Here is a 56,614-nt window from a genome sequence, read left to right as displayed (position 1 = left end):
AGTACGAGGCCGAAAAGCAGGCCGACACCCAAGCCAAGCTGGTGAATGCCCAGTTGGTGACGCGCAAAACCAACTTCCGCTACGACGGCCTCAAAACCTTCGTGGAGCAGATTGGCGTGGTCGTCATCATCGTCCTCACGGCCTACCTCGTGCTCGACCGCCAGATTTCCATCGGGGCCATCATGTTCCACATTCTGCTGTTCAACAACGTGTCGGCGCCCATCCGGCAGCTCCACCGCATCTACGACGAGATGAACGAGGCCCTCACCTACTCCGAAGGCTTCTTCGCCATCCTCGACGCCGACGACCAGCGTGAGCGCCCCGGCCATCTCGCGCCCGGCCCCAACCTGCGCGGCCAGTTCGAGTTGCGGAACGTGAACTTCACCTACCCCAGCGGCACGGCCGCCCTGCACGACGTGAGCCTGACCATTCAGGCCGGCAAAACCACCGCGCTCGTGGGCCTCAGCGGGGCGGGCAAAAGCACCATCATCAACCTGCTCTGCCAGTTTTATCGCCCCAACGGCGGCGAAATCCTGCTCGATGGCCGCCCGCTGGCCGACTACGACACCTTCGCCCTGCGCCAGGAAATTGGCCTGGTGCTCCAGAAAAACCACATTTTCAAGGGCACCATCGAAGAAAACATCCGCTACGGCGACTTCACTGCCACCCAGGCCGACATCGAAGCCGCCGCCAAGCAGGCCTACCTGCACGACCAGATTCTGGACCTGCCGCGCCGCTACGAGTCCGATGCCCAGCAGCTCAGCGGCGGCCAGCAGCAGCGCATCGCCATCGCCCGGCTCTTCCTCAAAAACCCGCCCATCATCTTCCTCGACGAGCCCACCGCCAGCCTCGACGCCATCGCCACCGAGCAAATTAAAAACTCGCTCGACGCCATCAAGCAGGGCCGCACGGTGGTCATCATCTCCCACAGCCTCGCCCAAATCGTGGATTCGGACTGCATCTACGTCATGAAAAAAGGCCACATGGTAGAAAGCGGCACCCACGACGAGCTCTACGACCTGAAAGGCACCTACCGCGAGATTTTCGACGCCTCGGCCCGCAGCTTAAATATCGAGAAGCTGGCGAAGAGTATGGCCGATGATGGGGACGATGTGCTGGATACGGCTTCGTGAGGGCAGTAAAATGTTAAAACCACGGAAATCCGTCTATTATTCCTTTTTTTACTCTTATTGGCCCTGAGCCAACTATAAGATATTTTTCATCAGCAACTACTTCACCGTTTACTGTAAAAACCCTATTAGATAACTTAGGCTTTACGCCTGCTTCGTCACAATCAATAATAATTGATTCATCATGACCATAAGCAAGCCTATATTTTTCTGGCCAGAAGACTTTTTCAACTAATCCATTACTGATATAAACTCCCCACTTCTCCTCGGTAATGTATCGCCCATCGGGCGCGCGCTCATCATTCACATAGGCAGCATCACCTGAACTCACCTTAGCGTCTCGGCCAAAGAAATCTAGCCTGACACCTTGTGATGTAGTTGCAGACGATTTATGCACTTCTGATAAGGCCGTATTCGGCTTATCCAGATTTATTGCGTTTCTAACTTCCAACGTTCGCAAGTACTCTCCGACATTTAAATCTGGAATTAGCTGCCGATTGGCCAACACAAATCTGCTTTCTGGTTTTCCGTCTCTGGCTAGGATTAGTAGGGCATCTGTGAAAAATAAGTGATTCAGCAGCAACTTATCAACCTTTCGGTCAATCAAGATGCTTTGCGCTGGGGCAATGTATTCCCAATTACCCATCTGTACTTGACCGTCTAAAGACATTAACAAATCGCCGCTCCGGCGAAAAATGTATGTCTGCTGGCGTCCGTCTTCGTCAATTAGCACCCAAGGCTTATCCACAAACAATTCCACTTGTTCCAAAGATTGATTAAACTGGCGCAGGCGGGGCAAAAGGGTTTGAAGGAAACCAAGCATGTAATGAGTTGAATTAATGATTTAATTGCTACTAGACCAAGGTAAGCTCTGCAGCTGTTGGAATCAATATAGCACAAGTATAGTGTTCCATATTATACCCATGACCATCGACCTCACCGACATCGATACCAAAGCCGCTTTTCACATGCTGATGAAACGCGAGCTGGGCTTTCCCGACTGGTACGGTGTGAGCTGGGACGCCTTCTGGGATGCCATCATCGCCGTGGTCGAAATGCCGGATACCGTGGTGTTGCAGCACTGGCAAGCCTTCGCCCAGGCCTGCCCCCACGACATGGCCATCCTGCGCGACATCATCGCCAACTACCCCCGCGAAAAGCCCGGCAAGCAGTTCCTGCTCACTTCGTAAGTGGCTGCGCAGTGGCAGCATTGCGTCCTAAATAGGAAAGCATAGATTTCCTGAAGTTGTTGCTCATTCAGCGCTGTATTGGCTATTTTTACAGCCCTTTCCAAAACGCTGCATTATGAAACAACTTTTCTACTCATTGGGCTTGAGCATCGCCCTGCTCGCCGGCTGCAAAGACAAAGCAGAAGAAGAGCCTCGGTTCGAAGCCACGGGCACCTACACAATCACCACGGCTCCGGTGGCCGGGGCGGTACGGATGTTCACCCGGGCCGGCGAGGTCAGCAACGCGCCGCTTATCCGGCGTTTTGCGGAGCGCAATTATTCCGGCCTTTTATATTCGCCGGGAGCTGTTTCGCCTTACTTGTCGGGCGAACTGGCTTTCGCAGGCAATGGGCAAGCAACCCTCACCACCACGGCTAGCCAAATGGGCAGCGTAGTAGCCACCACGTTGGTTTGCGACATTACCAGCCAGACTTCCAAAAGCTTGGTGCTCACGAGCCGGCTGCCCACAGTTGCCTACACTCCCACTGCCCCCAATGCGTGCTACAGCATCGTGCGCGACATCAAAGGCGTTGCCCCCGTTTATACCTGCACGGCGCTGTCGCCCAGTACTGGCTATAGCGGCCAGTGCGAGTCGAAGCCGGTGTATGTGCTGAACCTGCGCGGTACCCAGCCCAGCCTGGCGCTGCTGTCCTACATTTTCTCGGCTGCCAATGCGGGCCAAACGTGCAGCCTTGGCTACCGGAACGATTTCAACACGTTTAACACCGCGCTGCCCGGCCGCCTCAATGCAGGCGATACCCTGGTGGTGCAGGAATCGGAACTGCCGCTCGTGAAGAAATAGTCCGGCCCCCGGCCCGTTCTTTGCGGCCGCATGCAGGACATTCTCACCGTCGCCAATCTCAGCCTCACCGAAAACGGCTTCACCGCGCTCCAGCCCATCAGTTTCCGCCAAAAAGCGGGGCAGAAGCTGGCGCTGGCCGGCGAAAGCGGGGCCGGCAAAAGCACGCTGCTACAACTGGTAGCCGGCCTCATTCAGCCCAGCACCGGCACGGTGAACGCCAACGGCAGCCGCGTGCGCGGCCCGCACGAAGTGTTGGTGCCCGGCCATCCCGGCGTGGCCTACCTCTCCCAAAAGTCTGATTTGCCGCAGTTTCTGCGCGTGGAGCAGGTGCTGCGCTACGCCAACAAGCGCCCCGAGGCCGAAGCCCAGGCCGTGTACGAGCTGTGCCGCATCACCCACCTGATGCCGCGGCGCACCGACCAGCTTTCCGGCGGCGAGCAGCAGCGCGTGGCGCTGGCCCGCCTGCTGCTGGGCGCGCCCCAGCTGCTGCTGCTCGATGAGCCGTTCTCGAACCTCGACCGCACGCACAAGCGCCTGTTGCAGGGCATCATTGAAGACCTGGGCACGCGGCTGGGCATCACCTGCCTGCTGGTATCGCACGATGCGACCGACGTGCTGGGCTGGGCCGATGAAATTCTGGTGCTGCACCGGGGCCGGCTGGTGCAGCAGGGCCCGCCGGAGCAGCTCTACCACCAGCCGGTAGATGAGGCCACGGCCGCGCTGTTTGGCGACTATAATCTGGCGGCTGGAGCCGCCCGCCGGGCGCTGCTGCCGGGCCGGCGCTTTCGCAAAGACACGGCGCTGCTGGTGCGGCCCGAGCAGCTGCGGCTGGGGCCGGCAACCGGCGGCGGGGCCGTGGGCACGGTGCGGGCGGTGCGGTTTCTGGGCAGCTATTGGGAAGTGGAAGTAGCGTTGGCAGAAAATACTTTACGGGCCAGAACAGAAACGTCGGATTGGCAGCCGGGCGATAAAGTAAGCGTAGCACTAGCAGCCGGCGGAGGCTGGAGTATCAACGTGTAGCGGAGGATTTGCGAGCCGTTGTGTGGATGTAAACGCAATGGGGGCGGACTCGCAGAGGCCCTGCTACGGGGCTAAGCCCGACAATAACCCGGTTTTGATGGGCTGCGTTAGGATTTATACCACCCTAACCAACTCCTCTTTCCCATGGCAGACCAAACCAAAACCGCCCTCATCACCGGCGCCAGCAGCGGCATCGGCCGCGAGCTGGCCAACTGCTTCGCGCAGGACAAGTACAACCTGATTCTGGTAGCGCTGGAGCCCGATTTGCTCGACAAAGCCGCTGCGGAAATCCGCCAGCAATTCGGCGTGCAGGTGACGACCATCGTGAAGGACCTGTTCAAGCGCGACGCACCGTTCGAAGTCTACAACGAAATCAAAGGAAAAGGCACCCAGATTGACGTGCTGGTGAACGACGCCGGCCAGGGCCAGTACGGCACCTTCGACACCACCGACGTGAACCGCGAGCTGGACATTATTCAGCTGAATATCGGGGCTTACGTGGTGTTCACGAAGCTGTACCTGCAGGAATTCAAGGCCCGCAACGAGGGCAAGATTCTGCTGGTAGGCAGCATTGCGGGCGAGCTGCCCGGCCCGCTGCAAGCCGTGTACCACGGCACCAAGGCCTTCGTGAACTCCTTCGCCGAGTCGATTCAGGAAGAGAACAAGGACAGCAACGTCACCATCACCAACCTGCTGCCCGGCGTCACCAAAACCGACTTCTTCAACAAAGCGCACATGACGCAGGCCAAAAACGTGGCCGACGGCAGCGGCATGGAGCCCGCCGACGTAGCCCGCGACGGCTACAAAGCCCTGATGGCCGGCGAGCACCGCGTCATTTCCGGCATCATGAACAACGTGCAGGTGGGCGCCAGCAAGCTGATGCCCGACCCGCTGGTGGCCGCCCAGGTGCACAAGCAAAGTGCCCCCGTAGATGGCAACGAAAGCGCCCGCTAACGGCCGCAGAACCATTAAAATCAGCAAAGCCCGGCCGCATTGGCCGGGCTTTGTGCGTTATCAGCTGCGGACGCGCGCTTTGGATTTCTTCGGATAGGGCTTCTTGTCCGGGGCGGGCTGCTCGGCGAATGCCTCGGGGCGGGCGGCGCGAATCTGCTCGGCGGCCACGCGCTGCAAGGCCACGGCCTCGGCCGGACTGATGCCGAGTGCTACGGCGGCCTGCTCGGCACCGCCGAGGGCGCGTGGGTCGTGGCCAGTGATTTCGCCGAACAGCACGCAGGCCGTGAGGTAGGCGCCCCAGTTGCTGGGGTGGTAGTGGTCTTCGGCCCACAGGTCGACTTTGCCGGGTTCGGGGGCGTAGGGGTTGCGCTGGGCCAAGCCGGTTTGCACGGCGCGCAGCCAGGCATCGCCGGCGGGTGCAATGCTCTTGAAGCCCGGGTTTTGGGCCAGCAGGCCGTAGTAAGAAGCGTGCAGCTCCTGGGCCATCGAGTCGATGGGCAGGCCGCTGAAGGCCTTGCCGGGCGGGTAGCAGAGGTCGGCGCGGGGCCAGGTCTGGAACAGGAATACGCTGGCGGCGGGGCTGGCGGCGTGCACGGCGCGCTCCAGCCGGGTGGCGTAGTCGCGAAACAACTCGGGGCGGCCGCCGTGGCGCGGGGGCAGCGCCCACTGGCTGTGCTCCTGCAGCACCACCGTGTGCCAGCGCGCCTGCTGAATGATGCCGAGGGCGTGCTCGTAGTGGTACTGCAACGGCCGGGCGTTGATTTCCTCGAAGTGGACCTCGTAGTTCAGGCCGGCCTCTTCGGTGAACTGCTGGAAGATGCCGGGAATGCCGCCCCACACCACGGGCTCGCCGGTGGTGGTTTCGCAGCGTGGGTGGGTGGCGGGCAAGCCGTAGTTTTCGTCCGTCACGTGGGCGGCGTTGTACGCCAGCACGGGCTGGTATTTGCCATGAAAAAAGCTATTGCCGACAAACAAAATGGTGTTGACGGGCCTAGCGGCTGGCATGCGGGCAGCCTGCTGGGCGCTGGCCGGAGTGGCCTGGCCGGCCAGCAGGCCCGCCGCAGCCAGCATCAGCAACTTGCGTAAGGGTTGAATCACAGCGTACGAGCAGAAAATTCCAATCGGCGGGCCGCTCCACAAGGCCGGCCGCCGCCCTCGCCCTAATGGGCGGGAATTTGGGCGCGCAAGAAACAGCTTTTTCCGCAAACCTTTCCCCTGCCTTCATTCAGGCGCGGGCATATAGCCGCTGCTGCTCCCAGGCACAGCGGCAGCCCCTTGCTAAAGCGAGCCAGCCTGGCACAAGGCCACCCGGGGCCCGTGCGGAGAAGCGCGGCGAGGAAACGAAAAAACCGGAAATCCAGTCGTTCGAGCCACTTCCGCACCAAAAATATGCCGCGCGGGCAGCAACTTTGTCCGTCGTCCCGTTTCAGGGGCTCACGCTTGCCAATTGCCTGCGGCCGTGCCGGCTGCTCCCCCATGCATCTCTTCGTTTATTCGCCTCTCAGCGCCTCGGCCCGCGCCTACCTGCAGCAGCAGCTTCCGGCCGAGATGGAAGCCACGTTCAGCCACGACTTAGCTCCCCAAGACCAGTTCCCGGCTTTTCAGGAGGCCGATGTGCTGCTTGGCAACCCGCCGCCCGTGTGGCTGGCGGCCGGCCCCTCGCCCCGGCTGCGCTTCTGGCAGATAGATTCGGCTGGCTTCGAGCGCTACCGCCACCTGCACCTGGCGCTGCCCGTGGCCAACATGGGCGACTTCTTTGCCTGGCCCTGTGCCGAAACCATGGTGGGCGGCCTGCTGGCCCTCTACCGCCACCTCGGCGAGCTGGCCGTGCTGCAATCGCACAAAAAGTGGGTGGGCGGCGCCTACGTGCGCAACCGCGCCGGCCTGTTGCGCGGCAAGCGCGTGGTGGTGCTGGGCGCGGGCGCCATTGCGCTGGCCCTGCGCCAGCAGCTTAGCGGTTTCGAATGCCCGGTACAGCTGCTGGCCCGCACCCACCCCGAGGCGCAGTTGCGCTCCAAAGAAGACCTGAAGGCCGCCCTGCCCGAAACCGACATCGTGATAAACACGCTGCCCGGCAGCGCCGAGGGCTTTTTCTCGGCCGATTTGGTACAGGCCATGCGCCCGGGCAGCATCTATGCCAGCGTGGGCCGCGGCAACACCACCGACGAGCCCGCCCTCATCCGCCTGCTGCAGGCCGGCTACCTCGGCGGGGCCGTGCTCGACGTAACCGCCATCGAACCCCTGCCTACCGACAACCCGCTCTGGACGCTGCCCAACGTCCTCCTCACCCAGCACACCGGCGGCGGCCAGCACCACGAAGACGAAAGCAAAGTCGACGTACTGCTGCGCAACCTCGAAAACCTGCGCCTCGGCCAGCCGCTGGAGAATCTGGTGGATTTGAGCCGGGGGTATTGAGGTTATCCTGTCATTGCGAGCGAAGCGCGGCAATCTTTCCTCTCGATGCACAAAGCCCTGAAAACATGAAAAGCCCCGGCGCTGGAATATTGCCGGAGCTTTTCGCTCTAATCAAAAGGCTTATCACAACTCAAGGTTGGCCGCTGCGAGAAGAAGGATTGCCACGCTCCACTTCGTTTCGCTCGCAATGACGACGGCCTACCGCGCCGGCACCCACGGCACCTCGGCCGCAAAAATTGCTTTCAGCGTGTAGCCCTTGGCTTCTTTGGCTGTGAGCTGGTGCGCCCACGGCACCCGCGCCGCCGGGGTAGCGCCCGGCCCAACGGAGCGGTATTCGGCGAAATAAGCCGTTTTTTCATTCGCCGGGTTCTTCCAGTTGTCCCAGCCGGTGGGCGCGATGTGGCTGCCCATTTCGGTGTTCAGGTACACCACTTTGGCATTGGGCCGCCAGGGCCGGCCGAGGTGCACCTTCTTAGCCAACGCCGTGTCGGCGGTCAGCTTGCAGTTCAGAAACACGAAGCCAAACGGCTGCTGCTCGGGCGTGGATGCGGCCGTGATGAACGAGTTTTTCTTGCTCTTGATAACGCAATGGTCGAACACGGCGGTGCTAGCTCCGAAGATGAAATCCGTGGTGCCTTCGAGGTAGCAGTCCTGGAAATACTGGCGGGTGTGGCCGGCGGCCAGAAACAGGATGTCCTGGTTGCCCACCACGCGGCAGTGGCGGAAGGTGGCGCGGTCGCCCTCCACGTGCAGGGCCACGGCCTGGCCGGCAGTGTAGCCGGCGGTATTGGCGAAAGTGAGGTTTTCGGCGGCGAAGTCGTTGGCTTGCACCAGCACCGAGTGCGACGAATACGTGTCGTGCCCGGCCGCGTCGCCGGTGTGGTCGTCGAAGGTGAGGATGGTGGTTTCGGCGTTTTCGCCCACTAATTTGAGGTGGGTTTTGAGGGTGTTCACCACCAGCTTTTCGCGGTAGGTGCCGGGCCTGATGCGGATGGTTACCGTCGTTTGCGACTGGTTGGGCACGGCATCTACGGCCGCCTGCACGGTGCGATAGGTGCCGCTGCCATCTTGCGCCACGGTGATGGAGCTGGTGGGCGTTTGGGCCAATGCCGGAGCGGCGGCCAGCAGCACGAGAAGTAGGGGTTTCATCATGTTTGTAGGGGCGGGGCTTGCCCCCGCCCGTCGTTGAACAGTGTCGTAATAACGGCGCGCCCGACGGGCGGGGGCAAGCCCCGCCCCTACGGCTGCCAGCCGTGCAGCACGCTGTCGCGGGTGTAATCTTTCGCCTCTGCCTCCGTGAGCTGATGCGACCACGCCGCCCGCTGCTTCGGCGCAGCGCCCGGCCCGCGCGATTGATACTCGGCGTAGTAGGCCGTTTTCTTGTTCGATTCCTTGTCCCACGGGTCCCAGCCTTCGGGCCGAATCACGGCTCCCAACTCGCAGTTCAGGAACACGGTTTTGGCGTAGGGCCGCCAGGGTCGGCCCAGCCCGAAACTGCCCGCCGGCGCATCGCCGGTAATTCGGCAGTGGCTGAACACGTAGCCGAACCGCGCCGTGTCGGGCGTACTGGCCGCGGTCACGAACCCGCCGCGCTTGCAGAAAATGGCGCAATCCTCGAACCACGCCGTGCTGGAGCCGAAGATAAAATCCACCGTGCCCTCGATGTAGCAATTCTTGTAAAACTGCCGGCTGCCGCGCCCATAGGTGTACAGCGTATCCTGAAAGCCCAGAAACCGACAGTTCACGAACGCGGCTTTGTCGCCATCCACCCACACGGCCACCGCCTGGCCCACCGGCCCCGATGAGTTCTGAAACGTGAGGTTCTCGGCCGAAAAATCCGCGCCGTAGATGTAGCAGCTTGCCGAGCCCGACGTGCCCTTGTCTTCGCCAAAAATATTCTTCTTCTGGTTGTAGTCGTCGTAAGTCAGGATGGTTTGGTCCCGGTCCTCCCCAATGAGCTTCACCAGCTGCTTGGAGCCCGCCAGCACCAGCTTTTCCTTATAAATACCCTTCTTAATGAAGATGGTAGTGACCTTTTTCCGGAAATCGGGCACCGCATCGAAGGCCGCCTGCACGGTGCGGAACCGGCCGCTGCCGTCGGCCGCCACCACGAAATCGTAGCCCCAGGCCCGGCCCAGCCCGCCGCAACTCAGCAGCATCAGCAGCAATAGATTCTTCATGGCTCAGCGCGGTTAGTGTGGCGCAAACCTAGCGGCTACGCGGGCCGAAAGCACGGATTATCTGCGCAATCGTTCCCGGCATAATTGCTAACAGTCGTGTCTTCAAGCTGTCGGCAGTATATTCGGATGCTTCTCCGCACAACTACCGCCTTCCCTCATGAAAGCCCCTTATTCTATTTGGTTTGCACTGGCAGTTTGTGTTGCGGGCTGCACCGAAAAAGAGGAATTGCCCGAATGCCCGGGTTCTTGCACTGTTGTGACGGGACGACTGCTTACGTCAGGCTCCGCACCGCTCTCCAATGCAGTCGTGACGCTGCAGTGGGCCGGTGGACCGGCGTATTCCCCTAAAGTGCGCAAAAAAGCCATTGCCACCACCGATGCCAATGGCCGTTACCGCGTCAGTGGCTTCCTGAGCGATGATGAGCTTGCCGATGGATTTATTGAGGTTGTCTTCAGCCCAGACAAGTCGAAATATTACCTGATTGGCGAGCCTGAGCTCGCTTTCTATCAACCCAAACGAGATACTGTTTATTCAGCCCCGGACTTTCTAATTCCCCGTAAAGGCTCTATAAATTTTGTTGTTACTAACCCCAGCCAAATTCCAACGTCGTATTCGTATTACGTCGATTTTAGCTCCTGCTACGGTGGAAATACTGTTTTTAGCCGGAATATTATGGGTGGCGGCGCTTCCATTAATTTATCAGGTCTTCCCACTCCTTATATCATAGATGCTCCAGCCGACCAGCGTATTTTGGTTAGGCAGCGTAAAAATGGAAGCTATATCGCCTTCGGTGATACTATTTTCGTTCCATCAGGCACTACGCAGACCTACACCCTGACCTACTAACAAAAAAGCCCGACCAACCGGCCGGGCTTTCTCCTATTCAACAAGTCAGGTCTACTCCTGCATGCCCGAAACTTTCGTCAGCACGTCCACCATCTCGGCCGAGATGCCGGTGGTGCTGAAGCCGCCGTCGTGCATCAGGTTCTGCATGGTCACGTAGCGCGTCAGGTCCGAAAACAGCGAGATGCAATAGTCGGCGCAGGCTTCGGCCGGGGCGTTGCCCAGCGGCGACATCATGTCGGCGAAGTTGTAGAACGCATCGAAGCCGGTGATGCCGGTGCCGGCCGTGGTTTTGGTGGGCGACTGCGACACCGTGTTCACGCGCACCTTTTTCAGCTTGCCGAAGCGCTGGCCGTAGCTGCGGGCAATGCTTTCGAGCATGGCCTTGGCCTGCGTCATGTCGGTGTAGTCGAGGAAGGCGCGCTGGGCCGCGATGTAGCTCAAAGCCACAATGCTGCCCCACTCGTTCATGGCGTCCTGCTTTTCGGCCACGGCCATCATCTTATGAAACGACAGGGCCGATACGTCGATGGTCTGGTTGAAGAATTTGTAGTCCAGCTCGCCGTAGTGCTTCTTTTTGCGGATGTTGGCGCTCATGCCAATGCTGTGCAGCACGAAGTCAATCTTGCCGCCCAGCTTCTCCTGTGCGCCCGAAAACAGCGCCTCCAGCTCCTCCGTCGAAGTCGCATCGGCCGGAATAATCGGCGCGTTGCACTCCTCGCTCAGCTTGTTGATTTCGCCCATGCGCATGGCCAGCGGCGCGTTGGTGAGCACGAAGCGCGCGCCTTCGGCGTGCGCGCGCTGGGCCACTTTCCAGGCAATGGATTGGTCGTTGAGCGCGCCGGAAATGATGCCGACTTTGCCGGCGAGGAGGTTGTTAGCCATTAGGTAAAGGAGTGAATGAGTAAGTGAGTAAATGAGCAGCTACTCGCGCCCAATCAAATTCAGGCGGCAAGTTACTCATTTACTCACTTGCTCATTTACCGTTTCGCCCCGCAGTGCCAACAGCTCGCGGGCGCTCTGGAAGGCGTTTTCGCTGGGCTTGGCCCCCGCAATCATGTGCGCGATTTCCTTGATGCGGTCGTCCTGGTTCAGCTCGCGGATGCGGCTCACGGTGCGGTCGGCACGGTCTTCCTTGTACACGAAGTAGTGCACGTCGCCGGCCGCCGCCATCTGCGGCAGGTGCGAAATGGCCACGAGCTGGTGCTTCTGCGCCATCTGCTGCATCATACGGCCCACTTTCACCGCAATTTCGCCCGAAATACCGGTGTCAATCTCGTCGAAAACAATCGTGGGCAACGCCGTCTTATCGGCCAGCATGTACTTAATGCACAGCATCAGGCGCGAGAACTCGCCGCCCGAGGCGGCTTTGCTCAGCGTCTGGGGCTGCGCGCCCTTGTTGGCCGTAAAGAGAATGCTCACCACGTCGATGCCGCTGGTGGCCGGCGCGCCGGTGCTGTGCTGCACTACAATGCGGGCATGCGGCATGCCGAGGTCGGCCAACAGCAGCCCCAGCTGCTTCTCAAAGTGCGGAAACGACTTGCGTCGGCTTTCCGACAGCTTGTTGCCCTGCTTGGTGACGGCGGCCAGCGCCGCGTCCGAATCCTTGCGCAGGCGGGCAATTTCCTTGTCCAGGTTCAGCACCGAGCTCACCTTCTGGCGCAGGTTGTCGCGCACGGCTATCAGCGCGGGCAGGTCGCGGGCCTGGTGCTTGCGCTGCAGCGTGTAGAGCACGTTCAGGCGGTCCTGCAGCTCCTCGGCGCGGGCGGGGTCGCCCTCGGTGCGGCGTTCGGCAGTTTCTACTTCGTCGGCAATGTCGTGCAGCTCAATCAGGCATGAGTTCAGGCGCTCGCGCAGCTCCTGAAAGTTGTCGGCGTAGCTCGCTACCTGGCCCAGCAGGCCCACGGCTTCCTTCAGGTTGCCGGTAGCGCAGGTTTCGCTGTCGCGCAGGCCATGAAGGGCTTGGCTCAACTTGTACTTGATTTCCTCGGCGTGCTCCAGCTGCTTGATTTCCTGCTCCAGCGCGTCCTGGTCTTCGTTATCGAGGCGAGCTTCTTCCAGCTCGTTCAACAGGAAGCTGTTGTAATCGAGCTCTTTGCTGGCCTGCGCGGCTTGGCTTTCCAGCGCGTTCAGGTCGGTTTCGAGCTTGCGGTACTGCCGGAAGGCGTGACTATACATGGTGCGCTGCGGCACCAGTCCGGCGTACAAATCCAGCAGGTTCAGCTGGAAAACGCCATCGCCCAGCAGCAGCGTATCGTGCTGCGAGTGAATATCCATCAGGTTGGCCCCTATTTTCCGCAGCGCCTCCAGCGTCACGGGCGTGTCGTTCACGAAGGCGCGCGACTTGCCGTTCGGGCTGATTTCGCGCCGCAGAATGCAGTGCGTGTCGTAGTCCAAATCCTCGGCCTCGAAAATATCCTGCAGCTGGTAATTGGCAATATCAAACTGTCCCTCAATCACGCACTTGCGCTCGGTGTCGAACAGCATGCGCGAGTCGGCCCGGTTGCCCAGCAGCAGGCCAATAGCACCCAGCATAATGGATTTGCCGGCCCCGGTTTCGCCCGTAATAATGTTCAGCAGCGGCGACGGGCGCAATTCCAATTGCTCAATCAGCGCGTAGTTATTAATCCGTAAATCGACTAGCATAATATATTCAGAACGTCATGCAGAGCGCAGCGAAGCATCTCGCGTGCGGCAGTAATTTCAATCAAATACTGTGTAATCAAAATTAATTACCAATTGCGAGCGAGATGCTTCGCTGCGCTCTGCATGACGTTCTTTTTAGCGTAGTAGCGTCTGGTATTTTGCCGAATTCGTGGGGTCCACATCCGTCAGCATCGTCACCACTTGCTGCTTGAGCTGGGCATCGGTGCTGGTGCGGAAAATGTTGGTAATTTCATCCGACTTGGCATCGAAGAAGGCCCGCACAAACAGAGTGCCGGGGCGCGTGAGGGCGGCTTTCTGCACGCCCGTCAGGGCCACCATCACCGAGGCCCTGGCCTCTTCGGGTTTCTCAATAAAGATGTCCATGCCCTGCCGGTAGTAGCCGTACAGGCTGGTCCGGAAGGCTTCGAGCTGGGGGTCGAGCAGGTTGTCGAGCACCCAGTGGCGTTCGCGCGAGCCACTGCCGCGCCACCCGTCGTCGGGCTCGTTGGTCTGGGTCTGGTTGGCCGTGTAGTTCACGATGGTGCGGGCCTGCTCGTAGTACGTAGTACCGCCGAGGCGAGCAAACGAGTCGCGGTCGAGCCCAATCACCAGGTTAGCATAAAAGCCCAGCAGCGAGGCCAAGTTCGAGGTGAAGCTGTTGGCCGAGTACGAAAGCGGATTCTGCGGCGAGTAGTTAAAGTTGAAGTTCTTGTCCACTAGGCTCACCATGTTGGTTTCGTAGCCGGTGCCGTACACGGGGCGCGACGAAATCAGGCGCATCGTGCAGTTGTAAGTGCCGTTTTGCGGGATGGCGGTGATGCCAATGAACATTTTGAGGCGGATGCGCTCGGTGGGCTGGTACGTGAGGTTGGTCCAGGCCTGGGTGTTGAGCAGGTTGCGGATGTCGTTCTGCATCTGCGTCACGAGGCTGGGGTCTGAAATCGTCACGTTTTCAGTCGACACGCGCACTTCGGCCAGCAGCTCCTGGGCGCGGGCGGGGCCGGCCCACAGCAGCGCCAAAAGCAGCAGTAGCGCAGGCAGCGGCCGGGCCGCGAGAGAAATTCGCATCATACGTTCGAAGAAAGAGGCCGGCGGGCCAGAATCAGGCTAACCAGTCCGCGGGCCACATCGGCTTTGGACTGCAATTCAAAATTAACGATTTGGCCGGCAGCATCCAGCACGGTCACCTTGTTGGTGTCGTGGCCGAAGCCCGCGCCCGCATCGCGCAGCGAATTCAGCACCACGAGGTCGAAATTCTTGCGGCGCAGTTTGTCCTGGGCGTGGGCCAGCTCGTTCGTCGTCTCCAACGCAAAACCGACGGCAAATTGTTCAGCGCGCTTGCGTTGGCCCAGCGTGGCGGCAATGTCCACGTTCTTCACCAGTTCCAGCGTCAGCGTTTCGCCCGATTTTTTAATTTTCTCGGCCGCTACCTGCGCCGGCCGGTAGTCGGCCACGGCCGCGGCAAATACCCATATGTCGGCCTCAGCCGCTACTTGTTCGGCCGCCGCAAACATCTCGGCCGCCGTTTCCACCCGCACTGTATGGATGCGCGGGCTGGCCGGGTCGGGCAGCTGGCTCGGGCCGCTCACCAGCGTTACTTCCGCGCCCTCGGCAGCAAAGGCCTCGGCCAGCGCGTAGCCCATCTTGCCTGTCGAGCGGTTGCCGAGGAAGCGGACGGGGTCGAGTGGCTCATACGTAGGGCCGGCGGTGAGAAGGACGTGCACGGAGGAAGGGTTGAGTTTTGAGTTTTTTTGGAAAGAACGTCATGCAGAGCGCAGCGAAGCATCTTGCCCGCCACTGCTAACCCTTTTTATTTTTATTGGATTGCATTAAGCGGTAAAGATGCTTCGCTGTGCTCTGCGTGACGTTCTATTTTTCACTTCTTTGCCCCAAAACATGCGTTATCTGAAGCACGATGTCTTCTGGCTCCAGCATGCGGCCGGGACCGCGCAGGCCGCTAGCCAGCTCGCCGCTGGGCGACTCGAATACGTGATTGCCGAAGCTGCGCAGCCGCGCCAGATTTTGCATCACGGCGGGGTGGGCGTACATATCAAGGTCCATGGCCGGGGCCAGAAACACCGGGCAGCGGGCCGATAAATACACGGCGCACAGCAGATTGGGACACAACCCATTGGCCAGTTGGCCGATGGTGTTGGCACTGGCCGGCGCAATCAGCAGCGCATCGGCCCACAGGCCCAGCTCGACGTGGTTGTGCCACTCGCCGGCCGCTGCATCCCGCAAAAACCCCGTTAGCACCGGCTTTTTAGAGAGCGTGCCCAGCGTTAGCGGCGTCACAAAAGCGGTGGCCGCCTCGGTCAGAATCACCTGCACTTCGGCTCCGGCCTGTACAAGCAGGCGTGTGAGCGGGGCCGCTTTGTAGGCCGCAATGCTGCCGCTCACGCCCAGCAAAATGCGGCGGCCGGATAACGGCGAAACGGCGGGTGAAAGGCTGGTTTCAGACATGAGGATAATAGGCCAAAAACGCGTCATGCTGAACGCAGTGAAGCATCTCTACCGCAATAGTAACTGAATTACTTGGGCGGTAAAGATGCTTCACTGCGTTCAGCATGACGTTCTTTCAAACAATCAGGCTACCGAAGCCTAGAACAGCTCGCGCGGAATCGGAATCTCCTCCGGCTCGGGCGTGGTGTAGGCAATTTTGCCCTGCAGGAACTCCTCGATGGCCAGGCTGGTGGGCTTGGGCATGCGCTCGTACTGCTTCGATACCTCGATTTGCTCGCGGTTCTCGAATACTTCCTCCAGGTTATCAACCGTCGAGGCGAACTCGGCCAGGCGGTCGTTCAGCTCCTCTTTCAGCTTCACCGACAGCTGGTTGGCGCGCTTGGAAATCACGGCAATGGCCTCGTACACGTTGCCGTTATCGCCGGTGATGTCGGCGATGTTGCGCGTGACGATGGAGCTCGATACGGCGTTGGGATTCGGTTTCATGGGCAATAAATTTAGTTGTTAGTTATTCGGTATCAGTTGTTAGGCGCTGGTATCGGTTTCGAAAATTTTCCCGAGAACCAATAACAAGCAACCAACAACCCAAGATTACTTGGCCGCCGTCGGTACCGACTTCAACCGGGAAATTTCACTCTGGCTGGTGTCGTACATCGTCAGGGCAGCTTTCAGGTTCTTACTCTGCGGGTAGGCATCCACAAACTGCTGGTAGAAGGAAACGACTTCCAGAAACCGCTCGCGCTGCTTTTCCTCGATGCTTTCCTGTGCCCAGGCGTATTGGGCGCTGATGCGCAGAAAAGCAGCCTGCTCGGCGTAGGCCGAAGCCGGATAGTTCAGCTGGAAGTTGGTGAGGGCTACCACGGCGGCCTGGTTGTAACGCAGCGAGTAGTAGAGGCGGGCGCTTTCGAACGCTTTATTCTCCAGCTTCTTCTGCAGCTCTTGCGACATGCCGTCGACCTCCGCCTTGAACTTGCTTTCACCGTAGCGGTTCAGAAAATCCTGGATGGATTCGAGGGCCGAGATGGTGTTGGTCTGGTCGAGCTCGTAGCCCGGCGAATCCAAAAACAGCGACTTAGCGTGCAGATACGAAGCCTCTTCGGCGTACTCCGAATTGGGATACGTATCGGTGAACGACTTGAAATAGAAGGCACTCAGCACGTAGTTGCGCTGCTTGTAGTTGGTATTGGCGAAGTAGAACTGGGCTTTCTCGGCCTCGGGCCGGCCTTTCAGCAGCGGAATCAGGTCTTCGAGCAAGGTGCCCGCCCGGAAGTAGTCGCCTTTATCGTAGTACTGAATGGCGGCTTCGTACTTTTTGTTCACGTCGGGGCTCTTCAGCAGGCGCTGGTAGCCACTGGTGCAGGAGCCCAGCAGCAACGAAGTAACGAACAGAAAGAGAACCAGGAGGCGGGAAATCGGCATAAGGGGTGCAAAGGTAACGATTTGAGCCCGGGGAGGCAAACCGGCCTGCAAGCCGGGCCGGCAGCAGCAAGAGTGCTGCGCCCTGGGCAAAGGTTGCAGCTAGCGCTTTGGCAAAGCCGCCGGGCGGGTGGCCGGGGTTACCGCAGCAGCCGGCAGTGCCGGCTTGGCCGCGGTTTTCGGGGCCGGGGGCACTTTGGGAGCAGTTTTGGCTGGGGTTTTCTTCGGCGCGGGCTTTTTGGGGCTGCGTTTGGGTGCGGCTTTTTTCTTCACGACTTTCTTTTTGGGTCGGTCGTCGAACTGCTTGCCCAACACCTGGCGGCGGGTGGGCCGTTCCTTGGCGCGCCAGGAGTAGCCTTTCAGGCGCTCATCGTCGGGCTTGAGCTCGTGCGGCGGGATGAACCGGGCCTCGGGGTTGGCTAAGGTTGAAATGCGACTCAGCTTGTTATCAGCAAACAGGATGCGCATGTTGGCCGAGAGCATCCGGTTCATGCCGGTGGTAGCGGTGTCGCCGTCGAGGGCGTAGAAGATGCTTTCGGCGTTGCCCAGCACGTCCACGCGGCGCATTTTATCGTCGCGGAAGTACGCACGCATGCTGCGGCCCTTGGTCTGGTTGAAGTTCAGCAGCGTGTCCTGGTTCACCGCAAAGGCATTGCCGAAGAGGCGCATCTCGTCCACCTTGCCGCGCTTCGAGCGAATCTGCATCGAGTCGGAGGTGAGCTGGTTTTTGGTGTGCCAGAGCACGGGGTCCTGATTCAGATAGATGATGCTGTCCTGCCGGTCGTAGGTCAGCGAGTCGCAGATGCCCTGCATCGGCCCCCGGAAAATCTGCACCTTGGGGTAAGCATAGAGCACCGTGCGCTTGGTGGTCTGGCCGGGCTTGGCTTCCACGCTGACGAGCGTGTCGGCGGCCATGTACAGCGTGTCTTTCTGGCTGATGTTGCGCACCACCGGGCGGCCGCCGTAGAGCTTAGTGCGGCCCAGCGCGCGCCAGTAGCGGCCGAGGTCGCCGCGCAGCATGAGGTTGTCCTTCTTCGAGATTAGCGAGACGTGGCCTTTGGCCACGCCGTACTGCTTGAGCTCATCATAAACCAGCTGGTCGCCGCCGAGCAGGTAGTTGGGCGTGTCAATTTTAGCGTTTTTCTTGAAATCCGATACCCGCGTGATGGTGTTGTAGTTGCCGCCCTCGGCGTAGAGGTTTCCCTGCTTGCCCTTGATGCGGGTGGGGCCGTTGAAATAGGCGATTTTGCTGACCGTGTTGTAGCGCAGCGTGTCGTTGTTCAGCTCTGAATCGGGCGTGACGAGGTGCACGTCGCGCTTGAACACGAAAACCTTGGTGTTGGTGTCGTAGAATCCCTGCTGGCTGTCGAGCGTGTTTTGCGGGTCGGTGAGGTGGCCGGTTTCGGTGTAGGCGGCGGTTTTGCGGTTCAGGTCGTAGTCGAGGCTGGGCGTGGTCAGCGTCATGCGGGTGTCGCGCATCACCACGTTGCCAGTCATGCGGGCGGTGCGTTTGGCGCCGTCGTAGAAGCCGTGGTCGCCGGTGATGGTCATGGTGTCGCTCTGCACCACGCGCACGTTGCTGAAGGCTTCGACCTGGTTTTTATCAAGGTATTGGTAGGCCGAGTCGCAGTACAGAAACACGTCATCCTGCTGAAAGCTGACGTTGGTAATCAGCTTGCGGATTTTCACGCCGTTGAAGTCGCCGCCCACCAGCGCCCCGGCAGTAAGCAGCCGAATGGGCGAGCCCTTGATGCCGGGCGGCGGCGTGGGCGCCGGGCGCGGCGCGGCCGGGCGTACCGCGGTGGGCGTTTGAGCAGGCTTGGGCTGCGTCTGGGCGGCGCCAAGGCGCGCCAGCAGCAGCGCAGGCAACAGGAATAGAAAGAAGCGGAACAAGGTCATGCGGGCCTCAAAGGTACGGCAGGCGGCCGGGGCTAACGCCGGACAGCGCGCGGTAGTGCCCGAGGCGTGCAAACCGCCCGCGCGGCTGGTACTTTTGCCCCGTCAACATTTCTGCATCATGCTCGATTCCGTCCGCCAGTTCATTGCCGAACACCAGCTTTTCAACCTCGAAACCGACCCTATTCTGGTGGCCGTGAGCGGTGGCCTCGATTCGGTGGTACTGCTCGATGTGCTGCACCGGCTGGGCGCGCAGGTGGCAGTGGCGCACTGCCACTTCGGCCTGCGCGGTGAAGATGCCGACGCCGACGAGCAGTTCGTGCGCAAGCTGGCCAAGCAGTATGGCCTCCCCTACTTCGCCGAGTTTTTCCGGACCAAGGAATTTGCCGTTCAGGAAGGCATTTCGACCCAGATGGCGGCCCGCCTGCTGCGCTACCGCTGGTTCGAGCAGGTGCGGGAGCGGGAACAATTGGCCTACATCGCCACCGCCCACCACCAGCGCGACCAAACCGAAACCATGCTCCTGAACCTGACGCACGGCACCGGCCTGGCCGGCCTGCACGGCATTCAGGTGAAGAACGGCAACATCATCCGGCCGCTGCTGGGACTGGGGCGCGACGACCTGCACGAATACCTGGTAGAGCGCGGCCTGCGCTGGCGCGAAGACGACAGCAACGACAGCCCCGTGTACCAGCGCAACCTGCTGCGCCACGAGGTGCTGCCCGTGCTGCGCGAAATCAACCCCAGCCTGGATGAGACGATGGCCGGCACCGCCGAGCGCGTGGGCGGGGCCGAGGAAATTGTGCGTCGCTACGTGGCCGACGCCGCCGCCCAGGCCCGCCGCGACGAGGCCGACGTGACCTACCTCAACATCGCCACGCTGCAAAAAACCGCCGCCACCGCGCTGGTGCTGCACGAGATTCTGCGCCCCTTCGGCTTTGCCTGGCCGGTGGTGAAGGACATTGTGGGCGCATTTGGCGGCGAAAGCGGCCGGCGCTTCGACTCGCCCACCCACCGGCTGGTGAAGGACCGCGAAAACCTGGTTATCACGCCGCGCCGCACCTCGCAGTTCGGCACCTTCCAGCTGGCGGCCGGCCAAACCGACCTGCTGGCCGACGGCCTGCGCCTGAAAACCGAGCTACACGATGACGTGAAGCACTTCATCATTCCACGCTCGAAAAGCACCGCCGCGCTCGATGCCGACAAAATAAAGTTCCCGCTCACGCTGCGCCGCTGGCAGGAAGGCGACTGGTTTATGCCGCTGGGCATGAAGGGCAAAAAGCTGCTCAGCGACTTCCTTATCGACCAGAAAGTGCCCCTGAACCTGAAGGACGACGTGCGCGTGCTCACCTCGGCCGACGGCAAAATCTGCTGGGTGGTGGGCTGGCGAGTGGATGAGCGGTTCAAGGTGGAAGACGCCACGGAGCGCGTGCTCACGGTGCAGCGGATGTAGCGCTGGAATACGATAGGCAGCGCGTAAATTGCTACCCTACTCAATTCCTCCTTTCCATGCGTTTACGTTACTTCCTGCTGGCCGGCGCGCTGCTGGCGCTGCCCGCCCGCGCCCAAACCGTGCCCGCCCTGCCCGCCACAGACCAGGTGCGGCTCGAAGCCATCTACCGCCTTACCTTCCGCACCGACTCCACGGCCCCGGCCACGCGCTCCGACATCATGCGCCTGCAAATCGGCAGCAAAATGTCGCGTTTTGAAAGCCTGAATGCGGTGCGGGGCGACTCATTGGTGGAATCCGCTTTCAAAACGGCCGAAACCCAGGCCACGGGCAGTGGCAGCAATAAAACTATCGACATGGGCAAAATCGATATCGGCGCATTTCGAACTAGCTTCCGGGAAATTATTTTCAAAATCCCCGCCGCCAAGCAGCTCGTTTTCCGCGACCGTATTGGCCTCGGCAAGTTCGCCTACGCCGAGCCGCTGGACCGGCTTGCCTGGACCATTCTGCCCACCACGGCGGCTATCGCAGGCTATAACTGCCAGCGGGCCACCACCACCTACGCCGGCCGGCATTGGGAAGCCTGGTTCACCCGCGAAGTGCCCGTGCCCGAAGGCCCGTATAAATTCTACGGCCTGCCCGGCCTCATCGTGAAGCTGGCCGATACCGGTGCCAGCTATACCTACGAACTGGCGCGCCTGCGGCAATTGCCCGCCCCCGTACCGATGAAGGTACCCGAAGAAAACGCCAAGTCGGTTTCGAAAGCTGAGTTTCTGGCGGGCAAAGCCACCGATGCCCGCGCCGGCCTCGAACAGATGCTGGCCAACGGCAACATCCGCTTCAAAACTCCTGAGGAAGAAACCGCCTTCCGCCAGAAAGCCCGCGAGCGCGCCAAACGGCCGACCAATCCGATTGAGTTGAAATAGGCCCGCGCTAACCGCCTGTTTATGCGCTTGTTCAATAGATGGATGGCGGTTTTGTTCGTGAGCCTGTTCGGTACGCGACAGGCCAACGCCCAAACCACGCTCACGGGCACGGTGCGCAACGCGGCCGGGCAGCCGCTGGAAGGCATTTTGCTCGAAGCCGAAACAAAAGCCCAGCCAGCAGCTACCGCTTTCGTCATTTCGGCCGCCGATGGCAGCTTTAAGCTGACGCTGGCCGCCACGCCCGCCAGCGACTCGGTGTACCGCCACGCCCGCGCCCTGGGCTATGCCGAACTGCTGCGGCGGCTACCCAACCGCAGCCAAACCGTGCCGCTGGCCCTGCGCGAGAGCACCACGCAGCTCAAGGAAGTAACCGTGAAAGGCGCACCCATCACGCGGCAGGGCGACACGCTGAGCTACAAGGTGGACGCCTTTGCCAACAAGCAGGACCGCGTGATTGCCGACGTGCTGAAGAAGATGCCCGGCATTGAAGTGGGCGGCGACGGGCAGATTTCCTACGAGGGCAAACCCATCAACAAGTTCTACATCAACGGGCAGGACCTGCTGGAAAGCCGCTACACCATGGCCAGCAACAACCTGCCCGCCGATGCCGTGCAGAGCGTGCAGGTGCTCGAGCGACACCAGCCCATCCGCGCCCTCGACATACAAAATCAATTTTCTCCAGCGTATAATTCGCTGATTTATTTGACTTTTACCAAAAAAAAAATTGGATTTGGGGCGGAATCTTCTAAAACCAACCACCACATTTCACAAATTATGAAAAGAATTTTTGCTCTCATTGCTGTGCTCGCTGGTTTAAATACTGCGGCATTTGCAGAAAACGTAACTCCAATCAAAAACACTTCAGAAAACACTCGCAGAACTGAAGCGAAAAAATCGAAAACCATGGCAGCAGTTGATGAAGGCTGGGAATGGAAGTGCGATTTCGTTGAGTTATCCTGCGAAACCAGAGTAGTATGTGGTTCAGAATTCCACCGCCTTGTCAGGGTTATGGAGTTGGAAATTGCTTGTCACGAATAAGCGCGCTCAACGCACTTACCCAGTTTTGCTGAAAAGCAAAAAATCGGGTATGCTAACGTTACTGCCTTTGCATGAAGCAGCAACGTTAGCATACCCGATTTTTTGCTTTTCAATTATACTAATATTCTTTAGTTTAACCGTTTGTCGAAACACCATGAAGATATCAGGATTTTTTGCAGCATTGGCGCTGGCTCTCTGTTTTACCAACCATTGCTATTGCCAGCAAATTTCGCTCAACAATCTGCCATTCACTGCTGACATTCGTTGCGTCTATCGTTTCACCTACCAGTCCGACTCACTCAATAAAATGTCGGTCGTGAGCGAAACGGCTTTTTTATTTATTAATAAGCAGGAATCGGAGTACACCACCCGAAAGAATCTGCAAATGGATTCGGCCCAACGGGTGGTGCTGGCCCGGATGAGACTGAATCAGGGCGGACGGCTATCGGTGGCAGGTATGCCGGTTACGTCAATTAACTACCGCATCTACAAAAACTACGAATGCAAAAGCATTACAACGATTGAGACAATTGACATTCAACGCTTTCGCTACACAGAGCCCGAATCGGTGCTGGCGTGGCGTATTCTGCCGGAGCGGCAGGCCGTGGCGGGCTACGCCTGCCAGAAGGCGCAGGTAGCCTATGCCGGCCGAAACTACGAAGCATGGTTTACCAACGAGTTGCCCATATCCGACGGGCCTTATAAATTCAGTGGCCTGCCCGGGCTAATCGTGCGCCTGGCCGATACCAAAGCCCATTACTCGTTCGACTTAGTAGCGGTACAAAAGCTGGCTACCCCAATGACAGTGCCGGGCTTTATGGGCAATGTGCAGGAAACGACCCGCGCCCGGTTCCGGCAGGCCGGACAAGACTACCGCGCCAACCCGTTCGCTGCAATGGAAAGCGAGGGCATGGTAGTGACGGAGGAAGACCGCAGCCGCCACCGCGACAAATTGAAGCGGCGCAACAACCCGCTGGAATTGCGCTAATTTACCGCTCCATTGGCATCTACCCCTCGCTTATGTTGCCCTTCTCTAGCTTAATGTGGCCCCGCTTCCGCAGTGCCGCCGCGTTGCTGTTTTGGCTGTTGCTTGGGGGCAGCCGCCTGGCAATGGCCCAAACCAGCCCGCGCACGTTTGCGGGCACGGTGACGGAAAAGGGCGGTGAGGCACTGGGCGGCATTTCCCTCACCGTGGAAACCCGCGACAATACGGTGCTGGCTTACGGATTTACAGACGAGGCCGGGGCTTTCCGCATCGGCCTCGAAACGGGACCGGACTCGGTACGGCTGCGGGCCCGTTCGATGAGCCACGCCGAATGGAGCGTGCTGGTGCCCAACCGCTCGCAGCAGTTCGCGGTGGTGCTCACGCCGGGCGAAATCAAGCTCAAAGAAGTAACCGTGAAAGGCGCACCCATCACGCGGCAGGGCGACACGCTGAGCTATAAGGTGGATGCCTTTGCCAACAAGCAGGACCGCGTGATTGCCGACGTGCTGAAGAAGATGCCCGGCATTGAAGTGGGCGGCGACGGGCAGATTTCCTACGAGGGCAAACCCATCAACAAGTTCTACATCAACGGGCAGGACCTGCTGGAAAGCCGCTACACCATGGCCAGCAACAACCTGCCCGCCGATGCCGTGCAGAGCGTGCAGGTGCTCGAGCGACACCAGCCTATTCGGGCGCTCGACAGCCTGGCCCGGCCCGAGAACGCGGCCCTCAACCTCGAGCTCAAGAAGAAGGTAACGGCCACCGGGCAGGCCCGCCTCGGGGCCGGGTGGGGAGCCGCGCCGCTGGGGCCGCTGTGGAGCGCCAACGTGTCGCCGATGCTGTTTGCCGGCCGCCAGCAGCTCATTGACACCTACCAGGGCAATAACACCGGCCAGGACGTGGCCGCCGAGCTGAAACCGCTGACGCTGGCCGATTTGCAGCAAGGCAGCGAGCTAAGCACCCGCAAACCCGACCTGACGCACATTCAGGGCCTGGGCAGCCCGCCGGTGGCGGCCAACCGCTACCTCTTCAACCAAGTGCATTTGCTGAGTGCCAACCACCTTGTCACCATCAGCCCGGAAAACCAGCTGCGAGTGAATGCCTCCTACTTGCACGACGTGCAAACCCAGCGCGGCGGGGCGCAAACCCGGTTCTTCCTGCCCGACAACCGCACCGTAACGCTGACCGAAGCCAAAAGCAACCGCCTCACCTTCAGCAACCTGCTGGCCGACTTCGCCTTCATTAAGAACGTAAAGCGCTATTATTTGAAAAACACGCTGAGCCTGGATGGTCGTTGGGACGCGCAAACCGGCGACTTGGCCCGCGCCGAAACCGGCTTGCGCATCACCCAGCAGGCCCGCAACCCGTTTGTGGCCGTCAGCAACCGGCTGGGGCTGGTGCGGCCGCTGAGCGGCGGGCGCATCGTGCAGCTGTCGTCGTTCACGTTTTTCAGCAACAGCCCGCAGCAGCTGGCGGTGCAGCCGGGCGCGTTTGCGGGGCTGCTCACGGGCGGCGTGCCCTACGATTCGGCCCGGCAGCAGGCGCGGCTGGGGGCATTTTTCACCAATAATTCGGCGGGCCTCACGCTGAGCCGGGGCGGCTGGGCCTACTCGGGGCAGGCCGGCTTTTCGCAAGAAATTCAGCGGCTGACTTCGACGCTGACGACCAGCGCGGAGCCCGACCTTGCCGGCCCGCCGCTGCGCAACGACCTGCGCTGGAACCGCGGCCGCTACTACCTCGAGCCCGGCCTGAGCCGCAAAGCCGACACCTGGCAGGCCAGCCTGAGCGTGCCGGTAAGCTACTACGATTTTCGGGCCGAGGATGCGCCGCTCGGGGCCGGGCAGCGCCTGCGCGCCGTGGTGGCCGAACCCAGCCTGAGTTTGCGCCGCGACCTCGGGCCGCTGTGGTACGTGTCGGCCAGCGCGGGTTTGAGCAATGATTTTGGCGAAATCAGCCAGCTGAACTACGCCTACATTTTGCGCGATTACCGCACCCTGCAACGCAACGATGCGCCCTTGCCCCGCACCCAGACGCAGCGCTATTCGGGCGGCTTCTACTTCAAAAATCCGCTGAAATCGCGCTTTTTCAACGCCTTCTATTCGTTCAGCAATTCGCTTAATAACCGCCTCTACAGCAGCCAGGTCGATGCCAGCGGGGCCGTGACGACCGTGGCCCTCGACCAGAACAGCCGCGCCCTGACCCATTCGCTCAATACCAGCGCCAGCCAGTTCATCAGCCCCTGGAAAACCAACCTGAGCCTGCAGGCCAGCGCCAGCCAACGCCAGCAGCCGCAAGTGCTGAACGGCCAACTCGCCCAAACCCGCACCCAAAATGCCACGGTAGGCCTCAAAATGAGCGTTTCGGCCTTCGACTGGGGCAGCCTCGACTACAACGCTACGCTCACGGCCCTGCGTAGCGCCGTGGCCGACGGGCCCGCCACGGCCGCCGCGCGGGTGCAGGAGCACCACGCCAGCGCCAGCATATTTCCGACGGGTGGCCACCAGTTTACCCTCAGCGGCGACTACTACGACAGCCGCGGACCGGCTCCCACGGTGCGCGCCGTGTTTGCCGATTTGCTATACCGCTACGCTATGCCCACGAAGGGGCGGAAAATTGATTTGGAGCTGCGCTGGAGCAATATTTTCGATACGCGGCAGTACCAGTACAGCTTCGTGAGCCCGTTCCAGCTGGCTCAGACGACTTACCAGCTGCGGCCTATGCAGGTACTGGCTTCGGCGCGCGTGTCGCTGTGAGGCGGCGTACCCCGAAATTTTATTTCGGCCCGCCAGCGCCTTTTGCGCGCACGATTGCACGAACGGGCCGAAATGAAATTTCGGGGTACTCGTTCTTGCGGCTCCCGGCCGTACTTTTGCGGCCGTATTCCCCAACCACCAACCACTCTCTCTATGAAAGTTACCGTAGTCGGAGCCGGCAACGTGGGCGCAACCTGCGCCGACGTGCTCGCCACCCGTGAAATTGCCAACGAAATTGTTCTGGTTGACATTAAAGAAGGCATCGCCGAAGGCAAAGCCCTCGATATCTGGCAGAAAGCCCCGATTATCGGCTACGACTCGCGCACCGTGGGCGTGACCAACGACTACGCCCGCACGGCCGGTTCCGACGTGGTGGTGATTACCTCGGGCCTGCCCCGCAAGCCCGGCATGAGCCGCGACGACCTGATTGGCATCAACGCCGGCATCGTGAAATCGGTGACCGAGCAGGTGGTGGCCCACTCGCCCAATGCCATCATCATCGTAGTGAGCAACCCGCTCGACGTGATGACCTACCAGGCCCACCTCACCGCCAAGCTGCCCCGCGAAAAGGTATTCGGCATGGCCGGCATCCTCGACACGGCCCGCTACCGCGCCTTTCTGGCCGAGGCCCTGAACGTGAGCCCGAAAGACATTCAGGCCGTGCTGATGGGTGGCCACGGCGACACCATGGTGCCCCTGCCCCGCTACACCACCGTGGGCGGCATCCCCGTTACCGAACTGATTTCCAAAGAAAAGCTGGACGCCATCGTGCAGCGTACAGCCGTGGGCGGCGGCGAGCTGGTGAAGCTGATGGGCACTTCGGCCTGGTACGCGCCCGGCGCGGCCGCGGCCCAAATGGTGGAAGCCATCGTGCGCGACCAGCGCCGCGTGTTCCCCGTATGCCTCGAGCTACAGGGCGAGTACGGCATCAACGGCGTGTACCTCGGGGCCCCGGTTATCCTCGGCAAGAACGGCGTGGAGCGCGTGATTGAGTTGCAGCTGAACGACGAAGAGAAGCAGCTGCTGGAAACCTCGCGCGGCCACGTGAAAGAGGTGATGGATGCCCTCGACAAGATGAGCGCCGCTCCGGCTGCTTAAGTAGCGTTTGATTATAGTAGAAAAGGCCCCGCCGGAATCTCCGGCGGGGCCTTTTGTTTTTCGGTGTGCGGTTAATTGGAAAGTCATGCCGAGCGCAGCCGAGGTATCTCGCGTGCAGCAGTACTGATTGTCATTGCAGCGATGCGAGCGATATGCCTCGGCTGCGCTCGGCATGACGATTAGGGTCATTTAGTGGGTTGAACCACGCCAAACCGCCCGTTCTTTGCATCCAGAATGATGGTTTGCTGGCTGAAAGGGGCGTTGCCCAGCATGCCGCCCATGCCCGAAAAACGCGTTAGCGTGCGCTGCATGAAGGTGGTGCCATCCATATAGGTAACCGTGCCCAACGGCACGGTGTTGGCGCCAAACTGCATAGCGGCCGCGGTGGCGACGGTGTGGGCGGTCAGGGTTTTGCCCCACGAGTTCACTGGCACTTCCTGGGCGGTAGCGGCCGGCTGGGCCATTTGCTGCCAATTGTCCTGCGACGTGAGCAGAGCGAAGGCGCTGCTGCCCGAATCAAACATCAATTCCTTCGTTTCTCCCTGCAAACCCACCTTCAGCAGCACCCGCCGCTCCTTGAAACTCATGGGCACGAAGGTGGCGCGGCGCAGCAGGCTGTCGGGGGCGGTGCTGGCCAACACGAAGCGCTGCCGGGCGTAGTCGATAATCAGCGCGCGGCCATCGAGCACATCGGTGCCGAGCGTGCCAATCACGAAGGGCTCGTTGGGGTTGGCGGGCAGTTGGGCGGTGCTGGCGTAGGGCCGCACCCAGATGTTGCGGGCCCGCACCTGGCCTTGGCCAATGCCGAACTGAAAATTGCGAACGGAGTCGCCCTGTGCCGACAGCGTGGCGCGGGTGGCCGGGTATTCGGCCCGCAGCACGGCCAGGGCATTGGACTTAAGCAGCGTGTAGGGTGCGCCGGTATCGAACTGCAGGTAGCAGGTACGCGGGCAGCCGGGCACGCTGATGGGCACCAGCAGCGCCGCGTGGGGCAAGTCCTTGGTAGCTTCCCAGGCGAATGACGTGGCGGCCGGCAGCCGCGACACGACCAATTGGTTGGCGGGAGCCTGAAACTTCTTCCGGAAGTAGAAATAGCCGCCGATGCCGCTCAACAAGAACAGGGCGAAAATGGCCAGCAGGATTTTAGCCAGGACTTTCATGGGTGCAGAAATTAGGGGTGGAGGACTGGGTCAAAACTACCCGGCCTCCTGCCCTACTCCCTGCGCCATTTGGGCGACATTTTGCCGCCATTTGCATTAACCAATTGATTATAAGCACCTACAATTTCCCGTCAATCATAGCCGCACAGGGTAAATATCGAGCCTTCCTTGGCGCAATAGCCACTGGTTGTACCCCACCGTGACAACATTGACCAGGTAAGTCAGCACGAAAACGCCCAGAAATACGCCCTTCAGCGCCACCCCAAAATAAAAGAACATGGCCGCCTGCAACAGCAGCACCATGAGGTAGCTGAAGAAACTGGCCACCTGCCATAGCACCTGAAACCCGAGTACCCGCCGACCTACTTCGTCGGCGTGGACGGTGTCGTGGCGGTGCTTGCGCCAGAGCAGGTACGGCACCAGCAGGTTGAGAAACGGGAACACCAGCAGGCACAGCGCGCTCAGGTTGAGCAGCTGCAATACGTTCGGGTCGGCCGGCAGGTGGAGGCTGGTGGTGGGAGCGGCGGCCAACGGTGGCGCGGCCGGGAGCGACGTGGGCGCAGCTACGGGTTCGGCAGGGGCAATTGCAATTTCGGCAACTGGCGCGGGCATGGTTAGCAGCGCATCGAGCGGCACGTCGAGGGCGGTGGCCAGCGCCTGCATGGTGTGGCCGCGCGGCACGGTTTCGCCCTGCTCCACGCGCTGAATGGTGCGCAGACTCACGCCCGACTGCTCGGCTAGCAACTCCTGCGAAAAACCCTTGCTTTTGCGAATGGCCAGAATACGCTCGGCAGAAAACATAGAGGCAGAAAAATAGAAGGAAGCGAATGGAGCCGGTAAATATATGGCCGCGAAGCACAAGCGGTTTTCGGCTTTCCAGCCATTTGGCCAGCTGCCTGAATGCAGGCCCGATTTTGCGCTAAAAGATGCTTACTTTGCAATATTCCTACTCGCGCAGCCGATGAAAACTACCCTGACCAATTCATTCGATAAAGTATTCCTGACCATCGAATTTGATGCGGCCAACCAGTGGATTTACAACAACTGGACGGGTGTGCTGCCCACCGAAAAAGTTATTCAGGGCTGCCAAGCCACCATCGATTTCCTGCGCGAAAATCGCTGCGCCCACATGCTGAACGACAACCGCGAAGTCATCGGCTCCTGGAATTCGGCCAACGACTGGATTGCCACCAACTGGATGCCGCAGGTGCTCACGCTGGGCCTGAAACGCTTCGCCCACATCGTTTCGCCGGGTATTTTCGGGCAGGCCTCGGCCGAGGAAATGGTGACGCGGGTAGGCAACCAGCTCGAAATCCGGCTGTTCAAGGACGTAGACCTAGCCAAGGAGTGGCTGAGCGCCTAGCCCGCTACTGCTGGCTGGCGCGGAAAAGCTTCTGCTTTTCCTCCTTGCTCAGGCTTTCGTAGCCGGAGCGCGAAATCTTGTCGAGAATCGTGTCGATTTCGTCCTGCAAGGGCTGGCCGGGCGCGGGCTTGCGGGCCGGGCTGGCGGCCGCAGCGGCCACCGGCTCGGGGCGGCGCTCGCTGCGGCTCACGCGCATGGCGGGCTGGCGGTTGCTGAAGCGGGCAAACCAGTTGCCCACCGCCTGCACCGGCCGGCCTAAATCGCGCCCGGCCTGCAGCTGCTTGATGAATACAAAGCCCAGCAGCGCCCCGCCGAGGTGGGCAATTTCACCGCCGGTGTTATTGCTGTTCACGCCCGCCAGCGAAATCAGCACCACGGCGGCGGCAATCCACTTGATTTTGACCGGGCCGATGAGGATGAGCATGAACGTGTAGTCGGGCAGCAACGTGGCCGCCGCCACGATAACCGCCGTAACGGCCGCCGAAGCGCCCAACACCATCTGCCCGGCATCGGCCGCGGGCCGCAGAATCGGGATGAGATTATACGCCAGCAGAAACACGGCGGCCCCGGCGAGTGCCCCCAGCACGTAGATGCTAACGAGGCGGCGGTCGCCGAGGTATTCGCGCAGCAGCTGGCCGAACCAGTACAGGTTCAGCATGTTGAACAGGATGTGGAAGAAACCCTGGTGGGTGAAGGCGTAGGTGAGGACCGTCCAGGGATGGCGCAGCAGCACGCCCAGGTTGGCCGACAGCTCCAGCTGCCGCATCACCAGCACTTGCGCGGCGGCGGCTTGCCCCAGGTAGGTGATGGCCTCCAGCAGAACCACGGCCGCGAATACCAGCACGTTCAGCAGAATGAGCTGGACGAGGGCGTTGTCGCGGCGGTTGAAGGCGGTGCGGATATCTTGAACGATGCTCATGAATCGCGGAGAAAAAACGGTAAATGACAGCCGGCGCGGCGCGCCCGCTCCCGGTTAAACCAACGGCTAGTAAAACCGTTCGCGGCGGCCCTCCCAGTATTTCACCACGAAAAAGCCGATGACCAGGCCGCCGAGGTGCGCGAAGTGGGCCACGTTGTCGCCGGGCGTGCGGTGCACCCCTGCGTACAGCTCGTACAAGGCGTAGAAGAACACAAAATACTTCGCCTTGATGGGAAACGGAAAGAACAGCAGCATCAATTCCGTATTCGGAAACAGGTAGGCGAAGGCGAACAAAATGCCGAACAACGCCCCCGAAGCACCCAGCATGCCGCCACCACGCGAGTTGATGGTTTCGCTCACGGCCCCGTCCACGGCCTGGGTGGCGGCGTCGATATACTCAGCATTCTTTGGATTACGCTCCAGCGCGCCGGCCAGGGTTTCGTAGCCAGTGGCATCGGGGAAGTAGGAACGGAAGAAATTGGCGAACTCACCGCCCGTCGGCGACTGATGGAACTCCTGCCGCGACTGTTCCATCTTGTGCAACTCATAACCGCGCACGCCTTCGTAGAGTAGGCCCGCGCCCACCCCGCAAATCAGCCAGAAGGTGAGGAAGCGCGTGGCACCCCAGCGCTGCTCCAACAGCGGCCCGAAGGAAATCAGGCCGAACATATTGGAAATCAAGTGTCCCCAGCCCGCATGCAGAAACATGTAGGTGAAGAACTGCCACGGAAAGAAGTACGGCGAGCCAATGGGGTACAGGCTGCCCACTTGCGTGAGCAGCGGCAGCAGGCTGTTTTGGGCAACCAGAAAAATGACATTCGCAATGAGGAGGTTACGAACGGTGGGGGTGAGATTGAACATGCTTCGGAGAAAACGCCCACGTGTGCGGGCGAGCAATGGAATGTAGCGGGCGCAAAGCTAGCGCGGCCCAGTGTAGCGCGATGTATCGCGGACTTTGTAGTCCGCGCCTGACAACGTTCGCACTCGCGGACTACAAAGTCCGCGCTACGTTACTTACGGAAGAAGTCGGCCAGTTGCTGCCCATCGAGTAGCACCAGGGTTTTGCGGCCGTCGGGCGTGTAGCCGGGCGTTTGGCAGGCGAAGAGGCGGTCGGCCAGGGCGCTGAGCTCGGATTCGGGCAGGCGGGCGGCGGCCGTGTTGGCGGCCACGCGGCGGGCCAGGGCCCGGGCTAGGCCCTCGCGCTGGTCGAGCTTGAGCGGGCCAGCGCTGGTGCGGAACTGCTCAATCAGGCTCTCTAGCAGTTCCTTCTCGTCCTGCGCGGGCATACCGGCCGGAATAGCTTCCACGGCAATGGTGCTGGGACCAAACTCGTTGAAGATGAATCCCAGCGCGTGCAGCGGCTCGGTGAGCTCGCGGAGCACGGCAAAATCGGCGGGCGAAAACGTGACGGTGCGCGGAAACAGCAGCGTTTGCGACGTGCCCACGGCGCGCTCCAGCTCCTGCTGGTACTGCTCGTAGAGGATGCGCTCGCGGGCGGCTTCCTGGTCAATCAGCAGCACGCCCGACTTCACCGGCACCAGCACGAAGCGCTGCTGCACCTGCACGGCGCGGCTGCCTGCACCGCTTTCGCGGGTGGTAGCGGGCCGGGCAGCAGGTTCAGGCATCGTCAGGCCCAGCGAGAAATCAGGCAGCCCGCTTTTTTCAGTTGATAAAGGGAGTGACGAAACTGGTGAAGCCGACGCAGCTGGGGGCACCGGAGTTTCAAAGCTGCGGGCCGTGACGGGGTCAATGCCGGCATTTTCGCGCACGGGCTGGCCCAGCTCGCGGTAGAAGGCTTCGAGCTCGCGGCGGGCCTGCTCGGTGGGGCGCGGCGGCAGTTGGCGCTCGAAGCCGTCGCGACGGGTTTCGGAATTGAAGTTGCCGAAGCCGGAGTTGCTGCCACCGGTGCTACCTCCCATGCTGCGGCTGGGGGCCGGGTCTTCGTAGGCGGCGGCGCGGGCGGCGGGCGTGGGCGCGGGCAGATGGTCGTCGGTATCGGGGGCGGCGCGGCCGGCGCGCAGTGGACGGATGGGCGCGAAGTTCACGTCGCCGTCGAAGTCGAGCGAGGGCGCGATGTTGTGCAGGCCTAGGCTCTGCTTCACGGCGGCGCGCACCACGGCGTATACGGTTTTCTCGTCCTCGAACTTGATTTCCGTCTTCGTGGGGTGCACGTTGATGTCGATGGCCTTGGGGTCGAGCTCCAGAAACAGCACGTAGAAGGGGTGCGTGTCGCGGGCCAGCAGCCCCTCGTAAGCAGCCAGCACGGCGTGGTTCAGGTAGGCCGAGCGGATGAAGCGGTTGTTGACGAAGAAAAACTGGTCGCCCCGGCTTTTCTTGCTCGACTCGGGCTTGCCCACGAAGCCGCGCACCGAAATAGAGTGCGTCACCTCCTCGCAGGCGGCCAGCTGCTCCTTATAGCCGTTGCCAAGCAACGCCACAATGCGCTGGCTGAGCTTGCCGGCCGGCAGGCTGAACACCTCCAAATCGTTCTGGTACAGCGAAAAGGCAATCTGAGGATTAGCTAGCGCTACATGCTGAAACTCGTCAAGAATGTGCCGCATTTCCACGGCGTTGCTCTTGAGAAAGTTGCGCCGGGCCGGCACGTTGAAGAACAGGTTTTTGACGGCGATGCTGGTGCCGTCGGGGCAGGCGGTGGGCTGCTGGCTGGTGATTTGCGAGCCTTCCACGAGCAGCAGCGTGCCGGTATCGTGCTCGCGCTGCTTGGTTCGGATTTCGACCTGCGCCACGGCCGCAATGCTGGCCAGCGCCTCGCCCCGGAAGCCGAGCGTGCGAATCTTAAATAAATCTTCGGTGCTGCGGATTTTGCTGGTGGCGTGGCGCTCCAAGCTCATGCGGGCATCGGTGGGGCTCATGCCGGCGCCGTTATCCACTACCTGCACCAGCTGCTTGCCGGCTTCTTTCACAATGAGTTGCACCTGAGTGGCGTGGGCATCGACAGCATTTTCCAGCAGCTCCTTCACCACCGAGGCGGGACGCTGCACCACCTCGCCGGCCGCAATCTGGTTGGCGAGGTATTCGGGAAGCAGGTGAATGATATCAGGCATAGAATGTAGCGCATGGGTCAGCTTGCGCCGAAAAAGAACGAGGCGACAGCTAAAGCCGCAACCTGCTAAATCAATTAGCTAACCAGCACGTAAACAGGCCGGAAGCCAAAGAACAATAAGCAAAAAACCGGGACGTTATCAACCCGCGAGGTGGTTTTCTGCGTACCTTTGCGGCTGGAATGGCCGTCAGTATCAGGGAGTCAGTCGCGGGGGAGGTTGTTGTTTCGCCCGTTGCCTGCCCACCGAATAACGCCGGCTACCGTCCGCTTCGGAACCTCTAAACCCGCCCGGCGGGTTCCGCAGTACCTCACGACAAAAGTACGGCCCCCGCGGCCCGTTTGCCCCTTGACTCAACCCACCAACCCTACGGGGCTGATGCGCATCCCCTTCCAGCTTAGCATAGCCGCTTTGGTGTTGATGGCGGGCCTGCTGCTGTCGTTTGCCGACCTGAAAAAAATGCCCGCCGACCCGCTTCCCTCCGGCCCGGTCGAGACGGTCTGGGTCGACAGCGTGTTCAACTCGCTCACGCCCGACCAGCGCCTGGGCCAGTTTTTCATGGTGGCCGCGTACTCCAACAAGGACCGCAGCCACGTCGAGCGCATCGAACGATTGGTGCGCAACTATAACATTGGCGGCGTGATGTTTATGCAGGGCGGCCCCAAGCGCCAGGCCATCATGGCCAACCGCCTGCAGGCCGCCGCCAAAGTGCCGCTGCTCGTGGCCATGGATGCCGAATGGGGCCTCGACATGCGCCTCGACTCGTCGGCCCATTTCGCTAAGCAGATGACGCTGGGCGCCATGGACGACCCCAAATACGTGTACCAGATGGGCCGCGACATTGCCCGCAAAATGCGTGCGCTGGGCGTGCACGTTGATTTCGCGCCGGTGCTCGACGTAAATTCCAACCCCGGCAACCCGGTGATTGGCAACCGCTCGTTTGGTGAAAACCAGAACCGGGTGGCGGCGCTGGGCCTCCAGTATATCAAGGGCTTGCAGGACAATAAGGTACTGGCCGTGGCCAAGCACTTCCCCGGCCACGGCGATACCGATACCGACTCGCACGTGTCGCTGCCGGTTATTAATACTGACATGGCCCGCCTGACGGAAGTAGACTTGGTGCCCTTCCAGCAGTCGTTTGAGGCCGGCGTGATGGGCGTGATTGTGGCCCACCTCTACATGCCGCTGTTTGATACGACGGACGCTAAGACCACCACTCTCTCGCACGCGCTGGTAACTGACCTGCTGAAGGACAAAATGGGCTTTAAGGGCCTGGTTTTCACCGATGCGCTCAACATGAAGAGCGTGAGCAAGCTGTACAAAGACGGCGAGCTGGACGCGCTGGCGCTGGCTGCCGGCAACGACGTGCTGCTGTTTTCGGAGGATGTTCCTTCGGCCCTGTTGCGCATTCGGGAGGCCGTGGCCGCCGGCAAGTTCACCCAGGCCGACCTGGATTTCCGGGTGAAGAAGATTCTGCGGGCCAAGTACTGGGCCGGCCTGAACCACTACCAGCCCGTGAACATGCGGACGCTGCGCGACAGCCTGAACCAACCCAAATCGAAGGTGCTGGCCCAGGAAATTTTTGAGCACGCCGTGACGGTAGCCAAAAACCAGGATAACCTCCTCCCCTTTCAGCGGCTCGATACGCTGCGCATTGCGGCCATCACCATCGGCACGCAGGCTGAGGGGCCGTACGCGACCATTTTCAACAAGTACCAGCCCGGCCCGGTGTACGCCGTGCCCGACCGGTACGCGCCCGACTCCACGTTTGCCCGCATCAGCAGCCGCCTTTCCGACTACAACGTGGTGGTGGTGAGCTTACACAACATGAACAACACGCCCAGCCACAACTACGGCTTGGGCGACGGCGCGCTGAAATTTATTAAACAACTCCAAGCTAATCCGAAGCTAAAAACCGTGGTGGTGGCCATGGGCAACGCCTATTCGCTGAAGTTTCTGGAAAGCGCCCGCACGCTGGTTTGCGGCTATGAGGACCATTACGCGGCGCAGCTAGTGGTGCCGCAGGTGCTGTTTGGGGCGCTGCCGGCGCGGGGCAAATTGCCCGTCACGGTGTCGCCCACCATGCGCGTGAACTCCGGCATTGCCACCCTCGACCTGCACCGCCTGCGCTATGCCGCCCCCGAAAGCCAGGGGCTCGACTCGCGCGTGCTGGCCCAGATTGACAACATCGCCCTCGAAAGCCAGACTTACGCCGCCTCGCCCGGCTGCCAGGTGCTGGTGGCCAAAAACGGCACTGTGGTGTTCGACCAGGCTTATGGCTACTGCACCTACGACCAAAGCCAGCCCGTGACCGGTAGCACACTCTACGACCTGGCTTCGGTGACGAAAGTGGCCGGCACCCTACAAGCCGTGATGGCCCTAAAAGACCAAGGCAAGCTGGTACTTGATGAGAAAGTAGCCACCTACCTGCCCGAGCTGGCCCGCACCAACAAGCGCGACATGACCATCCGCGACGTGCTGCTACACCAGGCGGGCCTCAAGCCCGGCATCCCCACCTGGGAGCGCACCATGCGCGACGGCCGTCTCAAGCCCACCTTTTACGCCAGCACCCGCTCCGACGACTTTCCCAATGAGGTGGCGCCCGGCGAATACAGCACCAAGGCTGCCGACGACTCCGTCTGGGCCTGGACGATGCGCTCCAGCCTGCTCCCGAAAATCAAAGGCAAGTACCCGACGGAATATTCGGACCTCAGCTTTATGGTGATGAAGCGGGTGTGCGAGAAGATTCTGCAGCAGCCAATTGAAGGCTACTTGCAGGATAATTTCTACCGCCCGCTGGGCCTGGGCAGCATGACGTACAACCCTTTGCAGCGCTTCCCCAAAAGCTGCATCGCGCCCACCGAAAACGACACGTACTACCGCCGCGAGCAGCTGCAGGGCACCGTGCACGACCAAACTGCGGCCCTCGTGGGCGGCGTGGGCGGCCACGCCGGCCTCTTCGCCACCGCCAACGACCTGGCCGTGCTGATGCAAATGAACCTGCAAAACGGCAAATACGGCGGCTCGCAGTTCTTCGCCTCGCCCGTCGTCACGGAGTTTGCGCGCCCGCAAACGGCCGGCAGCCGCCGCGGCCTGGGTTGGGACCACGGCGACCCCAGCAAGCCCGAAGGCCCCACCAGCAACCTCTCGCCGGCCAGCACCTTCGGCCACACCGGCTTCACCGGCACCTGCGTGTGGATGGACCCGGAAAACGGCATCCTCTACGTCTTCCTCTCCAACCGCGTGTACCCCGATGCCGGCAACAACAAGCTACGCCAGTACAACATCCGCACCCGGATTCACGAAGTCATTTATAAGTCGCTGGCGGCGGGCAAGGCGAAGGAGTAGCTAGCGGCGCTTGGGCAGCGCGGCAAGTTCGATGTGCAGGTAGGCACCGCCGCCGAAACTAATTGCTTCCGTGTTGATTGGCTGATAGCCTACGGCATGTATCAGTAGCAGCCTATTGGCTCTCGGCCCTTTTAGGCCATGACAGCCGACCCAGCCCAGGCGAAAAAATCCGGCTTCATTGGTCGCTGACATTTTCACGTCGCACCCTTCCCAGCAGGTATAGGAGGTTTGAATCAATGCGCCTTTGATAGGTTTTCCAGTCACAATATTAACGATTCGACCTTGCGCGTAAGTGGCAATTGTATCGAAATAAAACATGGTCACCGCAGTTATTTGGCCTTCTCCTATTCTGACGGGCTTCTCATCTCCACGGCCCAATATGCAGTTGGCCTTACCACACGGCACCACGCCAACTTCTCTGGCCACGTCGGGCGTAAACCATTTCTGTGCTTGAGCTTGGTTCGCTAATGATAGCAGAACAAGTATTACATAACCAGAACAACGTAGTTTCATCAGATTTACGTAGGGAAATAGAAGCCGCTAAAGCTACGCCCGATGCAGCATTTGGCCGGCTCATTCGTCGTTGCAACAAACCATGCGTTTCCCGGTTGGCTAAGCGCAAACGCATTTCCCTATGAACATCGGTATTGTCTGTTATCCCACCTTTGGTGGCTCCGGCGTGGTGGCGACCGAGCTGGGCAAAGCCCTAGCTCAACGCGGCCACCGCGTGCACTTCATCACCTACAGCCAGCCGGTGCGGCTCGACTTCTTCAACGAGAACCTCTTCTACCACGAGGTGTACGTGCCGGCCTACCCGCTGTTCCAGTTTCCGCCCTACGAGCTGGCCCTCACCAGCAAGATGGTCGACATTGTGCAGAACGAGAAGCTCGACGTGCTGCACGTGCACTATGCCATTCCGCACGCCTCGGCGGCCTACATGGCCAAGCAGATTCTGCGCTCGCGCGGCATTCAGATTCCGGTCGTCACCACCCTGCACGGCACCGATATCACGCTAGTCGGCAAGGATTCCAGCTTCGAGCCGGTCGTCACGTTCAGCATCAACCAGAGCGACGGCGTGACCTCCGTGTCAGATGATTTGCGGCGCGAAACCTACCAGTATTTCGCCGTTGAGAAGGACATCACCGTCATCCCCAACTTCATCGACCTACACCGCTTCAAGAAGCAAGAAAAAAGCCATTTCCGGGCCGCCATTGCGCCCGAAGGCGAGAAGCTACTCATTCACACCAGCAACTTCCGCACCGTGAAGCGGGTGGAAGACGTGCTCCGAATTTTTGTGGGCGTGCGCGAAAAAATTCCAGCCAAGCTGCTGCTTGTGGGCGATGGTCCCGACCGCAACCGCATGGAAAAGCTGGCCCGCGACCTCGACGTGCACCGCGACTTACGCTTTCTGGGCAAGCTCGAAGCCGTGGAGGAAGTCCTCAGCGTGGGCGACCTGTTCCTGATGCCCTCCGAAAATGAGAGTTTCGGCCTCGCCGCGCTCGAAGCCATGGCCTGCGAAGTGCCCGTGGTGAGCACCAACGCCGGCGGCATCCCCGAACTGAACGTGCACGGCGTAACCGGCATGCTCAGCGAAATCGGCGACGTGGCCGACATGGTAAAAAATGCCCTCTACGTGCTCGATGATGCGAACCTGCCGCGCTTCAAAGCCGCCGCCCTGGCCCGGGCGCAGGAGTTTGCAGTGGAAAACATTGTGCCGCGCTATGAGGAGTGTTACCGCCAAGCGATGGAAGCGGTAGCAGCGGCAGTATAGAGTTGATTATCCTAAAAAAAACGTCATGCTGAGCTTGTCGAAGCATCTTTACTGCCAGACTAAATCAAATTAGTTGCGCGGTAGAGATGCTTCGACAAGCTCAGCATGACGTTCTTTTTTTTCAAGAATTCTAAAACAGCCCGGCCGCCTCGTTTTTCACCACCGCAAGTGCCTGTGCGGTGGGCTCGGCTCCGTCCATCATCAGGCCTTCGAGGATGCGCTTGGCCAACTCGGTACCACGGGCCTGAGCCGGGTTCTGGATGCCGTGAAAGGCGCGGTTCACCATCGTAAGGACGTTTTCCTTGGCTTCCTTCACCAGCGTCCAGGCATCGGCCGAGAGGTAGAGCTGCTGCGAAAGGTTGTGCTCGTACTCGGCCCGGATTTCCTGCTGCAGCAGCCGGTGAAACTCGGGCGCGGTGGAGCCAGCGCTGCTCAGGCGCACCAGAATGTTGTTGGGCGAGATGCGCTCCAGAAACAGCACGATGCGCTCGTAGGCCTGCAGGCGCAGCGGCAGCGTGGTTTTGTTGCTTTCGAGGCGCAGCTCAATTAGGCGGCGCTGCTGCTCCCGCTCCAGAAACTCTTTGAACAGGAAATAAATGGCTCCGGCTACAATGAGAGCAGGCAGAATAATCTTGAGCAGGTCGTAGAAATAGGTGGTTGATTCCATGAATTAAGCGCGTTTTTTGAATGGTCATGCCGAGCGTAGCCGAGGCATCTCGCATGCCGAAGTAATGGATGCCGTTGCAACGATTCGGGCGAGATGCCTCGGCTACGCTCGGCATGACGTTCTTTTGTTAAGCAAGCCTCGTTAGTCGCTGGCGTTGCGCAAAACTACGCCGTGAACCGCCGGGCCCCAACCGCTGTTTACGCCCCGATACCGCCGTATCTTTGTTATCCACTTCCCGCTAAATCAACTTTCATTATGGCTGCTGTTGCCACCCTCGCCCCCATTACCCTCACCGACCGCGCCGTAGTGGAGGTGAAAAACATCATCCAGGAGAAGAACGTGCCCGCCGATTATGGCCTCCGCATCGGCGTGCAGGGCGGCGGCTGCTCGGGCATGAGTTACCTGCTGGGCTTCGACAAAGCCAAGGATGCCGACGAAACCTACGACCTCGACGGCCTCAAACTCATCATGGATAAAAAGCACGCCATGTATGTGCTGGGCATGGAAGTCGACTTCCAGGATGGCCTCAACGCCCGCGGTTTCGTTTTCAACAACCCCCAGGCCAAGAGCACCTGCGGCTGCGGCTCGTCGTTCTCGGCGTAAGCACTGCTCATCCTGAGCGGAGCGAAGGACCTTAGTACGATTGAACGACTATTGCGCAGACGTAATAAGGTCCTTCGCTCCGCTCAGGATGACAGTATAAAAATAAAGCCCTGGCCCACTGGCCGGGGCTTTTTCGTTTACTTTCGCGCCCAACGTTCCACCAACTCCCGGCCCGATGCGTCTGCTTCTCTCGCTGCTCCTGATTCTCACTGGCTCCGCGGCCCAAGCGCAGAAATTCACTCCGGCAGAAGTGGCGCGGTGGCAGCAACAAGCGAAGCAGGTGAGCATCACGCGCGATACCTACGGCGTGCCGCACATCTACGGCAAGACCGATGCGGACGCCGTTTTTGGCCTGCTCTACACCCAATGCGAGGACGATTTCGACCGCGTCGAAACCAACTACCTCGACGCCATTGGCCGATTGGCCGAAGTCGAAGGCGAAGCCCAGCTCTACCACGACCTGCGCGCCCGCTTGTTTCTGGACAGCACCCAGGCCATCAACATCTACAAAAAAAGCCCGGCCGAGATGAAGCTGCTGCTCGATGCCTTCGCGGCCGGCACCAACTACTACCTCGCCACGCACCCCACCGTGAAGCCCCGGCTGCTGCGCCGCTTTCAGCCCTGGATGCCGCTGATGTTCAGCGAAGGCAGCATTGGCGGCAACATCAGCGTGGTGTCGCTGGGTCGCATCAAGGATTTTTACGGCGCGCAGAAATCGAGTTCGTGGATTGACACCGACTTCGGCCGCACCGACCGCGAGCCGGTGGGCTCCAACGGCTTCGCCATTGCCCCGAGCAAAAGCGCCAGCGGCCACGCCCTACTGCTCATCAACCCCCACACCTCGTTTTATTTCCGTTCTGAAGTACAGATGGTGAGCCAGCAGGGCCTGAACGCCTATGGGGCTGTCACGTGGGGCCAGTTCTTTATTTATCAGGGCTTTAATGAACACTGCGGCTGGATGCACACGTCCAGCCAGGCCGACTCAATGGATGAGTACCTCGAAACTGTAGAGGAAAAGGGCGGCAATTACTTCTATAAATACGACGGCAAGCTGCGGGCCGTGACGGCGCAGAAGGTAACGCTGCCCTACAAATCGGGCGATAAAATGCTGCGCAAAACCTTCACCATCTACCGCACCCACCACGGCCCCATTGTGGGGCAGAAGTCGGCCGGACAGTGGGTGGCGGTACGCATGATGAACGCGCCACTGGCCGCCCTGCAGCAGTCGTACCAGCGCACCAAGGCTACCGACTACGCCAGCTTCCAGCAAGTGATGAAGCTGAACGGCAATGCTTCGAACAACACCGTTTTCGCCGATACTAAGGGCATTATCGCTTATTGGCACGGCAACTTTATGCCGAAGCGAGACCCCAAATTCGATTGGAGCCAGCCAGTGGACGGCAGCACCTCGGCGACCGAATGGCAGGGCTTCCACCCGGTGAGCGAGCTGGTGCAGGTGCACAATCCGGCCAGCGGCTTTATTCAAAACTGCAACTCCACGCCTTTCACCGTGAGCGGCCCGAGCAGCCCGCAAGCCGCCAAATACCCCAAATACGAAGCACCCGACGCCGAAAACTACCGCGGCCTGAACGCCGTGCGCGTGCTCAGCCGCAAAGCCGTGGTGAGCCTCGACACCCTCATTGCGGCGGCCGACGACCCGCACCTCACCGCGTTCGACGACATGCTGCCGCCACTGCTGGCCGCCTACCAACCCACCTCGGCCGAAAAAGCCGCCGCGCCCGCCGTGGCCGAAGCCATTGTAATGCTCCGCGCCTGGAACCACAACTACGCCCAAACGTCCGTGGCCCAGACGGTGGCTATCTACTGGGCCGAGCGGCTGCTGGCCAAGGCCCGCGCCCGCGTGCCCGAAGCCCAGCCCCAGCTTGATTACATCAGCTTCGTGCGGTTCGCGCTGGCCAATACTTCGCCGACGGAAAAAATGGCTACCCTGGCCGAAACGCTTGACGACCTGACCCGCGACTTTGGCACCTGGAAAACCGCCTGGGGCGAAGTGAACCGCTACCAGCGCCTCACCGGCCGCATCGAGGAGAAATATGACGACCAGCAGCCCAGCCGGCCGGTGGCATTTACCTCTTCGGCCTGGGGCTCGCTGGCGGCATTTGGGGCGCGGGCTTACCCGGGCACTAAAAAGCGCTACGGCAACGTGGGCAACAGCTTCGTGGCGGTGGTGGAGTTCGGGCCGCGCATTGTGGCGCGCTCCGTTGTCACGGGCGGGCAGAGCAGCCGGCCGGGCACGCCGCACTTTACCGACCAGGCCGATTTATACTGCAACGGTCGCTTCAAGGAAGTGCGCTTCTACCCCGAGGATGTAAAGGCCCACGCCGAAAAGACGTATTATCCGGGACAGTAATGGTTTTACACGGATGGCAAAACGGTCATGCAGAGCGTAGCGAAGCATCTTGCCCGCTCAATGCAATTCATTCACCAGTGCAGTAAAGATGCTTCGCTGCACTCTGCATGACGATTCCACTCAAACTCTAAATACCCACCACGCATGGACGTTAAATATCTCTCCGACGACAAAGGCAAAATCACTGGCGTCTTCATTGCCATTGAGGAATGGGAACGGCTGCAAAAGCAGTACAACATCAGCGAAAAAGCCCCGGCTGATTCCGGCGCCAAGCTGCAGCAGTCGCTGGCTGAAGCAATGAAAAAGGTGAAACCCAGCGAAGAAACCGAATAGCCCTCACGGCTCAAAATTCAATAAAAAAAGCCCGGCATGACCGGGCTTTTTTTGCTTTTTATCATCCGCGTTTAGCGCCCGAAGTCGTCCTGCACGCGCACGATGTCGTCTTCGTCCGAAGGTTGGTTGGCGTCGGTGTGCTGCCAGATTTCGGCCAGCACGCCCCAATCCTTCAGGCCCACGAGGCGGTGGCGCTCGCCTTGTTTGAGGATGATGCGCTCGCCCACCTGGTAACTTTTAACTTCGCCCTGCTCGTCGGTGTCGCTGGTAGCCACGCCCACGGGGCCCTGCACCACCTGCCAGATTTCGGCGCGGCGGTGGTGGTACTGCCAGCTCAGGCGCTGGTGTGGGGCCACGAGCAGCACCTTGGGGCTCAGCTTGCCCGAAATGCGCAGGTTGTCAACGGATAATCCGTCAAAATAGGTGTCGGCAAACTGCTGGGCCTGGTCTTCGTCAATTACGAAAAAGCCGCCCCATGGGCGCGTGGGGTCTTCTTTGGCAATTGTGAAGCCTTGCTGCTTCAGTGTTTCAGCTACTTGCTGGAACAGAGTGTGCTTCTGGGAAGTAAGGTCAGACATTAGGGAAGGCAGTGAAGCCAAAAAATAGAATTCGCAGCGATTTGAATGCGCAATTTACGGTTTCTGCCGCCAATCCATTTCAGCAGGTTATTCGCTCCCTGCTGGCTCTTATTGTCCCATTCTAATACGTCTTCGCCGCATCGGTCGGCACCACCACCACGTAATCCGCCACGTTCACCTGCTCCTTCGCTAGCGTCTGGAGCTGCTCCTGCGTTACCACCGAAATGGTTTTCACACGCAGCTTGGGAGCCGCCTGCCGCAGCCAGGCCGCAATGCCGTCGTGGTGGTCGGAGTGGTAGCTGCCGTTGACGTGCAGCAGTGTTTGGCCGGGCTGGCGGTTGGCTGCGATGAAGTGGGCCATGGTGGCGTCCTTCAGCGCCTGGGCCTGGATGATGTTCTGGGCCCCGCCGCCGTGGGCCTGGCTGTCGCCGCCAAACATGACGGCCATGTTTTTGTAGCCGGGCAGGTCGTAGTCCACTTTTAGCGGCAGCGGAGCGAGCAGGGCGCGGTCGGTGGCGGGCAACTTATCGAGAGCGGTGAGGCTGCGCTGGGCCACTACTTTCGCGAAGGGGCGCGGAGCATTGGTGCCGATGACGGGCACGTGGTTTTCGCGGGCGAACTGCAACAGCGGGCGGTAGTCGGTGGCGTAGTTGGGCCACGGGCGGGCCTGGCGCTCGAAGGCGGTATCGGCCAGCGTGCCGGCGGCGTATTGGGCCACCAGCGGCTGCACGTCGCGCTCAAACATCTCCAGGCCCAGCACCAGCTGGCCGGGGTTCTTTAGCTTCAGCAGGTCCTTGGCCACCTGCAGCTCAAGCCAGTGCGTGAGGGCATCGTTGTGCTGCTCGCCGAAAAGCACCACATCGGCCTGAGCCAATTCGGCCAGCATCTGGTCGTAGTCGGCCGGCGCGCCGGCGGCGCTGAAAAGGCGGTAGGCGGGCCGGTCGCCACGTAGGGTAAAGCTGCTGAGCAGCAGGAAGAGGCCGATGAAACGAAGCGAAAAACGCATAGCAACAAGCAGGTTTAAATGCAAAGAACGCGACGCCGGCTTTGGCATCACGTTCTCGCGGGGTGGTTTGTATCGCCGCGCTAGTCCCAGTCGTCGCCGTGCGATTCGTCGCTGTTCGTCCAGTATGGGGTGCAGGTGAAGTTGCCGCCGGTGGTGCCCGGCTTCAGCCGTACCTGACTTACCAGCACGCCATTGGCCAGTACCTCCACCAGCAGCGACGTGTTGGCGGCGGGCTGCACCACCGAGGTACAGGTGACGTTGGTGAAGTAGATAAAAGCCGTCACCTGGTCCTGAAGGCCGAATTTGCCGAGCGAGTACGTCTGGCTCACCGTCGGGCCAAAGCTTTGCGTGAGCACCGGACCCGCACTGGGGTTCAGCACGTTGCGCACCGAGGTCACTTTCATCTCCGCGCCCAGCCCGTCGAGGTGCTCGCCGGTTACGCGCACGGTGATGTCGAACTCGGTGGCTTTGATAATTTCTTCCTTGCTGCATTTCAGGCCCAGCAAAGGCAATGCGAGCAGCAGCAAACCAATGATGAAGCGCAGATGAATTTTCATGCCGCGAAGATAAAAGCGTTAGCCCTTATAAAACATCCACTTGCCCAGCTCCTTGTACGTCACCTTCTTGCCGTACATCAGCACGCCCACGCGGTAGATGCGCGCCGCCACCCATACCGTGCCGACAAAGCCCAGAATGAGCAGGAAGACCGACAGGCCCAGCTGCCACATCGGCACGCCAAACGGCAGGCGAATGACCATGGCAATGGGTGAAGTGAGCGGGAACATCGACATCCAGAAAGCCACCGGCCCGTCGGGGTTGCGCAGAATGACGGACACACCCACGATGTAGCTCAGAATGAGCGGCATCGTGATGGGGAACATGAATTGCTGGGTATCGGTCTGGTCGTCGACGGCCGCGCCCACGGCCCCAAACAGCGCCCCGTAGAGCAGGTAGCCGCCGAGGAAATAGGCAATAAAGCCGAACAAAATGGTACCCAGCGGCAGATTAGCCAATGCCTCAAAAGCTTTAAAGCGGCCTGTCATGACGGGCTGTTGCTTCTGCGCCTCCATGCTTTTGTCGAACCGCTCGCCCGCGCTTTGGGGCTCGTCGTTGTCAGCCGCAGTGGCCGCCGCGCCGGGGGCCGCCGTGCCGGCCGCTACTTCGGTTTTCGGTTTTTCCTTACCCGTTAGCAACGGCAACACCACCGAGCTTACGCCAAACGAGAGCACGCCCCACAGCAGAAACTGGGTGAGGCCCACCGCCGCAATGCCCACAATCTTGCCCATCATCAAGTCAAATGGCTTCACCGACGACAACATCACTTCCATGATGCGGCTCGACTTCTCCTCCCCCACCCCGCGCATAATCTGCACGCCGTAGATGAAAATGAACATGTAAATGGCCAGCGCCAGCGCATACGACACGCCCGACGTAGCCAGCGCGTTGCTATTAGCCTCCTTGCCGGTTTCGTCGAGGCTCACAGCCTGCATATCCACTTTCGAGCGCAGGCGGTCGAGCTGGTCCTGCGTGAGGCCGGACTTCTGCATTTTCAGTTCCGAAAAGGCTTTGTTAAGCGCCGATTCCACGGCCAGCTGCTTTTTCAAGCTGATGTTGCCCTTGCCAAAAAACTGCACGCCGGTGGGCTTCTCCACGTCGAGGCCGGTGGGCAGGTACACCAGGCCGTCGTGCTTGGCTTTCAGGAAGCCTTTTTTGGCTTCGGCCAGCGTGCCGGTGGCCGCTTCGAAGCGCAGCTGCGGGGTGCTGGCGAGGCGGCTGGCCACGTTCAGGCCCGAGTCGTCGCGCACTTCTACCACGTCGGTGGTGTCGTTGTCGGAGCTGGCCACTTTGGCAATGATAAAGCCGAACGCCGCCAGCAGCAGCGGCACGGCCAGCGTGAGCACAATAAAGGCTTTTTTGCGCACGCGGGTGAGGTATTCGCGCTGGGCAATGAGGAAAAATTTGGAAGCCATGTTTTGTTAGCTTTTAGCCAATAGCTGTTAGTTATTAGCCTTTATTTGAAGAGAATAGCGGCAGCCGTATGGCCTGTCCTTTTGCAAGAGCTAACAGCTAATAGCCATCAGCTAATGGCTAATTATCAGGCGGTTTCCTCCACCAGCGTTTCGGGCATGGTTTCGCCCACGCGCCGGATGAAAATCTCGTTGATGCTCGGGATTTTCTCGCGGAAGGATTCCACTTCCACTGCTCCAATCAGGTAGCGCAGCAGGTCGTTGGGCCGCACGCCGTCGTGCAGCTGCACGCGGGCGTAGAAGTGGCCGTTTTCGCGCTCTTTCTGCTCAATTACCTCAAAATCGGGATGCGCCAGAATGAGCTTGCCCCGCCCTTCCACCTCGTAGGTGTTGGTCTTGAATTGGTTTCGAATCAGCTCAATCGGCCCGTCGAGCACCTTGCGCGAGCGGTTGATGAGGGCGATGTTGTCGCACATCTCCTCCACCGATTCCATGCGGTGCGTCGAGAAAATAATGGTGGCCCCTTGCTTGCGCAGCTCCAGAATTTCGTCCTTAATCAGGTTGGCATTAATCGGGTCGAAGCCCGAAAACGGCTCGTCCAGGATAATCAGCTTGGGGTCGTGCAGCACCGTGGCAATGAACTGCACCTTCTGCTGCATGCCCTTGCTCAGGTCTTCCACGTTTTTGCCGGCCCACTCTTTTATCTCGAAACGGTTCAGCCACTGCTTGATGCGGGCCGTGGCATCGGCTTTCGTCAGGCCGCGCAGCTGGGCCAGGTACAGCAGCTGCTCGCCTACTTTCATCTTTTTGTAGAGGCCGCGCTCCTCGGGCAGGTAGCCGATTTGGGCAATGTGGCTTGGGTTCAGCTTCTCGCCGCGAAACCGGATTTCGCCCTCATCAGCCCCCGTAATCTGGGTGATGATGCGGATGAGCGAGGTTTTGCCCGCGCCGTTGGGCCCGAGCAGGCCGAAAATGCTGCCCTCCGGTATTTCCAGGCTCACGCCCGAGAGGGCGACGTGGTTGGCGTAGGCCTTGCGCACGTCGATGGCTTCCAGTATTGGTTTCACAGAAAGAAGGGTTGATTGGCGGGTTAAATGTAGAAGAATGTCGCTAAGCAAATGTATTAAGCGCCACCGTGGTGCGCCAGCGGCCGGGAGCCAGACGGTGACAAACCGGCCTCAAGCGGCGAATAAGCCGGATGAATGGGGCCAGCAGCGTTATCCGGCTCGGCCAGGTTCGTCCTCGTCCAGCTCGCGCAGATTGGCTTCGAAGCGGTCGAGGTGCTGGCCGTAGAGGCGCTGGAGGTACCAGCGGGTGAGGTATATAATGGCTACCTGCACAATGGCCCCCAGCACGACGTAAGCCGCCGCCAGGACGAGGATAAATTTCCAGTGAAACGCGCCCGGATGCGCCAGTTCCTTGCCCACATGAAACGCCCAGAGCATGAGCAGCATGTAGGGCAACGTGGCCAGGGTGAAGCGATAGTAAAACCGCAGCCGCTGGCGCAACCCCGCGCACAACGCCACCAAATGCGCTCGCACCTGAATATCGGGCTGCCCCATGCGGCGCAGTAGCTGCAGTTGCTGGTAATAATTTATCAGCAAAATCGACGACACCAGCAGCATGGAGGCGGCCAGCATCAATTCCATGGCCTTCCCCCAGCTATGCCACGCATAGAAAGGCACTACGACAACGATGCCCAACGTAAAAACCACCTCATACCAGGTATTCCGACGCATTTTCTCAACCAATCCACCGGCATTGTGCGCGAGCATGCTACGCAAAGTGGCAGGGTTTACAGGTGGCGGCGTAGTTTCGGGCTGCTGCCATTGGCGGCGAAGGTCATCGAGTTCCATCAGGCGGCGGGGACTAAAAGGGCGCGGAGTTTTTCCTGCACACGGTGCATTTTCACGCGCACATTGTTTTGGGTGATGCCGAGAATGTCGGCCATTTCTTCATAAGGCCGGTCTTCGAGGTAGAGCAGAATAAAGGCCTTGTCCACTTCCGACAGCCGGCCAATGGCGCGGTAGAGCTGGGCGCGGTCGTCGGCGTCGAAGCCCGTTTCCGGGGCCTGGGCCACGGCCAGCGCCTCGGCATCCAGCTCGGTCGGGGCCGGGCGGCGGGAGCGCTGGCGCAGGTTCGAGATGGCTACGTTCAGCGCAATGCGGTAGAGCCAGGTGCTGAGCTTGGCGTTGGGCTGCGGCACGTAGCGCGGCCACGCCCGCCACAGCTGCAGCACCATTTCCTGGAACAAGTCCTGCCGGTCGTCGGCATCCTGGCAGTACAGCCGGGCCACGCGGCGCAGCAGCGGCTGGTACTCGTGTAGCGCGGCAACAAAATCAGCAGACGGGGTGGCGGAGGCCATGCGGGGTAAGAGTGTTTCGGGGAGTGAATCGCCTGTATGGAATTGTCATTACAGCCACCCGTGAAAATTTCCGCAATAACCACAATCGTCTGTCATGCTGAACGCAGTGAAGCACCTTATCACGTTTGAACGACTGGCTCACGCGTGACAAGGTGCTTCACTGCGTTCAGCATGACAGACGAAAAAAGCCCCGCCTGACCAACGGCCAAACGGGGCTTTTCAAAACTATTCAATATAGAATTACGCGAAGTACTCTTTCACTTTCTCAAAGAAGCCTTTCTCGTTCTTGCCGGGGTGCGGCGTGAAGTTGTCCGAGTCGCGCAGCTTCTCCAGCAGCTCGCGCTCCTGGTTGCTCACGTTTTTGGGCGTCCACACGTTCAGGTGAATGAGCTGGTCGCCGCGGCCGTAGCCGTTCAGGTCTTTGATGCCTTTGCCGCGCAGGCGCAGGATTTTGCCCGGCTGGGTGCCGGGGTCCACCTTGATTTTCACCTTGCCCTCGATGGTGGGCACCTCCAGGCTCGCGCCCAGCGCCGCATCCACGAACGAGATGTACTGCTCGAACATGATGTTGTTGCCGTCGCGCTTCAGGAACTCGTGCGGCTCCTCCTCAATCTGGATGAGCAGGTCGCCGGGTACGCCGCCGCGCTCAGGGAAGTTGCCTTTGCCGTTCATGCTCAGCTGCATGTCGTTGGCCACGCCGGCGGGGATGTTGATGGGAATCACTTCCTCGTGCAGCTGGCGGCCTTCGCCTTTGCACACGTCGCAGGTGCTCACAATGGTTTTGCCTTCGCCGTTGCAGGTGGGGCAGGTGCTGCTGCTCACCATCTGGCCGAGCATGGTGTTCACCACGCGCTTGGTCTGGCCCTGGCCCTGGCAGGTGGGGCAGGTTTTGAGGTCGGTGCCGTTTTTGGCGCCGGTGCCGCTGCACGGCTGGCAGGCCACGTAGCGCTTCACCTTAATTTTCTTCTCGACGCCGTTGGCGATTTCCTCCAAGTCAAGCTTCAGCTTGATGCGCAGGTTCGAGCCCTTCTTCTGGCGCCGGCCGCCGCCTTGGCGTCCGCCCCCAAAGAAGCCTTCGAAGCCCCCGCCCCCGCCGAAAATATCGCCGAACTGCGAGAAGATGTCCTCCATGTTGGGCGAGCCGCCGCCGTTGCCGCCCATGCCCTGGTGGCCGTACCGGTCGTAGCGCGCCCGCTTATCGGCGTTGCTGAGGACTTCGTAAGCCTCGGCGGCTTCCTTGAACTTGTCCTCGGCGGTCGGGTCGTCGGGGTTTTTATCGGGGTGGTACTTGATGGCCATCTTGCGGTAAGCCGACTTGATAACGTCGCCTTCCGCCGTTTTGGTAATGCCTAATACCTCGTAATAATCGCGCTTCGTAGCCATCTGCGTGGTGTTATCCGACCGGTCATGCTGAGCGAAGTCGAAGCATCTCTACCGAGGAAGTAATCAGTTACTCTCGCGGTAGAGATGCTTCGACTTCGCTCAGCATGACCGTCTTTATTTATTGTTCTAAATCCAAACCCTAAAATTACTGCCCCAACACCACTTTGGCGTGGCGAATCACCTTGTCGCCCAAATAGTAGCCTTGCTCCACCACGTCCACGATTTTCCCTTTCAGGTCGTCGCTCGGCGCGGGAATCTGGGTGATGGCCTCGTGCAGTTCGGCATCGAAGTCGCCGCCCTTGGCTTCCATGGCGGTCAAACCCTTTTGCTGCAGGGTTTTGTTCAGCTTGTTCTGAATAATGTCGATGCTTTCGCGCACAGCGTTGGCATCGGTGGTAGCCTGCGTGGCGGCGCGGGCGCGCTCGAAGTCGTCGAGCACGGGCAGCAGGGCCGTCATCAACTCCTGGTTGGCGGTTTTGAACAACTCAATGCGCTCCTTGCTGGTGCGGCGCTTGTAGTTCTCAAACTCGGCGGCGAGGCGCAGGTATTTGTCCTTAAGGTCAGCTAGCTCGGCATCGGTACGGGAGCCATCGGCTTTCGGCGCGGCCGATGCGGAGGCTTCCGAAGCGGCGGCGGTATCGGTGGTTTCGCCGTCGGCATCGGCCATTTCGCCAGCTACGTGGTTGGGGTCAGCGGTCAGGTTGTCGTCCTGGGGCAGGTTTTGCTCGTTAGCCATTTGCGGAAATATTCGTCGGAAGGGGTTTTTCACGGGGTTAGCCGGTTAGTCAAGCTGCGGGCGCAATTCACTTGCCAAAGGGGCGCGGGCTGCCATAGTGGCACCTCGTTACTTTGCGTCTATTTTACTTCAATTTTATGCAAAGCCTCGATTTTGATTCGCTTAATGAAGCTCAAGGGAGCGAGGCTTGGTGCAACACCTTTGCTTATTGGCTGCTGGTTCTAAAAGACCCGCGAAATGTGTATGCGCGAGAAGCTAAAGAAGCTTGTGCTGCAATGTCATTTCAGTTCGACGTTGAGGACCAAGCGCGAGACATAGAAATGCTCATTAGCGATGCTGAATTAATACCGTCTGTATTTATTCCGATTGCACCGGTCACACTGGCATTGCAATGGTCACCTTTTCCCGCAGCAATCAAAGCGCTAGGGCCTCAGCGACACCTTGACACTAAAGCAGGAAAAGTATTAGCGGTTTTCAACCCATCGGCTCAACCAAAACTGGTTGGCCTCAGCCCTGATGAACAACACTTTGCTTTCCTGATTCGACACGTTTGTAAGCGTGCTATCGAATTAAATTCTTTAGTACTATTAGTTGGCTCACCCGGTTGGGATTACGAATCAGAGGATTCCATAGATGGACAGCCGGATTTACAAAATCTAATGCGCGAGTTTGGGTTCGTTTACACCCATAGAAAGCCGGTGGAAGGCTAATCCTACTCACGCAACACCTTCTAAATCGCGTTAGCGCTAAGATGGCCATTCTTCATCGCCCTCCTCTTCACCAAGGCCCTGGCGCTTGGTTGGGGCAGCGTCGCGACGAGTTTCTTCAAGCGCCTTCCAAATCAGGTCCTTCAGCGGCACGATGTTCTTATTCGTGAGGCTGGAAATGAATATGGACGGCACTTCTTCCGGCAGCGTGGCGCGGATTTCAGCCTCCAGCTCCTCGTCAATCATGTCGGACTTTGTGATAGCCAGCAGGCGCTTCTTCTCCAGCAGGTCGGGGTTGAATTGCTCCAGTTCGCCGATTAGCACCTCATATTCGGCGTTGATGTCAGGCGAGTCGCAGCTAATCATGAAGAGCAGCATGGAATTGCGCTCGATGTGGCGCAGGAAGCGGGTGCCTAGGCCCTTGCCCTCGGCCGCGCCCTCGATGATGCCAGGAATGTCGGCCATCACGAAGGATTTGTAGTCGCGGTAGGCCACCACGCCCAAATTGGGCACGAGGGTGGTGAAGGCGTAGTCGGCAATTTTGGGCTTGGCCGCCGATACCACCGACAGCAGCGTGCTCTTGCCCGCGTTGGGAAAGCCCACGAGGCCCACGTCGGCCAGTAGCTTCAGCTCCAGGATGATGATGGCCTCAATGGCCGGCTCGCCGGGCTGCGCGTACTGCGGGGCCTGGTTGATGGAGTTCTTGAAATGGTCGTTGCCCCAACCGCCGCGCCCACCGGGCACGAGGATGAGCCGCTGGCCGTGCTCCGTGATTTCGAGCATCTGGTCGCCGGTGGCAGCATCGCGGGCCACAGTACCGAGGGGCACTTGCAGCACGATGTCCTCGCCCTGGGCGCCGGAACGCAGGTTTTCGCCCCCGCCTTCGCCGTCTTTGGCGAACACGTGCTTCTGGTACTGCAGGTGCAGCAGCGTCCAAAGCTGCGAGTTGCCTTCGAGGATGATGTGGCCGCCGCGGCCGCCGTCGCCGCCATCGGGGCCGCCGTTGGGCAGGCCCTTGGCCCGGAAAAAGTGGTGCGAGCCGGCACCGCCCTTGCCCGAGCGGCAGATGAGTTTGACGTAGTCGATGAAGTTATTGGAGGCCACGGGGTATTGAAATTTTGAGTGTTGAATGTTGAGTGTTGAATGATTGGAGAGTCATCAGTTGAGGAATGGAGTTAAAAAACGAGTTGCCGGAAATGAGCCAAAGGCTCTTTCCCGGCAACTCGTCAGTGTTTATCTCAACACTTAAAACTCAACATTCAACACTTCTTAAGCTTTTACTTCTTTGGTTGCCTCGGCGGGTGCTTCGGGCTTGGCCGCTTGGTGCTGGTCAATCAGGCCACAAATCTGGCCAAAGATGCCGTCAATAGGACCGATGCCGTTGAGGGCGTGGAATTTCTTCTGGGCGGCGTAGTAGCCGGCCACCTGGGCGGTTTCGGTGTTGTACACCGTCACGCGGCGGCGGATTTTGGTTTCGTCCTGGTCGTCGGGGCGGTTGCTGGTTTTGCCGCGCTCCAGCAGGCGTTTCACCAGCTCTTCTTCCTGCACTTCGAGCGCAATCATGCAGCCGATGTGGGTGTTGTGGGCGGCCATGAGTTGGTCGAGGCTTTCGGCCTGAGCCACGGTGCGGGGGAAACCATCGAAGATGAAGCCGCCGGCCTGAGGGTTATTTTCCAGGGCACTGCCAATCATGCCAATGACCACGGCATCGGGCACGAGCAGGCCTTCGTCCATCAGCTTTTTGGCGGTCAGGCCCAGTTCGGTGCCTTCAGCAATCTGGGCGCGCAACAGGTCGCCGGTGCTCAGGTGCACGAGGTTGTAGTGGGCGATGAGTTTCTGGCTCTGGGTTCCTTTGCCGGCGCCGGGGGGGCCGAACAGCACGATATTCAACATGAACGAGGAGAGTTGCGCGGAGGCAGGTGGTATGGTGGGGTTGGGCAAGTTACTCAATCGGGGGCAGAATCGTTGCTACACGGCCACGTACACATCGGGCAGGTTGCGGCCCAGCCCGTCGTAGTCGAGGCCGTAGCCCACCACAAAATCGTTGGGGATTTCCTTGGCCACGTAGCGGATAGTCAACTCGTGGCGCAGGCTTTCGGGCTTGAAAAACAGCGTGGCAATCTCCACCGACGCCGGGCCTTTGCTTTGCAGCGTGGGCAGCAGGTGGTGCATAGTGGTGCCGGTGTCCACGATGTCTTCGACGAGAATGATGTCGCGGCCCTGCACCTCTTCGCGCAGGCCCAACACTTCCTGCACCACGCCGGTGCTGCCGGTGCCCTCGTAGGAGGCTACCCGGATGAAGACAATCTCGCAATCGCCCCGGTAATATTTCAACAAATCGGAGGCAAACATGAAGCCGCCGGTAAGCACCACCACGAACAAAGGCCGGCGGCCGGCGTAGTCGGCACTCAGGCGGGTGGCCAGCGCTACCACAGCTTCATCCAGCTGATTAGCCGACAGATACGGCCGAAATTCTTTGTTGTGGATGGTAACGTTGGCGTGGCCCATGCGGCGCGAGGGGGTGTAATGAGGGTGCAAAGCTACGGCCGGAATCGTCTGGACCGCAGATTTAACGGATGAAACGGATTGAACGGATTCAACTGCCTGCCACCTTTTTGAATGAATGGCATACCACCAAAAAGGCCACTACCTATAAAGTAGCGGCCTTTTTGTTTCACGAGTCAGGGCAAACGTAACCCGTTCAATCCGCTTCGTTTCTTAAATCTGCGGTTCAGGCTACTTCACCAGCACCGTGTAGATGAAATGCGCAGCGGCTGGAGCCGCTTCGGCAAAGGCATAGCGCACGTGGGGATGACTGGTAATTTCCACCCGCTCCTTCTCGAGCTGCACCGGGGCCATGCCGCGCTCGCCATCCTTCTGAGCAATGTGGGGGGCAATAACCAGCGACACGATGCTCATCAGCTTGATGAGGATATTCATGCTTGGGCCGGAAGTGTCTTTGAAAGGGTCGCCCACGGTGTCGCCGGTTACCGAGGCTTTGTGAGCATCGGAGCCTTTGTATTCCATCTTGCCGTTCACCATCACGCCTTTTTCGAAGGACTTCTTGGCGTTGTCCCACGCGCCGCCGGCGTTGCTCTGGAACATGGCCATCAACACGCCACTCACCGTGACGCCGGCCAGAAGGCCACCCAGTACGTGCGGCCCAAATAGGAAGCCCACGATAATGGGCGAAAGCAGCGCAATGGCGCCCGGCAGAATCATCTCCCGAATAGCAGCGGTAGTTGAAATAGCCACGCACTTCTCGTACTCGGGCCGGCCGGTGCCTTCCATAATGCCCGGAATCTCGCGGAACTGACGGCGCACTTCCTGCACCATGGCCATGGCCGCGCGGCCCACGGCCGCAATGGCCAGCGCCGAGAAGATGAACGGAATCATGGCGCCCACAAACAGGCCGGCCAGCACTTCGGCGTTCGAAATATCGATGGTATCGATGTGGGCCGTGCCCATGAAGGCGGCAAACAGCGCCAGAGAGGTGAGGGCCGCTGAGGCAATGGCGAAGCCTTTGCCGGTGGCGGCGGTGGTGTTGCCCACGGCATCCAGGATGTCGGTACGCTCGCGTACTTCTTTGGGCAGTTCGCACATTTCGGCGATGCCGCCGGCGTTGTCGGCAATGGGACCGAAGGCGTCAATGGCCAGTTGCATGGCCGTGGTAGCCATCATACCGGCGGCGGCAATGGCCACGCCGTAGAGGCCCGCTGCCTTGAAGCTGAGCACGATACCGGCGGCCAGCACCAGAATCGGCAATACCGTCGATTCCATGCCCACGGCCAGACCGCCGATAACGGTGGTGGCGTGGCCGGTGCTGCTTTGCTGCACAATGCTCATCACCGGTCGCTTGCCCATGGCCGTGTAGTATTCGGTAATGATGCTCATCAGCGTGCCCACCACGAGGCCCACCACCACGGCGTAGAACACGTGCATAGCATCGAAGCTGACGTGGCGAATTTCGAAATTACCCGAAGGCAGAATCCACATGATGAGGAAGTACGAAGCTACGGCCGACACGATGACCGAAATGTAATTGCCCAGGTTGAGGGCTGCCTGCACGTTGCCCCCCTCCTTCACCCGCACGCAGAGAATGCCGATGAGCGAAGCAATGATGCCCATACCGGCGATGGCCATCGGCAGGAAGATGGGCGACAGGCCGCCGAACTGGTCGCCGGCTACAGTTACTTCGCGGCCCAGCACCATAGTGGCCAAAATTGTCGCCACATAAGAACCGAACAGGTCGGCACCCATGCCGGCCACGTCGCCCACGTTGTCGCCCACGTTGTCGGCAATAGTAGCGGGGTTGCGAGGGTCGTCTTCAGGAATGCCGGCTTCGACTTTGCCCACGAGGTCAGCCCCAACGTCGGCCGCCTTGGTGTAGATGCCGCCGCCCACGCGGGCAAACAGGGCAATGCTTTCCGCGCCCAGCGAGAAGCCGGTGAGGACTTCGAGGGCTTTCTCCATCTCTGTGCCGTTGGCGAGGCCGCTAGGCACGAACATTTTATAGAACACAATGAACAGCGAACCCAAGCCAAGTACGGCCAAGCCAGCCACGCCCATGCCCATCACCGAGCCGCCTGAAAACGACACATTGAGCGCGGTGCTAAGGCTGGTTTTGGCTGCCTGCGCGGTGCGGACGTTGGCCTTGGTGGCAATCTTCATCCCGATGAAGCCAGCCAGGGCCGAGAACACCGCGCCAATGAGAAAGGCGATGACGATGACCGGGCTGGAGTTGCCGCTGGTGCTGCCCAGGTAGAAAAGGAAGGCCCCGGCGATGAGGCCGAACAGGGCCAGCACCTTGTATTCGGCCTTGAGGAAGGCAATGGCGCCGTCGGCGATATAGCCGGCGATGGTCGTCATGCGGGCATCGCCGGCATCCTGCCGGGCCACCCAACCGGCGCGCAGCCAGGTGTAGAGCAAGGCAAAAATGCCCAACGCGGGCACTGCGTAGAGGTAATTCGTCATAAAAGGTGAATGGGTGGGAAAAAGTGAGTTAAGCGGTTTTCGGTTCGCAAAATAGC

At 60.1% G+C, this 56,614-nt stretch carries 52 protein-coding genes (1 of these 52 running past the window's edge); 20 read left to right on the top strand and 32 right to left on the bottom strand.

Annotated elements, in window-relative coordinates; translation table 11 throughout:
• Positions 1–1,133, top strand: the 3' portion of a protein-coding gene (locus tag MON38_RS16225; protein WP_241937194.1) for an ABC transporter ATP-binding protein. Its footprint begins 682 nt before the window's first position; the window shows 1,133 of its 1,815 coding nt (coding positions 683–1,815); the start codon falls outside the window, past its left edge; it ends in the stop codon at positions 1,131–1,133.
• A gap of 13 nt (positions 1,134–1,146) precedes the next feature.
• Here the strand turns inward: MON38_RS16225 and MON38_RS16220 are convergent, their stop codons facing one another.
• On the bottom strand, positions 1,147–1,953 hold the full coding sequence (locus tag MON38_RS16220) for a hypothetical protein (RefSeq protein ID WP_241937193.1): 807 nt from the start codon (positions 1,951–1,953) through the stop codon (positions 1,147–1,149).
• A 100-nt stretch (positions 1,954–2,053) separates the two neighbouring features.
• Between MON38_RS16220 and MON38_RS16215 the strand changes: the two genes are divergently transcribed.
• The 4 genes from MON38_RS16215 to MON38_RS16200 all read left to right on the top strand — a co-directional run bounded on the left by MON38_RS16215 (position 2,054) and on the right by MON38_RS16200 (position 5,135).
• Positions 2,054–2,320, top strand: a complete 267-nt coding sequence (locus MON38_RS16215; protein ID WP_241937192.1) for a barstar family protein — start codon at positions 2,054–2,056, stop codon at positions 2,318–2,320.
• A gap of 115 nt (positions 2,321–2,435) precedes the next feature.
• Positions 2,436–3,161, top strand: coding sequence for a hypothetical protein (locus tag MON38_RS16210; protein WP_241937191.1), 726 nt, complete (start codon positions 2,436–2,438; stop codon positions 3,159–3,161).
• Between the two features lie 30 nt (positions 3,162–3,191).
• Positions 3,192–4,181, top strand: coding sequence for an ABC transporter ATP-binding protein (locus MON38_RS16205; RefSeq protein ID WP_241937190.1), 990 nt, complete (start codon positions 3,192–3,194; stop codon positions 4,179–4,181).
• Positions 4,182–4,325: 144 nt separating this feature from the next.
• Positions 4,326–5,135 (top strand): SDR family NAD(P)-dependent oxidoreductase, encoded by an 810-nt coding sequence (locus tag MON38_RS16200; protein ID WP_241937189.1) that lies wholly within the window; start codon positions 4,326–4,328, stop codon positions 5,133–5,135.
• Positions 5,136–5,195: 60 nt separating this feature from the next.
• Here MON38_RS16200 and MON38_RS16195 read toward each other — a convergent pair whose 3' ends face one another.
• A complete protein-coding gene (locus MON38_RS16195) occupies positions 5,196–6,233 on the bottom strand; it encodes a hypothetical protein (RefSeq protein WP_241937188.1) in 1,038 nt (345 codons plus the stop codon).
• A gap of 378 nt (positions 6,234–6,611) precedes the next feature.
• On the opposite strand from MON38_RS16195, the gene MON38_RS16190 reads away from it, so the two are divergent.
• Positions 6,612–7,550 (top strand): NAD(P)-dependent oxidoreductase, encoded by a 939-nt coding sequence (locus MON38_RS16190; RefSeq protein ID WP_241937187.1) that lies wholly within the window; start codon positions 6,612–6,614, stop codon positions 7,548–7,550.
• Positions 7,551–7,748: 198 nt separating this feature from the next.
• Here the strand turns inward: MON38_RS16190 and MON38_RS16185 are convergent, their stop codons facing one another.
• Positions 7,749–8,699, bottom strand: coding sequence for a pectinesterase family protein (locus tag MON38_RS16185; protein ID WP_241937186.1), 951 nt, complete (start codon positions 8,697–8,699; stop codon positions 7,749–7,751).
• Positions 8,700–8,788: 89 nt separating this feature from the next.
• A complete protein-coding gene (locus MON38_RS16180) occupies positions 8,789–9,730 on the bottom strand; it encodes a pectinesterase family protein (RefSeq protein ID WP_241937185.1) in 942 nt (313 codons plus the stop codon).
• 157 nt (positions 9,731–9,887) lie between these two features.
• Between MON38_RS16180 and MON38_RS16175 the strand changes: the two genes are divergently transcribed.
• The gene (locus MON38_RS16175) at positions 9,888–10,577 is read left to right on the top strand and encodes a carboxypeptidase-like regulatory domain-containing protein (protein WP_241937184.1); all 690 of its coding nucleotides are present in this window, start codon (positions 9,888–9,890) and stop codon (positions 10,575–10,577) included.
• 51 nt (positions 10,578–10,628) lie between these two features.
• On the opposite strand, the gene MON38_RS16170 is transcribed toward MON38_RS16175, so the two are convergent.
• From MON38_RS16170 to MON38_RS16135, 8 genes are all read right to left on the bottom strand, one after another.
• Positions 10,629–11,459: an enoyl-ACP reductase FabI gene (locus tag MON38_RS16170; RefSeq protein WP_241937183.1), complete on the bottom strand. Its 831-nt coding sequence runs from the start codon at positions 11,457–11,459 to the stop codon at positions 10,629–10,631.
• A 75-nt stretch (positions 11,460–11,534) separates the two neighbouring features.
• Positions 11,535–13,220: a DNA repair protein RecN gene (recN, locus tag MON38_RS16165; RefSeq protein WP_241937182.1), complete on the bottom strand. Its 1,686-nt coding sequence runs from the start codon at positions 13,218–13,220 to the stop codon at positions 11,535–11,537.
• Between the two features lie 135 nt (positions 13,221–13,355).
• Complete coding sequence (gene porD / locus MON38_RS16160) at positions 13,356–14,291, bottom strand: type IX secretion system protein PorD (RefSeq protein ID WP_241937181.1); 936 nt, start codon at positions 14,289–14,291, stop codon at positions 13,356–13,358.
• Positions 14,288–14,944: a phosphopantothenoylcysteine decarboxylase gene (locus MON38_RS16155; protein WP_241937180.1), complete on the bottom strand. Its 657-nt coding sequence runs from the start codon at positions 14,942–14,944 to the stop codon at positions 14,288–14,290. Before MON38_RS16155 ends, porD begins: the two co-directional genes overlap by 4 nt.
• Positions 14,945–15,089: 145 nt before the next feature.
• Complete coding sequence (locus MON38_RS16150; RefSeq protein WP_422388750.1) at positions 15,090–15,683, bottom strand: flavoprotein; 594 nt, start codon at positions 15,681–15,683, stop codon at positions 15,090–15,092.
• 138 nt (positions 15,684–15,821) lie between these two features.
• Positions 15,822–16,169: a DNA-directed RNA polymerase subunit omega gene (locus MON38_RS16145; protein ID WP_241937179.1), complete on the bottom strand. Its 348-nt coding sequence runs from the start codon at positions 16,167–16,169 to the stop codon at positions 15,822–15,824.
• 105 nt (positions 16,170–16,274) lie between these two features.
• A complete protein-coding gene (locus tag MON38_RS16140; RefSeq protein WP_241937178.1) occupies positions 16,275–17,102 on the bottom strand; it encodes an outer membrane protein assembly factor BamD in 828 nt (275 codons plus the stop codon).
• 99 nt (positions 17,103–17,201) lie between these two features.
• On the bottom strand, positions 17,202–18,998 hold the full coding sequence (locus MON38_RS16135; RefSeq protein WP_241937177.1) for an OstA-like protein: 1,797 nt from the start codon (positions 18,996–18,998) through the stop codon (positions 17,202–17,204).
• Between the two features lie 118 nt (positions 18,999–19,116).
• Here MON38_RS16135 and tilS point away from each other — a divergent pair, with 118 nt between their 5' ends.
• The 6 genes from tilS to mdh all read left to right on the top strand — a co-directional run bounded on the left by tilS (position 19,117) and on the right by mdh (position 27,245).
• Positions 19,117–20,448 carry a tRNA lysidine(34) synthetase TilS gene (gene tilS / locus MON38_RS16130; RefSeq protein ID WP_241937176.1) on the top strand — a complete coding sequence of 444 codons (1,332 nt, stop codon included), beginning with the start codon at positions 19,117–19,119 and terminating at the stop codon, positions 20,446–20,448.
• Between the two features lie 56 nt (positions 20,449–20,504).
• Entirely contained in the window at positions 20,505–21,371 is an 867-nt protein-coding gene (locus MON38_RS16125) for a GLPGLI family protein (protein ID WP_241937175.1), read from the top strand.
• Positions 21,372–21,392: 21 nt separating this feature from the next.
• Positions 21,393–22,409, top strand: coding sequence for a carboxypeptidase-like regulatory domain-containing protein (locus MON38_RS16120; protein ID WP_241937174.1), 1,017 nt, complete (start codon positions 21,393–21,395; stop codon positions 22,407–22,409).
• 154 nt (positions 22,410–22,563) lie between these two features.
• A complete protein-coding gene (locus MON38_RS16115) occupies positions 22,564–23,397 on the top strand; it encodes a GLPGLI family protein (RefSeq protein WP_241937173.1) in 834 nt (277 codons plus the stop codon).
• 53 nt (positions 23,398–23,450) lie between these two features.
• Positions 23,451–26,147: a carboxypeptidase-like regulatory domain-containing protein gene (locus tag MON38_RS16110; RefSeq protein WP_241937172.1), complete on the top strand. Its 2,697-nt coding sequence runs from the start codon at positions 23,451–23,453 to the stop codon at positions 26,145–26,147.
• Between the two features lie 153 nt (positions 26,148–26,300).
• The gene (mdh, locus tag MON38_RS16105) at positions 26,301–27,245 is read left to right on the top strand and encodes a malate dehydrogenase (protein ID WP_241937171.1); all 945 of its coding nucleotides are present in this window, start codon (positions 26,301–26,303) and stop codon (positions 27,243–27,245) included.
• A 185-nt stretch (positions 27,246–27,430) separates the two neighbouring features.
• Here mdh and MON38_RS16100 read toward each other — a convergent pair whose 3' ends face one another.
• Together MON38_RS16100 and MON38_RS16095 are read right to left on the bottom strand one after the other, a co-directional pair.
• Positions 27,431–28,405: a hypothetical protein gene (locus MON38_RS16100; protein ID WP_241937170.1), complete on the bottom strand. Its 975-nt coding sequence runs from the start codon at positions 28,403–28,405 to the stop codon at positions 27,431–27,433.
• Between the two features lie 135 nt (positions 28,406–28,540).
• Positions 28,541–29,206, bottom strand: a complete 666-nt coding sequence (locus MON38_RS16095; RefSeq protein WP_241937169.1) for a helix-turn-helix domain-containing protein — start codon at positions 29,204–29,206, stop codon at positions 28,541–28,543.
• Positions 29,207–29,366: 160 nt separating this feature from the next.
• On the opposite strand from MON38_RS16095, the gene MON38_RS16090 reads away from it, so the two are divergent.
• Positions 29,367–29,768, top strand: a complete 402-nt coding sequence (locus tag MON38_RS16090; RefSeq protein ID WP_241937168.1) for a hypothetical protein — start codon at positions 29,367–29,369, stop codon at positions 29,766–29,768.
• 4 nt (positions 29,769–29,772) lie between these two features.
• On the opposite strand, the gene MON38_RS16085 is transcribed toward MON38_RS16090, so the two are convergent.
• The 3 genes from MON38_RS16085 to mutL form a co-directional block, all read right to left on the bottom strand.
• The gene (locus MON38_RS16085; RefSeq protein ID WP_241937167.1) at positions 29,773–30,687 is read right to left on the bottom strand and encodes a rhomboid family intramembrane serine protease; all 915 of its coding nucleotides are present in this window, start codon (positions 30,685–30,687) and stop codon (positions 29,773–29,775) included.
• 66 nt (positions 30,688–30,753) lie between these two features.
• Positions 30,754–31,548, bottom strand: a complete 795-nt coding sequence (locus MON38_RS16080) for a rhomboid family intramembrane serine protease (protein WP_241937166.1) — start codon at positions 31,546–31,548, stop codon at positions 30,754–30,756.
• Between the two features lie 149 nt (positions 31,549–31,697).
• Positions 31,698–33,752, bottom strand: a complete 2,055-nt coding sequence (gene mutL / locus MON38_RS16075) for a DNA mismatch repair endonuclease MutL (protein ID WP_241937165.1) — start codon at positions 33,750–33,752, stop codon at positions 31,698–31,700.
• 345 nt (positions 33,753–34,097) lie between these two features.
• Between mutL and MON38_RS16070 the strand changes: the two genes are divergently transcribed.
• Entirely contained in the window at positions 34,098–37,097 is a 3,000-nt protein-coding gene (locus tag MON38_RS16070; protein ID WP_241937164.1) for a serine hydrolase domain-containing protein, read from the top strand.
• Here MON38_RS16070 and MON38_RS16065 read toward each other — a convergent pair whose 3' ends face one another.
• The gene (locus tag MON38_RS16065) at positions 37,098–37,610 is read right to left on the bottom strand and encodes a hypothetical protein (protein WP_241937163.1); all 513 of its coding nucleotides are present in this window, start codon (positions 37,608–37,610) and stop codon (positions 37,098–37,100) included.
• Between the two features lie 121 nt (positions 37,611–37,731).
• Between MON38_RS16065 and bshA the strand changes: the two genes are divergently transcribed.
• Positions 37,732–38,868, top strand: a complete 1,137-nt coding sequence (gene bshA / locus MON38_RS16060) for an N-acetyl-alpha-D-glucosaminyl L-malate synthase BshA (protein WP_241937162.1) — start codon at positions 37,732–37,734, stop codon at positions 38,866–38,868.
• A 130-nt stretch (positions 38,869–38,998) separates the two neighbouring features.
• Here bshA and MON38_RS16055 read toward each other — a convergent pair whose 3' ends face one another.
• Complete coding sequence (locus MON38_RS16055) at positions 38,999–39,535, bottom strand: DUF7935 family protein (RefSeq protein ID WP_241937161.1); 537 nt, start codon at positions 39,533–39,535, stop codon at positions 38,999–39,001.
• 255 nt (positions 39,536–39,790) lie between these two features.
• On the opposite strand from MON38_RS16055, the gene MON38_RS16050 reads away from it, so the two are divergent.
• The 3 genes from MON38_RS16050 to MON38_RS16040 all read left to right on the top strand — a co-directional run bounded on the left by MON38_RS16050 (position 39,791) and on the right by MON38_RS16040 (position 42,842).
• The gene (locus MON38_RS16050; RefSeq protein WP_168675019.1) at positions 39,791–40,138 is read left to right on the top strand and encodes a HesB/IscA family protein; all 348 of its coding nucleotides are present in this window, start codon (positions 39,791–39,793) and stop codon (positions 40,136–40,138) included.
• Positions 40,139–40,313: 175 nt separating this feature from the next.
• Entirely contained in the window at positions 40,314–42,509 is a 2,196-nt protein-coding gene (locus tag MON38_RS16045) for a penicillin acylase family protein (protein WP_241937160.1), read from the top strand.
• A 144-nt stretch (positions 42,510–42,653) separates the two neighbouring features.
• Complete coding sequence (locus tag MON38_RS16040) at positions 42,654–42,842, top strand: hypothetical protein (RefSeq protein WP_241937159.1); 189 nt, start codon at positions 42,654–42,656, stop codon at positions 42,840–42,842.
• Between the two features lie 71 nt (positions 42,843–42,913).
• Here MON38_RS16040 and MON38_RS16035 read toward each other — a convergent pair whose 3' ends face one another.
• The 9 genes from MON38_RS16035 to MON38_RS15995 all read right to left on the bottom strand — a co-directional run bounded on the left by MON38_RS16035 (position 42,914) and on the right by MON38_RS15995 (position 50,877).
• Complete coding sequence (locus MON38_RS16035; RefSeq protein ID WP_241937158.1) at positions 42,914–43,420, bottom strand: cupin domain-containing protein; 507 nt, start codon at positions 43,418–43,420, stop codon at positions 42,914–42,916.
• A 121-nt stretch (positions 43,421–43,541) separates the two neighbouring features.
• Positions 43,542–44,426: a ChaN family lipoprotein gene (locus MON38_RS16030; protein ID WP_241937157.1), complete on the bottom strand. Its 885-nt coding sequence runs from the start codon at positions 44,424–44,426 to the stop codon at positions 43,542–43,544.
• Positions 44,427–44,506: 80 nt separating this feature from the next.
• The gene (locus MON38_RS16025) at positions 44,507–44,983 is read right to left on the bottom strand and encodes a hypothetical protein (RefSeq protein ID WP_241937156.1); all 477 of its coding nucleotides are present in this window, start codon (positions 44,981–44,983) and stop codon (positions 44,507–44,509) included.
• Between the two features lie 18 nt (positions 44,984–45,001).
• Positions 45,002–46,396: an ABC transporter permease gene (locus tag MON38_RS16020; RefSeq protein ID WP_241937155.1), complete on the bottom strand. Its 1,395-nt coding sequence runs from the start codon at positions 46,394–46,396 to the stop codon at positions 45,002–45,004.
• 125 nt (positions 46,397–46,521) lie between these two features.
• Positions 46,522–47,460 carry an ABC transporter ATP-binding protein gene (locus MON38_RS16015; protein WP_241937154.1) on the bottom strand — a complete coding sequence of 313 codons (939 nt, stop codon included), beginning with the start codon at positions 47,458–47,460 and terminating at the stop codon, positions 46,522–46,524.
• Between the two features lie 150 nt (positions 47,461–47,610).
• The gene (locus tag MON38_RS16010) at positions 47,611–48,177 is read right to left on the bottom strand and encodes a hypothetical protein (RefSeq protein WP_241937153.1); all 567 of its coding nucleotides are present in this window, start codon (positions 48,175–48,177) and stop codon (positions 47,611–47,613) included.
• Between the two features lie 71 nt (positions 48,178–48,248).
• A complete protein-coding gene (locus MON38_RS16005) occupies positions 48,249–48,758 on the bottom strand; it encodes an RNA polymerase sigma factor (RefSeq protein ID WP_241937152.1) in 510 nt (169 codons plus the stop codon).
• Positions 48,759–48,998: 240 nt separating this feature from the next.
• On the bottom strand, positions 48,999–50,141 hold the full coding sequence (dnaJ, locus tag MON38_RS16000; RefSeq protein WP_241937151.1) for a molecular chaperone DnaJ: 1,143 nt from the start codon (positions 50,139–50,141) through the stop codon (positions 48,999–49,001).
• 145 nt (positions 50,142–50,286) lie between these two features.
• Positions 50,287–50,877 carry a nucleotide exchange factor GrpE gene (locus MON38_RS15995; protein ID WP_241937150.1) on the bottom strand — a complete coding sequence of 197 codons (591 nt, stop codon included), beginning with the start codon at positions 50,875–50,877 and terminating at the stop codon, positions 50,287–50,289.
• A gap of 137 nt (positions 50,878–51,014) precedes the next feature.
• Between MON38_RS15995 and MON38_RS15990 the strand changes: the two genes are divergently transcribed.
• Positions 51,015–51,587, top strand: coding sequence for a hypothetical protein (locus MON38_RS15990; protein ID WP_241937149.1), 573 nt, complete (start codon positions 51,015–51,017; stop codon positions 51,585–51,587).
• A gap of 36 nt (positions 51,588–51,623) precedes the next feature.
• Here MON38_RS15990 and obgE read toward each other — a convergent pair whose 3' ends face one another.
• The 4 genes from obgE to MON38_RS15970 all read right to left on the bottom strand — a co-directional run bounded on the left by obgE (position 51,624) and on the right by MON38_RS15970 (position 56,558).
• The gene (gene obgE, locus MON38_RS15985) at positions 51,624–52,688 is read right to left on the bottom strand and encodes a GTPase ObgE (protein ID WP_241937148.1); all 1,065 of its coding nucleotides are present in this window, start codon (positions 52,686–52,688) and stop codon (positions 51,624–51,626) included.
• Between the two features lie 165 nt (positions 52,689–52,853).
• Complete coding sequence (locus MON38_RS15980; RefSeq protein WP_241937147.1) at positions 52,854–53,477, bottom strand: adenylate kinase; 624 nt, start codon at positions 53,475–53,477, stop codon at positions 52,854–52,856.
• A 75-nt stretch (positions 53,478–53,552) separates the two neighbouring features.
• Complete coding sequence (locus tag MON38_RS15975; protein ID WP_338423781.1) at positions 53,553–54,122, bottom strand: phosphoribosyltransferase; 570 nt, start codon at positions 54,120–54,122, stop codon at positions 53,553–53,555.
• A 198-nt stretch (positions 54,123–54,320) separates the two neighbouring features.
• Positions 54,321–56,558 carry a sodium-translocating pyrophosphatase gene (locus MON38_RS15970; protein WP_241937146.1) on the bottom strand — a complete coding sequence of 746 codons (2,238 nt, stop codon included), beginning with the start codon at positions 56,556–56,558 and terminating at the stop codon, positions 54,321–54,323.
• Between the last annotated feature and the right edge of the window lie 56 nt (positions 56,559–56,614).

It is taken from the genome of Hymenobacter cyanobacteriorum (genome assembly GCF_022631375.1).
GTDB lineage: Bacteria > Bacteroidota > Bacteroidia > Cytophagales > Hymenobacteraceae > Hymenobacter > Hymenobacter cyanobacteriorum.
Note: the sequence above shows the minus strand (reverse complement) of the source record. Positions and strands in the feature narration are given on the sequence as shown.

Excerpts from the sequence above, each read along its gene's own strand:
- MON38_RS16220 (WP_241937193.1), bottom strand. The coding sequence starts at position 1,953 with ATGCTTGGTTTCCTTCAAACCCTTTTGCCCCGCCTGCGCCAGTTTAAT.
- MON38_RS16215 (WP_241937192.1), top strand. The coding sequence starts at position 2,054 with ATGACCATCGACCTCACCGACATCGATACCAAAGCCGCTTTTCACATG.
- MON38_RS16210 (WP_241937191.1), top strand. The coding sequence starts at position 2,436 with ATGAAACAACTTTTCTACTCATTGGGCTTGAGCATCGCCCTGCTCGCC.
- MON38_RS16205 (WP_241937190.1), top strand. The coding sequence starts at position 3,192 with ATGCAGGACATTCTCACCGTCGCCAATCTCAGCCTCACCGAAAACGGC.
- MON38_RS16200 (WP_241937189.1), top strand. The coding sequence starts at position 4,326 with ATGGCAGACCAAACCAAAACCGCCCTCATCACCGGCGCCAGCAGCGGC.
- MON38_RS16190 (WP_241937187.1), top strand. The coding sequence starts at position 6,612 with ATGCATCTCTTCGTTTATTCGCCTCTCAGCGCCTCGGCCCGCGCCTAC.
- MON38_RS16185 (WP_241937186.1), bottom strand. The coding sequence starts at position 8,699 with ATGAAACCCCTACTTCTCGTGCTGCTGGCCGCCGCTCCGGCATTGGCC.
- MON38_RS16180 (WP_241937185.1), bottom strand. The coding sequence starts at position 9,730 with ATGAAGAATCTATTGCTGCTGATGCTGCTGAGTTGCGGCGGGCTGGGC.
- MON38_RS16175 (WP_241937184.1), top strand. The coding sequence starts at position 9,888 with ATGAAAGCCCCTTATTCTATTTGGTTTGCACTGGCAGTTTGTGTTGCG.
- MON38_RS16170 (WP_241937183.1), bottom strand. The coding sequence starts at position 11,459 with ATGGCTAACAACCTCCTCGCCGGCAAAGTCGGCATCATTTCCGGCGCG.
- recN (WP_241937182.1), bottom strand. The coding sequence starts at position 13,220 with ATGCTAGTCGATTTACGGATTAATAACTACGCGCTGATTGAGCAATTG.
- porD (WP_241937181.1), bottom strand. The coding sequence starts at position 14,291 with ATGATGCGAATTTCTCTCGCGGCCCGGCCGCTGCCTGCGCTACTGCTG.
- MON38_RS16150 (WP_422388750.1), bottom strand. The coding sequence starts at position 15,683 with ATGTCTGAAACCAGCCTTTCACCCGCCGTTTCGCCGTTATCCGGCCGC.
- MON38_RS16145 (WP_241937179.1), bottom strand. The coding sequence starts at position 16,169 with ATGAAACCGAATCCCAACGCCGTATCGAGCTCCATCGTCACGCGCAAC.
- MON38_RS16140 (WP_241937178.1), bottom strand. The coding sequence starts at position 17,102 with ATGCCGATTTCCCGCCTCCTGGTTCTCTTTCTGTTCGTTACTTCGTTG.
- MON38_RS16135 (WP_241937177.1), bottom strand. The coding sequence starts at position 18,998 with ATGACCTTGTTCCGCTTCTTTCTATTCCTGTTGCCTGCGCTGCTGCTG.
- tilS (WP_241937176.1), top strand. The coding sequence starts at position 19,117 with ATGCTCGATTCCGTCCGCCAGTTCATTGCCGAACACCAGCTTTTCAAC.
- MON38_RS16125 (WP_241937175.1), top strand. The coding sequence starts at position 20,505 with ATGCGTTTACGTTACTTCCTGCTGGCCGGCGCGCTGCTGGCGCTGCCC.
- MON38_RS16120 (WP_241937174.1), top strand. The coding sequence starts at position 21,393 with ATGCGCTTGTTCAATAGATGGATGGCGGTTTTGTTCGTGAGCCTGTTC.
- MON38_RS16115 (WP_241937173.1), top strand. The coding sequence starts at position 22,564 with ATGAAGATATCAGGATTTTTTGCAGCATTGGCGCTGGCTCTCTGTTTT.
- MON38_RS16110 (WP_241937172.1), top strand. The coding sequence starts at position 23,451 with ATGTGGCCCCGCTTCCGCAGTGCCGCCGCGTTGCTGTTTTGGCTGTTG.
- mdh (WP_241937171.1), top strand. The coding sequence starts at position 26,301 with ATGAAAGTTACCGTAGTCGGAGCCGGCAACGTGGGCGCAACCTGCGCC.
- MON38_RS16100 (WP_241937170.1), bottom strand. The coding sequence starts at position 28,405 with ATGAAAGTCCTGGCTAAAATCCTGCTGGCCATTTTCGCCCTGTTCTTG.
- MON38_RS16095 (WP_241937169.1), bottom strand. The coding sequence starts at position 29,206 with ATGTTTTCTGCCGAGCGTATTCTGGCCATTCGCAAAAGCAAGGGTTTT.
- MON38_RS16090 (WP_241937168.1), top strand. The coding sequence starts at position 29,367 with ATGAAAACTACCCTGACCAATTCATTCGATAAAGTATTCCTGACCATC.
- MON38_RS16085 (WP_241937167.1), bottom strand. The coding sequence starts at position 30,687 with ATGAGCATCGTTCAAGATATCCGCACCGCCTTCAACCGCCGCGACAAC.
- MON38_RS16080 (WP_241937166.1), bottom strand. The coding sequence starts at position 31,548 with ATGTTCAATCTCACCCCCACCGTTCGTAACCTCCTCATTGCGAATGTC.
- mutL (WP_241937165.1), bottom strand. The coding sequence starts at position 33,752 with ATGCCTGATATCATTCACCTGCTTCCCGAATACCTCGCCAACCAGATT.
- MON38_RS16065 (WP_241937163.1), bottom strand. The coding sequence starts at position 37,610 with ATGAAACTACGTTGTTCTGGTTATGTAATACTTGTTCTGCTATCATTA.
- bshA (WP_241937162.1), top strand. The coding sequence starts at position 37,732 with ATGAACATCGGTATTGTCTGTTATCCCACCTTTGGTGGCTCCGGCGTG.
- MON38_RS16055 (WP_241937161.1), bottom strand. The coding sequence starts at position 39,535 with ATGGAATCAACCACCTATTTCTACGACCTGCTCAAGATTATTCTGCCT.
- MON38_RS16050 (WP_168675019.1), top strand. The coding sequence starts at position 39,791 with ATGGCTGCTGTTGCCACCCTCGCCCCCATTACCCTCACCGACCGCGCC.
- MON38_RS16045 (WP_241937160.1), top strand. The coding sequence starts at position 40,314 with ATGCGTCTGCTTCTCTCGCTGCTCCTGATTCTCACTGGCTCCGCGGCC.
- MON38_RS16040 (WP_241937159.1), top strand. The coding sequence starts at position 42,654 with ATGGACGTTAAATATCTCTCCGACGACAAAGGCAAAATCACTGGCGTC.
- MON38_RS16035 (WP_241937158.1), bottom strand. The coding sequence starts at position 43,420 with ATGTCTGACCTTACTTCCCAGAAGCACACTCTGTTCCAGCAAGTAGCT.
- MON38_RS16030 (WP_241937157.1), bottom strand. The coding sequence starts at position 44,426 with ATGCGTTTTTCGCTTCGTTTCATCGGCCTCTTCCTGCTGCTCAGCAGC.
- MON38_RS16025 (WP_241937156.1), bottom strand. The coding sequence starts at position 44,983 with ATGAAAATTCATCTGCGCTTCATCATTGGTTTGCTGCTGCTCGCATTG.
- MON38_RS16020 (WP_241937155.1), bottom strand. The coding sequence starts at position 46,396 with ATGGCTTCCAAATTTTTCCTCATTGCCCAGCGCGAATACCTCACCCGC.
- MON38_RS16005 (WP_241937152.1), bottom strand. The coding sequence starts at position 48,758 with ATGGCCTCCGCCACCCCGTCTGCTGATTTTGTTGCCGCGCTACACGAG.
- dnaJ (WP_241937151.1), bottom strand. The coding sequence starts at position 50,141 with ATGGCTACGAAGCGCGATTATTACGAGGTATTAGGCATTACCAAAACG.
- MON38_RS15995 (WP_241937150.1), bottom strand. The coding sequence starts at position 50,877 with ATGGCTAACGAGCAAAACCTGCCCCAGGACGACAACCTGACCGCTGAC.
- MON38_RS15990 (WP_241937149.1), top strand. The coding sequence starts at position 51,015 with ATGCAAAGCCTCGATTTTGATTCGCTTAATGAAGCTCAAGGGAGCGAG.
- MON38_RS15980 (WP_241937147.1), bottom strand. The coding sequence starts at position 53,477 with ATGTTGAATATCGTGCTGTTCGGCCCCCCCGGCGCCGGCAAAGGAACC.
- MON38_RS15970 (WP_241937146.1), bottom strand. The coding sequence starts at position 56,558 with ATGACGAATTACCTCTACGCAGTGCCCGCGTTGGGCATTTTTGCCTTG.